General features: G+C 43.3%; 43 protein-coding genes, 10 tRNA genes, 1 rRNA gene, 1 pseudogene and 1 other annotated feature. Of the genes and pseudogenes, 44 read left to right on the forward strand and 11 right to left on the reverse strand.

Annotation, left to right across the window (positions count from 1 at the left end; translation table 11 throughout):
* Positions 1-145: 145 nt before the first annotated feature.
* From rrf to rocF, 12 genes are all read left to right on the forward strand, one after another.
* A 5S ribosomal RNA gene (gene rrf, locus CE058_RS18400) occupies positions 146-262 on the forward strand.
* Positions 263-281: 19 nt separating this feature from the next.
* Positions 282-356: transfer RNA gene (locus CE058_RS18405), tRNA-Asn, on the forward strand.
* Between the two features lie 36 nt (positions 357-392).
* A tRNA-Thr gene (locus tag CE058_RS18410) sits at positions 393-465 on the forward strand.
* 27 nt (positions 466-492) lie between these two features.
* A tRNA-Glu gene (locus tag CE058_RS18415) sits at positions 493-567 on the forward strand.
* A gap of 4 nt (positions 568-571) precedes the next feature.
* Positions 572-647 (forward strand) — tRNA-Val (locus CE058_RS18420).
* 5 nt (positions 648-652) lie between these two features.
* Positions 653-728, forward strand: a tRNA-Thr gene (locus tag CE058_RS18425).
* A 16-nt stretch (positions 729-744) separates the two neighbouring features.
* Positions 745-828, forward strand: a tRNA-Tyr gene (locus CE058_RS18430).
* A gap of 64 nt (positions 829-892) precedes the next feature.
* Positions 893-967: transfer RNA gene (locus CE058_RS18435), tRNA-Gln, on the forward strand.
* Positions 968-1273: 306 nt separating this feature from the next.
* Positions 1274-1346: transfer RNA gene (locus CE058_RS18440), tRNA-Lys, on the forward strand.
* A gap of 67 nt (positions 1347-1413) precedes the next feature.
* Positions 1414-1488: transfer RNA gene (locus CE058_RS18445), tRNA-Gly, on the forward strand.
* Positions 1489-1491: 3 nt separating this feature from the next.
* Positions 1492-1567: transfer RNA gene (locus tag CE058_RS18450), tRNA-Ala, on the forward strand.
* Positions 1568-1760: 193 nt separating this feature from the next.
* Positions 1761-2666 carry an arginase gene (rocF, locus tag CE058_RS18455; RefSeq protein ID WP_048008701.1) on the forward strand — a complete coding sequence of 302 codons (906 nt, stop codon included), beginning with the start codon at positions 1761-1763 and terminating at the stop codon, positions 2664-2666.
* 41 nt (positions 2667-2707) lie between these two features.
* Here rocF and CE058_RS18460 read toward each other — a convergent pair whose 3' ends face one another.
* Positions 2708-2866 carry an aspartyl-phosphate phosphatase Spo0E family protein gene (locus CE058_RS18460; protein WP_163144666.1) on the reverse strand — a complete coding sequence of 53 codons (159 nt, stop codon included), beginning with the start codon at positions 2864-2866 and terminating at the stop codon, positions 2708-2710.
* 175 nt (positions 2867-3041) lie between these two features.
* Between CE058_RS18460 and sigW the strand changes: the two genes are divergently transcribed.
* From sigW to CE058_RS18525, 14 genes and pseudogenes are all read left to right on the forward strand, one after another.
* On the forward strand, positions 3042-3605 hold the full coding sequence (gene sigW, locus CE058_RS18465; RefSeq protein ID WP_048008702.1) for an RNA polymerase sigma factor SigW: 564 nt from the start codon (positions 3042-3044) through the stop codon (positions 3603-3605).
* A gap of 17 nt (positions 3606-3622) precedes the next feature.
* Positions 3623-4258, forward strand: coding sequence for an anti-sigma factor family protein (locus CE058_RS18470; protein WP_048008703.1), 636 nt, complete (start codon positions 3623-3625; stop codon positions 4256-4258).
* A 186-nt stretch (positions 4259-4444) separates the two neighbouring features.
* Positions 4445-5272: a diadenylate cyclase CdaA gene (gene cdaA / locus CE058_RS18475; protein WP_048008704.1), complete on the forward strand. Its 828-nt coding sequence runs from the start codon at positions 4445-4447 to the stop codon at positions 5270-5272.
* A complete protein-coding gene (locus tag CE058_RS18480; RefSeq protein ID WP_048008705.1) occupies positions 5265-6581 on the forward strand; it encodes a CdaR family protein in 1317 nt (438 codons plus the stop codon). The genes cdaA and CE058_RS18480 overlap by 8 nt, the downstream gene beginning before the upstream one ends.
* Positions 6582-6615: 34 nt before the next feature.
* Complete coding sequence (gene glmM / locus CE058_RS18485) at positions 6616-7965, forward strand: phosphoglucosamine mutase (protein WP_163144668.1); 1350 nt, start codon at positions 6616-6618, stop codon at positions 7963-7965.
* 258 nt (positions 7966-8223) lie between these two features.
* On the forward strand, positions 8224-8349 hold the full coding sequence (locus tag CE058_RS25145; RefSeq protein WP_258752018.1) for a hypothetical protein: 126 nt from the start codon (positions 8224-8226) through the stop codon (positions 8347-8349).
* A gap of 96 nt (positions 8350-8445) precedes the next feature.
* A complete protein-coding gene (glmS, locus tag CE058_RS18490) occupies positions 8446-10248 on the forward strand; it encodes a glutamine--fructose-6-phosphate transaminase (isomerizing) (RefSeq protein ID WP_048008707.1) in 1803 nt (600 codons plus the stop codon).
* Between the two features lie 221 nt (positions 10249-10469).
* Positions 10470-10900, forward strand: a pseudogene (locus CE058_RS18495) (DUF4275 family protein).
* Between the two features lie 145 nt (positions 10901-11045).
* Positions 11046-11435, forward strand: coding sequence for a ribbon-helix-helix protein, CopG family (locus tag CE058_RS18500; protein WP_048008708.1), 390 nt, complete (start codon positions 11046-11048; stop codon positions 11433-11435).
* Between the two features lie 275 nt (positions 11436-11710).
* Complete coding sequence (locus tag CE058_RS18505; protein WP_163144670.1) at positions 11711-12664, forward strand: ABC transporter permease; 954 nt, start codon at positions 11711-11713, stop codon at positions 12662-12664.
* The gene (locus CE058_RS18510; RefSeq protein ID WP_163144672.1) at positions 12654-13607 is read left to right on the forward strand and encodes an iron chelate uptake ABC transporter family permease subunit; all 954 of its coding nucleotides are present in this window, start codon (positions 12654-12656) and stop codon (positions 13605-13607) included. Before CE058_RS18505 ends, CE058_RS18510 begins: the two co-directional genes overlap by 11 nt.
* On the forward strand, positions 13604-14371 hold the full coding sequence (locus CE058_RS18515; RefSeq protein ID WP_163144674.1) for an iron ABC transporter ATP-binding protein: 768 nt from the start codon (positions 13604-13606) through the stop codon (positions 14369-14371). Before CE058_RS18510 ends, CE058_RS18515 begins: the two co-directional genes overlap by 4 nt.
* Before the next feature lie 195 nt (positions 14372-14566).
* Positions 14567-15592 (forward strand): siderophore ABC transporter substrate-binding protein, encoded by a 1026-nt coding sequence (locus tag CE058_RS18520; RefSeq protein ID WP_163144676.1) that lies wholly within the window; start codon positions 14567-14569, stop codon positions 15590-15592.
* A 95-nt stretch (positions 15593-15687) separates the two neighbouring features.
* Positions 15688-16326, forward strand: a complete 639-nt coding sequence (locus CE058_RS18525) for an O-methyltransferase (protein WP_163144678.1) — start codon at positions 15688-15690, stop codon at positions 16324-16326.
* Positions 16327-16379: 53 nt separating this feature from the next.
* On the opposite strand, the gene CE058_RS18530 is transcribed toward CE058_RS18525, so the two are convergent.
* A complete protein-coding gene (locus tag CE058_RS18530; protein ID WP_163144680.1) occupies positions 16380-17216 on the reverse strand; it encodes a TetR/AcrR family transcriptional regulator in 837 nt (278 codons plus the stop codon).
* Between the two features lie 94 nt (positions 17217-17310).
* On the opposite strand from CE058_RS18530, the gene CE058_RS18535 reads away from it, so the two are divergent.
* Complete coding sequence (locus tag CE058_RS18535; protein WP_163144682.1) at positions 17311-20397, forward strand: efflux RND transporter permease subunit; 3087 nt, start codon at positions 17311-17313, stop codon at positions 20395-20397.
* 155 nt (positions 20398-20552) lie between these two features.
* Here the strand turns inward: CE058_RS18535 and CE058_RS18540 are convergent, their stop codons facing one another.
* Entirely contained in the window at positions 20553-21776 is a 1224-nt protein-coding gene (locus CE058_RS18540; protein ID WP_163144684.1) for an MFS transporter, read from the reverse strand.
* A 180-nt stretch (positions 21777-21956) separates the two neighbouring features.
* Between CE058_RS18540 and CE058_RS18545 the strand changes: the two genes are divergently transcribed.
* Both CE058_RS18545 and CE058_RS18550 read left to right on the forward strand, forming a co-directional pair.
* Positions 21957-22520, forward strand: coding sequence for a hypothetical protein (locus CE058_RS18545; protein ID WP_048008717.1), 564 nt, complete (start codon positions 21957-21959; stop codon positions 22518-22520).
* A gap of 65 nt (positions 22521-22585) precedes the next feature.
* Positions 22586-22720, forward strand: coding sequence for a BA3454 family stress response protein (locus CE058_RS18550; protein ID WP_115596637.1), 135 nt, complete (start codon positions 22586-22588; stop codon positions 22718-22720).
* A 50-nt stretch (positions 22721-22770) separates the two neighbouring features.
* On the opposite strand, the gene CE058_RS18555 is transcribed toward CE058_RS18550, so the two are convergent.
* Positions 22771-23466, reverse strand: a complete 696-nt coding sequence (locus CE058_RS18555) for a hypothetical protein (RefSeq protein WP_082138942.1) — start codon at positions 23464-23466, stop codon at positions 22771-22773.
* Positions 23467-23663: 197 nt separating this feature from the next.
* Between CE058_RS18555 and CE058_RS18560 the strand changes: the two genes are divergently transcribed.
* Both CE058_RS18560 and CE058_RS18565 read left to right on the forward strand, forming a co-directional pair.
* Positions 23664-24161 (forward strand): lactoylglutathione lyase family protein, encoded by a 498-nt coding sequence (locus tag CE058_RS18560; protein WP_048008719.1) that lies wholly within the window; start codon positions 23664-23666, stop codon positions 24159-24161.
* Between the two features lie 12 nt (positions 24162-24173).
* Positions 24174-25154: a zinc-binding dehydrogenase gene (locus CE058_RS18565; protein WP_048008720.1), complete on the forward strand. Its 981-nt coding sequence runs from the start codon at positions 24174-24176 to the stop codon at positions 25152-25154.
* Between the two features lie 41 nt (positions 25155-25195).
* On the opposite strand, the gene CE058_RS25365 is transcribed toward CE058_RS18565, so the two are convergent.
* Positions 25196-25960, reverse strand: coding sequence for a general stress protein (locus tag CE058_RS25365; RefSeq protein ID WP_163144686.1), 765 nt, complete (start codon positions 25958-25960; stop codon positions 25196-25198).
* Positions 25961-26137: 177 nt separating this feature from the next.
* Between CE058_RS25365 and CE058_RS18575 the strand changes: the two genes are divergently transcribed.
* From CE058_RS18575 to CE058_RS18630, 12 genes are all read left to right on the forward strand, one after another.
* Entirely contained in the window at positions 26138-27328 is a 1191-nt protein-coding gene (locus CE058_RS18575) for a serine-tRNA(Ala) deacylase AlaX (protein ID WP_048008722.1), read from the forward strand.
* A 178-nt stretch (positions 27329-27506) separates the two neighbouring features.
* On the forward strand, positions 27507-27824 hold the full coding sequence (locus CE058_RS18580) for a DUF3870 domain-containing protein (RefSeq protein ID WP_048008723.1): 318 nt from the start codon (positions 27507-27509) through the stop codon (positions 27822-27824).
* A 340-nt stretch (positions 27825-28164) separates the two neighbouring features.
* The gene (locus tag CE058_RS18585) at positions 28165-28989 is read left to right on the forward strand and encodes a M55 family metallopeptidase (RefSeq protein ID WP_048008725.1); all 825 of its coding nucleotides are present in this window, start codon (positions 28165-28167) and stop codon (positions 28987-28989) included.
* Between the two features lie 13 nt (positions 28990-29002).
* Positions 29003-29935 carry an ABC transporter permease gene (locus CE058_RS18590; protein WP_048008726.1) on the forward strand — a complete coding sequence of 311 codons (933 nt, stop codon included), beginning with the start codon at positions 29003-29005 and terminating at the stop codon, positions 29933-29935.
* Complete coding sequence (locus CE058_RS18595; RefSeq protein ID WP_048008727.1) at positions 29935-30891, forward strand: ABC transporter permease; 957 nt, start codon at positions 29935-29937, stop codon at positions 30889-30891. Before CE058_RS18590 ends, CE058_RS18595 begins: the two co-directional genes overlap by 1 nt.
* 4 nt (positions 30892-30895) lie before the next feature.
* A complete protein-coding gene (locus CE058_RS18600; RefSeq protein WP_048008728.1) occupies positions 30896-31894 on the forward strand; it encodes an ABC transporter ATP-binding protein in 999 nt (332 codons plus the stop codon).
* Between the two features lie 108 nt (positions 31895-32002).
* Positions 32003-33631: a peptide ABC transporter substrate-binding protein gene (locus tag CE058_RS18605; RefSeq protein ID WP_163144688.1), complete on the forward strand. Its 1629-nt coding sequence runs from the start codon at positions 32003-32005 to the stop codon at positions 33629-33631.
* Positions 33632-34119: 488 nt separating this feature from the next.
* Entirely contained in the window at positions 34120-35040 is a 921-nt protein-coding gene (locus CE058_RS18610) for a S66 peptidase family protein (RefSeq protein ID WP_048008730.1), read from the forward strand.
* Positions 35041-35053: 13 nt separating this feature from the next.
* Positions 35054-36160 carry a dipeptide epimerase gene (locus CE058_RS18615; protein ID WP_163144690.1) on the forward strand — a complete coding sequence of 369 codons (1107 nt, stop codon included), beginning with the start codon at positions 35054-35056 and terminating at the stop codon, positions 36158-36160.
* Between the two features lie 25 nt (positions 36161-36185).
* Positions 36186-37115, forward strand: a complete 930-nt coding sequence (locus CE058_RS18620; RefSeq protein WP_163144692.1) for a C40 family peptidase — start codon at positions 36186-36188, stop codon at positions 37113-37115.
* A 2-nt stretch (positions 37116-37117) separates the two neighbouring features.
* Positions 37118-38128 carry an ABC transporter ATP-binding protein gene (locus CE058_RS18625; protein WP_035331870.1) on the forward strand — a complete coding sequence of 337 codons (1011 nt, stop codon included), beginning with the start codon at positions 37118-37120 and terminating at the stop codon, positions 38126-38128.
* Position 38129: 1 nt separating this feature from the next.
* Positions 38130-38915 (forward strand): serine hydrolase, encoded by a 786-nt coding sequence (locus tag CE058_RS18630; RefSeq protein WP_163144693.1) that lies wholly within the window; start codon positions 38130-38132, stop codon positions 38913-38915.
* A 63-nt stretch (positions 38916-38978) separates the two neighbouring features.
* Here CE058_RS18630 and CE058_RS18635 read toward each other — a convergent pair whose 3' ends face one another.
* The 4 genes from CE058_RS18635 to CE058_RS18650 all read right to left on the reverse strand — a co-directional run bounded on the left by CE058_RS18635 (position 38979) and on the right by CE058_RS18650 (position 42562).
* The gene (locus CE058_RS18635; protein ID WP_163144695.1) at positions 38979-39704 is read right to left on the reverse strand and encodes a YqcI/YcgG family protein; all 726 of its coding nucleotides are present in this window, start codon (positions 39702-39704) and stop codon (positions 38979-38981) included.
* A gap of 106 nt (positions 39705-39810) precedes the next feature.
* Positions 39811-40230, reverse strand: a complete 420-nt coding sequence (locus CE058_RS18640) for a DUF4395 domain-containing protein (protein WP_163144697.1) — start codon at positions 40228-40230, stop codon at positions 39811-39813.
* 861 nt (positions 40231-41091) lie between these two features.
* The gene (locus CE058_RS18645; RefSeq protein WP_048008738.1) at positions 41092-41985 is read right to left on the reverse strand and encodes an EamA family transporter; all 894 of its coding nucleotides are present in this window, start codon (positions 41983-41985) and stop codon (positions 41092-41094) included.
* A 139-nt stretch (positions 41986-42124) separates the two neighbouring features.
* Positions 42125-42562: a Dps family protein gene (locus CE058_RS18650; RefSeq protein WP_048008739.1), complete on the reverse strand. Its 438-nt coding sequence runs from the start codon at positions 42560-42562 to the stop codon at positions 42125-42127.
* 166 nt (positions 42563-42728) lie between these two features.
* Between CE058_RS18650 and CE058_RS18655 the strand changes: the two genes are divergently transcribed.
* Positions 42729-43610, forward strand: coding sequence for a sulfite exporter TauE/SafE family protein (locus CE058_RS18655; RefSeq protein WP_048008740.1), 882 nt, complete (start codon positions 42729-42731; stop codon positions 43608-43610).
* Between the two features lie 12 nt (positions 43611-43622).
* On the opposite strand, the gene argS is transcribed toward CE058_RS18655, so the two are convergent.
* Together argS and CE058_RS18665 are read right to left on the reverse strand one after the other, a co-directional pair.
* Positions 43623-45308 carry an arginine--tRNA ligase gene (gene argS, locus CE058_RS18660; protein ID WP_197087603.1) on the reverse strand — a complete coding sequence of 562 codons (1686 nt, stop codon included), beginning with the start codon at positions 45306-45308 and terminating at the stop codon, positions 43623-43625.
* Positions 45309-45359: 51 nt separating this feature from the next.
* Positions 45360-45616 (reverse strand) — a binding site (T-box leader).
* Between the two features lie 30 nt (positions 45617-45646).
* Complete coding sequence (locus CE058_RS18665) at positions 45647-46831, reverse strand: FtsW/RodA/SpoVE family cell cycle protein (RefSeq protein WP_048008742.1); 1185 nt, start codon at positions 46829-46831, stop codon at positions 45647-45649.
* Between the last annotated feature and the right edge of the window lie 89 nt (positions 46832-46920).

Genomic DNA, 46920 nt, shown 5'->3' on the forward strand with positions numbered 1-46920 from the left:
ATCGAGGACTTAACCAAGTCAAATATGGTTATTACTCGGCAAATTCTTCTTCATACATTATCTAGTTTTGAGGGAACGAAAATGAAATTTCCTCTTGAAAAAAACTTCAAAAGAAAGTATAATCATACTTGTCTTTTGAAAATAGTCTGGTGGCGATAGCGAGAAGGTCACACCCGTTCCCATACCGAACACGGAAGTTAAGCTTCTCAGCGCCGATGGTAGTTGGGGGCTGTCCCCCTGTGAGAGTAGGACGTTGCCAGGCTGTTTTATAATACCACCTTTCCGCAGTAGCTCAGTGGTAGAGCATTCGGCTGTTAACCGAACGGTCGCAGGTTCGAATCCTGCCTGCGGAGCCATTTTCATAAAGCCCCTTATGGGAATTATGATCTGCTGCTTCCATAGCTCAGCAGGTAGAGCACTTCCATGGTAAGGAAGAGGTCACCGGTTCGAGCCCGGTTGGAAGCTCTCTTAATGTAGACAACTAGAATACTAGGCCCCTTGGTCAAGCGGTTAAGACACCGCCCTTTCACGGCGGTAACACGGGTTCGAATCCCGTAGGGGTCACCATAATGGAGGATTAGCTCAGCTGGGAGAGCATCTGCCTTACAAGCAGAGGGTCGGCGGTTCGATCCCGTCATCCTCCACCATATTTGCCGGTGTAGCTCAATTGGTAGAGCAACTGACTTGTAATCAGTAGGTTGGGGGTTCAAGTCCTCTCGCCGGCACCATCTGTTTTCCGTAGATGGAGGGGTAGCGAAGTGGCTAAACGCGGCGGACTGTAAATCCGCTCCTTCGGGTTCGGCAGTTCGAATCTGCCCCCCTCCACCACTTATACTTAATAAAAACACAAAAACTGGACAAGCTATGAATGTCCTTTTTATTTTGTAATTATTGGGCTATAGCCAAGCGGTAAGGCACCGGACTTTGACTCCGTCACTCGCAGGTTCGAATCCTGCTAGCCCAGCCATTTTTGCTTTTATAGTATGAGCCATTAGCTCAGTCGGTAGAGGATTTTAAAAGATTGCAGCATCGAAGCATTACATACCTGAATGGCAAACTTTTAAAATCTGCGACAAAGACCAAAGGGCTTTGAAGCACATCTGCTATCGAAGTTTAGGCAACAGAATCATATTACGAGCCATTAGCTCAGTCGGTAGAGCAGATTGCAGCATCAGTGAGTCACTTCACCCGAATAGCAATCTGTGACAAAACACGCAGTGTTTTGGAACATCTGACTCAGCAGATTCAAACTTTAGGAAACATAACTCATTACGAGCCATTAGCTCAGTCGGTAGAGCATCTGACTTTTAATCAGAGGGTCGAAGGTTCGAGTCCTTCATGGCTCACTTTATAGAAAAACGCAGACCTTGGGAATCGAGTCCTGAAGGTCTTATTTGTAAATATAAATATGCTGCGGAAGTAGTTCAGTGGTAGAACATCACCTTGCCAAGGTGGGGGTCGCGGGTTCGAATCCCGTCTTCCGCTCCAAATGGGGCCTTAGCTCAGCTGGGAGAGCGCCTGCTTTGCACGCAGGAGGTCAGCGGTTCGATCCCGCTAGGTTCCACCAATATACATAATACGTCAATCCTTAAACCGCACTGGTTTAAGGATTTTTTGTTTCATAAATATCAGATCAGCATCTGAAAAATTAGGACTTTCTTCCCCTAAACCCGCATATATATACACGATTTTGTCGAGTTGAGTCATGTGTTTGAAAGCGGTTAAAATATAGATATGAAGGGAAAGGGAGGACTTGTATTATGAATAGACAGAAATTATCGATAATTGGGATGCCGATGGATCTTGGCCAGATGAGACGCGGTGTAGATATGGGGCCAAGTGCGATTCGGTATGCCGGAGTGAATGAACGTTTAAAATGTTTATTTGAAGAAATCCATGATCAGGGCGATATTGCTATCGGCCGCCCGGAGGTCCAAATCGATCCAAATTCAAATCTTCGAAACTTGCACCTTATTGCTGAAAAAACGGAAATGCTTGCAGAAAAAGTTGATCACGCAATAAAAGGCGGTTCTTTTCCATTAGTGCTCGGCGGTGACCATAGCATCGCGATTGGAACCTTGGCAGGGGTATCGAAGCACTATTCGAATCTTGGGGTAATCTGGTATGATGCCCATGGGGATTTAAATACAGCTGAGACATCACCTTCAGGAAACATACATGGCATGCCGCTCGCTGTAAGCCTGGGTATGGGCCATCCGCTTTTAACCAATGTAGGGGGATATGGTCCAAAGGTCAAGCCGGAGAATATTGTCATTATTGGGGCAAGGTCTTTGGATGAAGGAGAACGGGAGCTTATTAAGGAAAAAGGCATTAAAGTGTATACCATGCATGAAATTGACCGTCTTGGAATGACAAAGGTTATGGAAGAATCTATTACATATTTAAAAGAAAGAAATACAGATGGTGTTCATCTGTCTCTTGATTTGGATGGGCTGGATCCGCATGATGCACCGGGTGTCGGAACTCCGGTAATTGGCGGCATCAGCTACCGTGAAAGCCACTTGGCCATGGAGATGCTTGCAGAAGCACAAATCATTACATCAGCTGAATTTGTAGAGGTTAATCCCATTTTGGATGACAAGAACAAAACAGCTACTGTCGCAGTCGCACTTATGGGTTCACTATTTGGCGAAAAGCTTCTATAATAAAGGAAAATAAAAATGAGCAGAACATAGACAAGTTCTGCTCATTTTTTTGCTGTGAGTGTATAATATTTATTTAGAAGGTCATCGAGTTTTATGCTGGTATCAACTACCATGTGATCTGTAAAAGATCCGGAAGCTGCTAATTGAATCATTCTTGTCCGGCAATCCTCAATATCTCTCAATAATTCCTTAACACACACCGTAACCAACCCTTTTCGATAAATTTAGTACTTTTATACCCTAAAAGAAAAAAATTAAACCAGAATAAGTAAAAATTTGTTAATATAGAAATTGAATGTTTTTTTAATTAAAACGAAACCTTTTCCGCTATCGATTCGTATTATCGATTAGCCGCACTGGAGCGGAGGTAAAAAAATGGAGACAATCGTAAAGAAGAGGATAAAGCAAGTATTAAAAGGCGACCAGGATGCTTATGCTGAAGTTGTTGAAATATACAAAGATAAAGTTTTTCAGATTTGCTACAGAATGCTGGGAAACAGGCATGAGGCGGAGGATATCGCTCAAGAGGCCTTCTTAAGAGCTTATGTAAATATTGCCAGCTTTAATATTGACTTGAAGTTTTCCACATGGCTCTATCGGATTGCCACTAACCTTTGTATAGACAGAATCAGAAAAAAGAAGCCTGATTATTATCTGGATGCAGAGGTCGCCGGAACGGATGGACTGAACATGTATTCTCAAATCGCTTCAGATGCGAGACTGCCGGAGGAAGATGTAGAAAGCCTGGAACTGCAGGAAACAATCCAAAGAGAAATATCGAAGCTTCCTGAGAAATATCGTTCGGTTATTGTTTTAAAATATATTGAAGAATTATCGCTGAACGAGATCAGTGAAACGCTCGATCTTCCATTGGGAACCGTAAAGACCCGGATTCACCGGGGCCGGGAAGCTCTTAGAAATCAATTAAGATATGTTTAATAAAGAGGGTGAGAACTTTGAAATGTCCAGCAGAAATGGTTGTTTATATGCACGAGTACCTAGATGAAGAGATCTCAGCCGAACATGAGAAGGAATTAAGGGCACATCTGCAAAACTGCGGGGAGTGTCAAACTCATTTCCATGAACTAAAGAAAACGATCGCTTTAGTCCAAAGCACTTCACATATACAGGCACCTGAAAATTTCACGGCAAATGTTATGGCGAAATTGCCAAAAGAAAAGCGGAAGGTAGGGGTTCAGCGCTGGTTCAGGCATCATCCGCTTTTAACTGCGGCGTCACTCTTTCTTGTTCTGATGGTGGGAAGCGTCGCAACTTCGTGGGGTCAGGATCACCAATTATCCGTTTCTAAGCAGCCGAACCTTGTGGTGCAAAACGATAAGGTGATTGTACCTGAAGGTGAAGTGGTAAAAGGCGATGTAGTGGTTAAGAACGGCGACTTGGAAATTAAGGGCGAGGTCGAGGGGAATGTTACGGTCATCAATGGCCAGCAGTATATGGCTTCCGCAGGCAAGGTCACTGGAGAAATCGAAGAGGTTGATGCCATATTCGAATGGCTGTGGTATCACATCAAAACGGCTGCTAAGGATGCTGTAAATGTCTTTGGAACAGGAGAAACAGATAAAGAAAAGTAGTCAATAGTATAGAGAATCCCTGCTATAAAGCAGGGATTCTTAGTATGCAAATGACAATGCTGAATTTTCCAGATGGCATATGCTGTTTCAAAATTGGAATTAGCGATGAATATGATATAATATGAAAGTTACATATAGGAACTTTAGGCATTTTTGCTTTTGAAATATATATTTGGAGGAAGGATAATGTCGTTTGCGGATTTCTCAATTTTTAAATTGTTGGCTAATACAATAGACATTCTCCTTGTCTGGTACGTCATCTATAAACTCATAATGATTGTTAAAGGAACAAAGGCTGTCCAATTGCTGAAAGGGATTTTTGTCATTATCCTGGTTAAAGTAGCAAGCGACAAGTTCCATCTGCAAACATTAGGGTGGATGATGGAGCAAGTGCTTTTATGGGGATTTCTGGCCATCATAATCATTTTCCAGCCGGAGCTGCGAAGAGCACTGGAGCAATTGGGAAGAGGAAGATTCTTCTCAAGGACGGCTAATCAGGAGGAAGAAAATCAGGAGAAACTGGTCGAATCTATTGCGAAGGCCGTAGATTATATGGCTAAACGGCGCATTGGCGCGCTTATTTCAGTTGAGCGGGAAACAGGTTTGAACGATTATATTGAAACCGGTATTGGGCTGGATTCCAAAATTTCATCTGAGCTCCTGATTAATATATTTATACCAAATACACCGCTGCATGATGGAGCCGTTATTATTCAAAAAAATTGTGTGGCGGCAGCTGCCTGTTATCTGCCTCTGTCAGAAAGTCCTTTCATCTCAAAAGAACTCGGCACCAGACATAGGGCAGCTTTAGGCATTAGTGAAGTAACTGACAGCATAACCATTATCGTTTCAGAGGAAACAGGAAGTGTTTCCTTAACCAAAAACGGGGAGCTGCACCGTGACTTAAAAGCTGAGGCTTTTAAAGATATGCTTTCAAGTGAATTACTTGCTCAGCAGAAAATAAAGCAGACTTCTTCAGGTCTTTGGAACTGGAGGGGGAAAAAGAATGGATAAGTTAATTGATAAAATGGTAGACACCCGCTGGTTTATGAAAATTGTTGCCTTGATTCTTGCCCTTTTTCTTTTTGACTCTGTGTATGATGCAGATAAGGAATTAAAGGAAATAAATGTTCCTGGCCAGCAGGATTCAGCCATTATTGAAGATGTCCCGGTGAAAAGCTATTATGATACGGAAAACCTGGTCGTAACCGGTACGCCGGACACAGTTGACTTGAGTCTGGAGGGCCCAAAAAGCCACCTTGAGTCAGCGAAAAAACAGCAGAACTTTGAAGTATATATAGATTTGACGAATGCAGAAATTGGCTCGCAAAGAGTAGAAATTAAGATTCGTGATATCTCAGATAAACTGGATGTCACCATTAATCCTCAATATGCAGATGTGACCGTCCATGAAAAAGTCACCCAGGAATTTAAAGTGGATGCAGAATTTAATAATAGCCTTCTTGGTGAGGGCTATACGGCTGAAGCTGCATCTGCAGAACCAAAGACGGTTAAAATCACGGGAGCCAAAGAAGTAATCGAGCGGATCAGTTTTGTTAAAGCAACTCTTGATGTCAAGGGTCCTATAACCGAGACAATCGCTGATGATGCAACAGTCAGGGTATTGGATCGTGAGATGAATAAGCTCGATGTCATTGTGGAGCCTCAGGTAATTCGGGTAACAGTTCCCGTTAAGCAGTTAAGCAAGACGGTGCCTGTTACGATTGTCCGGAACGGGGAACCGCAAGATGGGGTAACCATTAATTCGATTAAACTTGATGTTAATGAGGCTTCTATAACGGGCCGGGAAGATATATTGAATGAGACTGAAAGCGTCAGGGTGGAGGTAGATGTCAGCAAGATTGAGAAAGATACTGTGCTTACCCTGCCGGTTATTATCCCGGATGGCATTTCAGCAGTAGATCCTAAAACAGTGAAGGCGTCAGTTGATGTCAGCATTGAAGAGAGTGCAGGCAAAGAAGAAGAGGAAAGTACAGAGGAGCCTGCCGAAGAAACACAGGCACAGGATCAAGAGGTAACCAAGACCTTTTCAAGCCTTGCCATTAACTTAGACGGCTTATCCGAAGAATATGAAGCGGTCCTTAAAAATCCTGCTTCCGGAAGGACAAGTATTACGGTTACCGGGAATAGCAGCACAGTTCAGGATCTCAAAGCGGACGATTTTAATCTGTATTTGAGCCTGGCAGACCTTGGAGAAGGTGACCATGAGGTGCCAATCAATGTAGACGGCCCTTCAGGTGTGGATATAAAGCCTGCTGCAGGTAAAGCGACGATAACGATTACACAAAAAGAAGAAGCTTAATACAGTTTTTAAAGTTAGAAGGAGCGATTATAAAATGGGTAAATATTTCGGTACAGATGGAGTACGCGGAGTTGCAAATAGTGAATTGACACCGGAGCTGGCCTTTAAGCTGGGCCGTTTTGGAGGTTATGTATTAACGAAAGACCATGATCGTCCGAAAGTATTAATCGGCCGGGATACCCGTATTTCAGGCCATATGCTGGAAGGCGCACTTGTAGCAGGGCTTTTATCAATTGGTGCAGAAGTTATGCGCCTTGGAGTCATTTCAACGCCTGGTGTTGCGTATTTAACAAAAGCATTGGGGGCAGAGGCTGGAGTCATGATTTCTGCTTCTCATAATCCGGTTGAAGATAACGGAATCAAGTTCTTTGGCCCGGATGGGTTCAAGCTGTCCGATGATCAGGAAGCGGAGATTGAGGGATTAATGGATATGGCAGAAGATCAGCTTCCAAGACCGGTCGGAGGAAGCCTGGGGCAGGTAAATGATTACTTTGAAGGCGGACAGAAATATCTTCAATACTTAAAGCAGACAGTTGATGAAGATTTCTCCGGCATTCACATTGCACTTGATTGTGCGCATGGAGCTACTTCGCCGCTTGCAACGCACTTATTCGCCGACCTTGATGCAGATCTATCCATGATGGGAGCATCTCCTAATGGTTTAAATATCAATGCAGGAGTTGGATCAACTCATCCTGAGGCACTATCTGCCTTCGTAAAGGAAAGAGAAGCAGATGTTGGTCTGGCATTTGATGGAGACGGAGACCGTTTGATTGCCATTGATGAAAATGGCGATATTGTGGATGGCGACCAAATCATGTATATTTGCGGAAAATACATGAAAGAACAGGGGAGACTTAAGCAGAACACAGTCGTTTCTACTGTCATGAGCAATCTTGGCTTCTATAAAGGGCTGGAAGCCAACGGAGTCGAAAGTGTGCAGACAGCTGTAGGCGACCGCTATGTTGTGGAAGAAATGAAGAAGAATGGCTACAACCTTGGCGGAGAACAGTCAGGTCATATTATTTTCCTGGACTACATCACAACGGGAGATGGACTTTTAACTGGGCTTCAGCTTGTGAACATTATGAAGGTAACTAAAAAGCCATTATCTGAGCTTGCAAACGAAATGAAGAAATTCCCGCAGAAGCTTGTGAATATCCGTGTAACAGACAAGCACCATGTGACAGACAATGAAAAAGTGAAAGAAGTCATTGCACAGGTTGAAGAAGAAATGAACGGAAACGGCCGCATTCTTGTCCGTCCTTCCGGAACAGAGCCGCTGGTCCGCGTCATGGCAGAAGCGCCAACAGGTGAACTATGTGCTTCATATGTAGAGCGCATTGCTGCTGTTGTTGAGAGTGAAATGGGATTAAAAGAGTAAAAAGCACAATTCATATGCATAAGGGAACTCCTAAGCTCCCTTATGCATATTTTTATATATGGCAGCTTCCATTTTTCTATATGGATATCTGTTGACGGAAGTCTGACTTTGATGTATGATAATCCTGTTTTTGTATTTAAGAATACAGGACATCTTTATTCAAGAAGAGAAAGGTGGATAGTGAGAGAGAATAGTAATTTAAAGCGCCTGAACTAATCCTGGACGTAAGGATTAGTTGACGAGGAGGAGGTTTATCGAATGTTCGGCGGATGCCTCCCGGTTGAAAGCACAACCGATGATTTCTTCTTTAAAACATTCAGGCAACTGAATGGACAAAGAGAAGGGAATGCTAAAATTAAGAAACGCTCTTCTAAGAGGCTGTAATGCCCCCAGAGCGGCGTATATAAAAAAAACAGAGATAAGGGGCAGGACTGCCCCGAAAAGGCTTCTTGCCCCTTCATTATTAGGAGGAAAAGAAGTATGTGTGGAATCGTTGGATATATCGGAAGCTTAGATTCAAAAGAAATTTTATTAAAAGGCTTGGAAAAGCTTGAATATAGAGGATATGATTCTGCTGGAATCGCAGTTATGAACGATAATGGCGTTCAGGTTTTTAAGGAAAAAGGCCGTATTGCGGACCTTCGCAATATTGTTGATGAAGATGTGATGGCAAACACAGGAATTGGACACACCCGCTGGGCGACTCACGGTGTTCCAAGCACAGTCAATGCCCACCCTCATCAAAGCAATTCCAGCCGTTTTACGCTTGTTCATAATGGCGTTATTGAGAACTATGACATTTTAAAGCGCGAATACTTGCAGGGAGTAGCTCTTCAAAGTGATACAGATACAGAAATCATCGTTCAGCTGATTGACCTATTCGTGAGCGAGGGATTAAGCACTGAAGAAGCGTTCCGTAAAACGCTGACACTTTTAAAAGGCTCTTATGCAATTGCTCTTTTGGATGCTGAAAACAATGAAACGATTTTTGTTGCAAAAAACAAGAGCCCGCTTCTAGTTGGACTAGGTGAAACTTTCAATGTAGTCGCTTCTGACGCAATGGCGATGCTGCAGGTTACTGATCAGTATGTTGAACTGATGGACAAAGAAATTGTTATTGTAACAAAAGATGCTGTTCAGATTCAGACTCTGAATGGTGAGGCAATCAGCCGCGATCCATATACAGCTGAATTGGATGCAAGCGACATTGAAAAGGGAACATACCCTCACTACATGCTGAAGGAAATCGATGAGCAGCCTTTAGTGATGCGCAAAATCATCCAGAAGTATCAAAATGATCAAGACGAGCTGACGATCGATCAGGAAATCGTTGACGCGATGAACGATGCTGACCGCATTTATATCATTGCTGCAGGTACTTCTTATCATGCAGGACTTGTTGGAAAGCAGTTTATTGAAAAAATCGCAAAAATTCCAGTTGAAGTTCACATTTCAAGTGAGTTTGGCTACAATATGCCATTGCTTTCAGAGAAGCCGTTATTTATCTTTATCTCTCAGAGCGGTGAAACAGCAGACAGCCGTGCTGTGCTTGTGAATATTAAGGAAATGGGCCATAAAGCGTTAACGATTACAAACGTTCCAGGTTCAACTCTATCCCGTGAAGCGGATTACACATTATTGCTTCATGCAGGCCCTGAAATTGCTGTTGCTTCTACAAAGGCATATACAGCCCAGATTGCTGTATTATCCATTCTTGCAGAAGTCACTGGGAAGAGCCGGGGATTGGAGCTGGACTTCAACCTTGTACAGGAGCTCGGCATCGTTGCGAATGCCATGGAAGTTCTTTGTGATGCGAAGGAAGAGTTCGAAGACATTGCACGCAAATTCCTTTCCACTACTCGCAATGCGTTTTTCATTGGCCGTGGAATCGACTTCTATGTCGGCCTTGAAGGTGCACTTAAATTGAAAGAAATCTCATATATTCAAGCTGAAGGCTTTGCAGGCGGAGAATTAAAGCACGGAACCATTGCTTTAATCGAGAACGGTACGCCAATCATTGCCCTGGCAACTCAAGAAAGTGTTAACTTAGGCATTCGCGGCAACGTCAAAGAGGTTGTTGCCCGCGGAGCAAACCCTTGCATCATTTCCATGAAAGGGCTGGAAACAGAAGAAGACAGCTTTATCATTCCGGAAGTGAACGAGCTATTAACACCTCTTATCTCTGTAATACCATTACAATTAATCTCTTACTATGCTGCGCTGCACCGCGAGTGTGACGTAGATAAGCCGCGTAATCTGGCTAAGTCAGTTACTGTGGAGTAAGAAAATATTCCCCCCTGAAACGAGTGAAAATTGGAGGATTGCCTCCAGTTTTCCTCGTTTTTTTTGTCCAAAAGCGGGGAAGCAGGATTCTGACAAAAGACAGGAGAATAAAGAAGCAAATTAGGGAACAACCAATTAATAAACGCCAGTGGAATCCGCGAGTTTAGTTAAATAAAATGAAGTTATCATAATAACAAGTGGGTGTTAGATTGGATTATATAATAGACTTGGCAGAATCGATAACAAGTAAAAAAGTGAAAGTAAAAGAAATACCTAAATGGGGAGCATATCTGAGAAAGCAATGGGAAGAATGTTTTGCTAACCATCTCAGTGATAAAGAAAAGAAGTCCATTTATTTTTATGACGATGAAGATGGCTTTTGTGGCTACTTATGGCACTTATTTAGTTATGAGAGAAGGAAGTGCTTAAAGGAGGAACATGCTGATATAGCGTTTAATAAAGAAATGAAGGAGTCTTGTTACGTTTTTTATCAGCATTCTGATGATGCTCTTATCCTGACAATGCTTCCTCTTTAACAGCCATGGACTTTGTAAATGAAGAGGATATTTACATAGTAGATAAAGAGTTTAATTGGACTTATATAGTAACCCATGAAACAGGCTGGTGCGGTCCATATTTTAGCCGGAAGTGATCTTAAATATTCTTCCATTTTAAGAAGAGAAGGTGGAGGCAAGAGAACCTATTCTCAACGAGTTACGAATTCAATCAGGATTTACAACCGTTTTTTTAAAGGGTATGATTTTTATAGATGGATAATTGATTATGGGAGCGGAATAATGAAAGAACTAACATTCAAATCTTACGACCAATTTCTCCAATTTAATGAACATAAAGCGATGGAAAAAGCGGTCATGAAGGGACTTCAAGGAGATGAACTGGTAAAGTTCAAGCTTGAATTTCTGCAAAGAGCCAAAACCATGTGGAAAGAGTATGATTGTGATCTTTGGCTGGAAAAACACGGGTATGTCATCATAAACGTTTGGAAAGATGGCAGCGGCAAAAGAAAAGTGACAAGAGGACGACCAAAGAAACTGGATTCTGAAAAATACGTACATACCGTTCACGTCAGGCTAGATGAGGAAACGTATAGACAGCTGACGAATCACTGCCAGGAGAATCAGATCGACGTATCTGAAGCTATTCGGTGTCTAATTAAAACACTATAGAGGCAAAGATAGGAGATTCAACTTTTGAGTTTGGATCTCTTTTTCGTTTAAGATGCTTTACTGAAATGAGAATAATTTGAGACAATTTCCGAAATTTGCTATCTGCCTCTTTTCTTTTAGTATTTTTTGTGATACATTAAATGCATTAGAGATTGATAATCATTTTCAATAGTGTTTTATACATATAAAGGTTCTTTTTTTTGCTATTTAATGATAATGATTATCATTCTTTTAAAGTAGTTTTATAGATATTAAACAAGTAATGAGGGTTATTAATGAGATTATGGATGTTAGGAAGTGCAGCCATTGTTCTGTCTTTTATCTCGCTGTTTATCGGTGCAATAGATATAACGCCTAAGGATCTGCTTAATTGGGAATCAGATGAAACACATATCTTCCTTATCAGCCGCATTCCACGTCTATTGGCGATTATTTTAGCGGGGGCAGGAATGAGTATTGCCGGTTTAATCATGCAGTCTTTAAGCCGCAATAAGTTTGTATCACCAACAACAGCCGGAACTTTGGATGCAGCAAAACTGGGTATTTTAATTTCCATGCTGTTTTTTACGAATGTCACTTATACACAGCAGGTTATTTTTAGCTTTGCCTTTGCTTTGGCAGGTACATTTCTCTTCATGCAGATTTTAGATCGTATAAAATTTAAAGATGTTATTTTCGTTCCGTTAATCGGAATTATGTATGGAAATATACTATCTTCCATTACAACGTTTCTTGGATATGAAGCTGATCTGCTGCAAAATCTATCTTCCTGGCTTATGGGAAGTTTTACTTTGATTATTGCCGGCCGTTATGAGCTTTTATATGTTAGTATTCCCGCTATTATTCTGGCGTATCTTTATGCGAATAAATTTACGGTTGCCGGAATGGGTGAGGATTTTGCAAGAAATCTTGGCTTAAGCTATAAGCTGGTACTGAATATTGGCCTGGTCCTTGTTGCGGTTATCTCAACAACGGTGGTTCTTACTGTCGGAGTTATTCCATTTTTAGGACTAATCGTTCCCAATATTGTCTCCTTATATTTAGGTGACAACCTGCGCAAAACAATTCCGCATACAGCGGTGCTGGGAATTGTCTTCCTATTAATATGTGACATTTTGGGGCGCATCATCATTCATCCTTATGAAATTCCGGTTAATGTAACCGTGGCAGTGATAGGCAGTGCTATCTTCTTAACGATGCTGCTAAGGGGGAGAGCATATGCGAAATAGTACAAAATTGATGATTTTAGCAGCTATGGCCATTGTGTTTATTTTGTTATATGGCTTTTATGATATTAAAGGCGGCTTTGATTATGCTTTTCCAAAGCGTATGCTCCGGGTCACAGCGATGATCATTACAGGAATCGCCATTGCTTATTCCACAGTTGTGTTCCAGACCATTACACATAACCGCATTTTAACACCATCTGTTATGGGCCTTGATTCCATGTATCAAGTGGTACAGACATTAATCTACTTTTTTGCAGGGTCGATGTCAGTGTGGGTGTTAAATAAATACTTGAACTTTGGCGCAGCCATTTTAGCCATGGTCATCTTTGCCCTGATTTTATACCGGGTTTTGTTCAGGGCTGATAAGCATCCCATTTATTTTCTTCTCTTAATAGGGATGATTATAGGAACACTCCTGGGGAGCTTTGTCACATTCCTGCAGGTATTGATAGATCCAGTCGAATATTTAAGTCTTCAAAGCCGGCTGTTTGCGACCTTTACAAATGTAAAAGCGGAGTTATTATTTATTTCAATTGGCATCCTTGCTCTGGCATTTCTTTATGGCTACCTTATTATGGGGAAACTGGACGTGATGTCGCTTGGCCGTGAAAATGCGATGAATCTTGGCATTAACTATGACGGTATGGTGATGAGAATTTTAATCTTATCGTCAGTTTTAATCGCTACATCAACTGCGCTGGTTGGTCCTATTACCTTTTTTGGACTGATTGTGGCCAATCTCTCCTATCAATATCTGGTGACATATAAACACTCCATCCATATTGTAGGGGCAAGCTTGATCAGTATCATTGCATTGGTCGGCGGTAATTTCCTTGTGGAGCATATATTTGAACTGCGCACCACATTAAGTGTCATTATTAATTTTGTTGGCGGAATTTACTTTATTTATCTATTACTTAAGGAAAGCAGGGCAGCAGGATGATTGAAATCAAAGGATTAACAAAACAATTTGGTAAAAAGCCTGTTGTAGAGGATGTTACAGTCACAATCGAGCCAGGGACCATCACCTCTTTTATTGGGCCGAATGGCGCTGGTAAATCAACACTTCTTTCGATGGTAAGCCGTTTATTAGAAGCAGATACAGGTGAGGTATTGCTCGATCAAAATAATGTGAAAAAGTGGAAGTCTTCGGATTTTGCAAAAAGAGTATCCATTTTGAAACAGGCCAACTACCTTAATGTGAGATTAACGGTGCGTGAGCTGGTGTCTTTTGGACGCTACCCCTATTCAAAAGGACGTTTGTCCGCTGCAGACGAAAAGTTTGTTGATCAAGCCATTGAATATATGAATCTAGCTGATATGGAAACTAAGTATTTAGATGAATTATCAGGCGGTCAGAAGCAGAGGGCATTTATTGCCATGGTCATTGCTCAGGATACGGATTATATCCTGCTGGATGAGCCTTTAAATAATCTGGATATGAAGCATTCTGTTCAGATTATGAAAATTTTGCGCAAGCTGGTTGATGAACTTGGAAAGACAGTTGTCATTGTTTTGCATGACATAAATTTTGCATCTGTTTATTCTGATCGTATCGTAGCGTTAAAAAATGGCCGGCTGATGAAAAATGGGCCGACCCGGGAAATCATTAATTCTGATGTGCTTCGTGAAATTTATGATATGGATATTCCTATTCAAGAACAGGATGGCTGCAGGATTTGTGTCTACTTTAATTCGCACACATAAACAGCATATTCCTGGAGAAATCTATTATATTTCTCCAGGGATAAGCTTATCTTTTGTGTCAGGTTTTTGAATTACTGGAAAATAATTTAATAAAATTCACGGAAAGTTATTGACTAATAAAGAATGTTCAATAATAATTATCATCATAGTTGATAATGATAATCAATATCAATAAATAAAAGGGAGAGTTAAAAAATGAAAAAAATATTCTATGCACTGTTAGCAGCAATGGTATTATTGCTGGCCGCATGCGGATCTGCAGAAGAAGCTTCAAAAAAAGAGTCTGCTGATAGCCAATCTGAAGAAACAAATGAATCCGGAACGGAAGAAGGAAGCTCTGAATATCCTATGACTGTTTCCCCGACAGTTGCTTCAGTAGAAGGCAATGAGGGCGGTACAACTAGTTTTGAAGATGTAGAATTTGAAAAGATGCCTGAAAGAATTGCTGTATTTGATTATGGTTTCTTAGATACATTAGATGCTCTTGGGGTTAAAGGAATTGTCGGTGTTGCGAAGGATTCTACTCTGCCTGCCCACCTTGAAAAGTATGCTTCAGATGAGTATGAAAGTGTTGGCGGATTAAAAGAACCATTACTTGAAGATATTGCTGAAATGGATCCGGATGTAATCTTTATCTCCGGGCGCCAGTCAGCATTCTATGAAGAATTAAAAGAAATTGCCCCTGTCGTATTTGTTGGTACTTCTGACGCTGACTACTGGAACACATTCCAATCTTCTGTAGACCTGGCAGCGAAAATGTTTGATAAAGAAGCAGAAGCTGAAGAATACACAGCAAAATATGATTCAGCTTTAGAAGATATCAAAGCTTTAGCTGGAAACTATGAAAGCACTTTAGTAACTATGTACAATGAAGGCAAATTATCAGGTTTCTCAACTAATTCCCGCTTTGGCTACATTTATGACATATATGGATTCAAGCCGGTAACAGAAGATATCGAATCTTCTTCTCATGGTTCTAACTTCGGCTTTGAAGCGATCCTGGAATTTAATCCACAAGTGTTATTCGTAATTGACCGTACAGCAGCGGTTGGCGGCGACTCTAATATTAAAGCTGATATGGAAAATGAAATCGTTAAGAAAACGGATGCTTATAAAAATAATAAAATCGTTTACTTGGATGGACCACTTTGGTACCTGAGCGGAGGCGGTTTACAATCAGAGCTTGCTAAAATTGAAGAAGTCTTAGCTGAGCTGAAATAAATTATATGTATGGGGCTGTCTTGAGAATCGGTGAAATGACTCTCTGGCGGCTCTTTTTAATAAGAATAACCAATTTTAACAAGGGGACGGTAACTATGAAACAAATCAACAAATATATCGATTCAGTTTTTTGCAGCCAGGATGATATTCTGGAGGAAGTTCTTATTTCTATAAAAGAGAATGGCATGCGACCCATATCCGTTTCTCCTGCTGCTGGTAAGTTTCTTACGATGCTGGTATCTGTGTCAGGCGCAAAAAATGTCCTTGAGATTGGGGCGCTTGGGGGATATAGCGGCATTTGTTTAGCGAGGGGATTCAATCAGGCAGGAAATTTAACATCCCTTGAGCTCGTAGAAAGCTACGCAGAATTAGCACACAATAATCTGGGAAAAGCCGGGTTTGCAGATCAAGTATCCTATTTAACCGGACCCGCTTTGCAAAGCCTCGAACAGCTTGTCAGCGATCATCGGCAATTTGATTTCTTCTTTATCGATGCAGATAAAGAAAATTACGAAAACTATCTGGATTATTGCATCAGACTGGCGGAAAATGGGGCTTTAATTGTTTGTGATAATGTATTGGCCAGAGGCAGTGTAGCAGACGGGAGTGCTGAACCTGGACGTCATACTGAATTCATGAAAAATTTTAATAAAACAGTGGCTGACCATCCTCAATTGGAATCTGTGCTTATTCCGATTGGTGATGGGCTGACGGTCTCGAAAGTAGTAAAATAAATGGTTTACAATACACAAAAGGCAGGATGCTATAGCATTCTGCCTTTTATTTTCTAAAGTTCGTAGTAATTTAAAAGCAGAGAAGCAATCCATCTGCTTTGAGGGCTGTTTCTGATATTTGCAATCAGTCCTTGTATGATAGCAGGACTCAGACTGCGCTCCTGTACATCCTTCTTTAGGAGGATGAGTGATTCCTTTTCAATTGAATCTTCTAGTTCCTCTATTTTCTGCGCCATGATTTCAATCATTTGCCCGTCTGTCATCTCTTCATGTCCGGCCTTCCTGAACGTGTCATAGAGCTCGTCTGTTATAAACGGGATTTCCGAGTGCTTTGCCAGCAGGTCCGTTTTTTCCGCGAGTGACCGGCACAGAATATCCAAATCCAAAGGTACATTAAAAAATAAAAATAAATGAGAGTAAACATGCATGAAGCCTTTAATGCAATAAATTAAATCATATTTTGTATGCTGGACAGCCTCACCATATAGCTGATCAATCATCGATAGGGTGATATCATCGATTAATTGGTCAAAGTGGCGGCCTTTTGATATAAGTTCTTCATTAAACGTATGCGCTTGTTCCTTAATGAAAATCTTGGCGAAATCAGAATGCTTTTGAAAGGAGTGGAAAGTGGTGTAAAAAAACTTCCTTAAAAGCTCTCCGCCTGTGTTATTCGGGTCTTTGACTATTCGGTCAATATCTGAGATGAACTGCTCCATAAACTGATCGATCAAAGCCATGATCAATTCATCTTTTGATTTAAATGATAAGTAGAAAGCTCCTTTGGAAATACCGGAGTGCTCGGTGATCTGCTGAACAGAGGTAGCTTCAAACCCTTGCTTGGCAAAGAGTTCTAAAGCGCTTTCCATAATTAATTGCTTCTTGCTCATGTAAGAATGTCACTCCTTTATGATTGACAAATGACCACCTGGTCATTATTATATGTAATTGAGTCTAATAAGTCAATTTAGGGTAGGTGCACAAGTGAAAGGGTTAGTGAATTTTGTCCTGCAGAATAAACTTGCAGTCTGGCTGTTAACAATTATTATCACGGTATCTGGCATTTATTCAGGTACACGGATGAATATGGAGACTATTCCGGATGTCTCAATTCCTTACTTAATGGTGATGGACGTATATCCGGGGGCAACTCCCGAAAAAGTGATGGATGATGTGTCCATCCCAATCGAAAAAGCCGTCGAAGGTCTTGAAGACGTTAAATCTGTTTACTCAAATTCATATTCTAACATGTCGAATATCCAAGTGGAATATGAATATGGTATTGATATGGACGAAGCCAAGCGTGCTCTTCAATCGGCTCTGGATGCAGTGGAGCTGCCGGAAGGAGCACAGGAACCGACCATTACGGCCATCAGCATGAACATGATGCCGGTTGCTGCGCTGAGTGTAAGCAGTAAATCAGAGGATATCGTTGAGTTAACTTCAACGGTAGAAGATATCATACTGCCAAAACTTGAAAAAATTGATGGTGTAGCATCAGCGACCATCACGGGCCAGCATGTGGAAGAAGTGCAGCTCACATACAACGAAGAAAAATTGGCTGAGCTTGAGCTCACCGAAGATAAAGTAAAGGAAATGATTCAGGCAAGCAACATGGCTGTATCATTGGGACTTTACGAATTTGAAGAAGGTGAGCAGGCTGTCGCAGTGGACGGCAAGTTCATGACCGAGGATGAATTAAAGAACATGCTCATCCCGGTAACACCAACCGAACAAAACCAGTCACCTTTTGTAAAGCTGAGTGACATTGCCGAGATTGATACGGTCGGCAGAGTGCAATCTGTATCCCGTACAAATGGTGATGATGCCATTGCCATTCAAATCGTCAAAGAACAGCAGGCTAACACCGTTGAAGTGGTCAACAATGTCAAAGAATTAATCAAGGAAGAAAAGGAAAAGATTGATGCCCTTGTCATAGATCTTTCACTTGACCAGGGTAAGCCGATTGAAGACTCCGTTTCAACTATGATTGAAAAGGCTGTGTTCGGCGGGCTGATCGCAGTCTTGATTATTTTGCTGTTCCTGCGTGATTTTAAATCAACGATCATCTCGATCGTATCGATTCCAGTTTCGATTTTTATGGCGCTCCTATTGCTTCACTGGATGGATATTACGCTGAACATCATGACATTGGGAGCCGTTACGGTTGCCATTGGCCGTGTTATTGATGACTCAATTGTAGTCGTTGAAAATATTTACCGCCGCCTTCATCTGAAGGAAGAAAAACTGACAGGGCGCGCACTTATTCGAGAAGCTACGATTGAAATGTTCAAGCCAATCCTCTCCTCGACATTGGTAACCGTTGCTGTATTCGCGCCGCTCATTTTTGTCAGAGGAATGGTTGGCGAGCTGTTTACGCCATTCGCTTTGACTATGACTTTTGCGCTTGGTGCTTCACTTCTTGTAGCGATTACCATTGTTCCGGCATTATCACATTTCTTGTTCAAAAAGAAATTATATAGTGAAAAAACGGAAGGCAGCCACAAAGAAGCTGGAAAGCTATCAAAGTGGTATAAAGGCGTACTTGAGAAGTCTCTTAATCATAAGATTATTACTTCCATCATTGCAGTTGTCCTGCTGGCAGGAAGCTTAGCACTGACACCAATGATTGGATTCAGTTTTATGGGCAGTGAAGAAGAAAAAGTGATGTACTTAACGTACACACCTGAAGCTGGAGAACTGAAAGAAGAAACATTAAAGAACGTTGAAGCAGTAGAAGAAAAAATGCTTAAACGTGATGATATTGACATTGTTCAAATATCTGTAACCGAAGAAGCGGACCAAATGGCTGCCATGATGGGCGGAGGTGCAGGCGGAGCTTTAATGTACCTGATCTTTGATCCTGAAATGGATAATTTCCCGGAAGTCCGTGAAGAAATAGAAGATTATGTGTTTAATATCGGACAATCTGGTGAGTGGAAGAGCCAGAGCTTCACATCTATGTCCGGTTCAACCAATGACGTCAGCTACACATTCTACAGTGAAGATTTAGATAAACTGAATGAAGCTGTCAAAATGGTCGAAGACGTGATGAAGGAAAATAAAGAATTGGAGGATGTTTCATCAAGTGCAGAAGATGCCTTTGTTGAATATACCTTCAATGTGGAGCAGGATGAACTGCTGCAGTACGGTCTGACAGCAGGTCAAATTGTTATGATGCTGAATCCTTCAAACACCAAGGATGTACTGACAACGATTGAAAAAGATGGTGAGACCCTTGAAGTCATCGTCCAGCAGGAGCAGGCGGAACAGCCGAAATCCATTAATGATATTCTGGAGACTCAAGTGCCGACAGCAATGGGTACAACGATGCCTCTTTCTGAGCTGGTCACAGTGGAAGAGGGTACAACACATAACACGCTTGCCCGCAGTAAAGGCGAGTACTACGCAACCGTAACAGGCAAGGTAAAAGGCGATGACATCTCAAAGGCTACTTCTGCAGCAGATGAAGCGATTGATAAATTGGATCTGCCGAAAGGTGTAACAGTCGGTGTAGCCGGCGTTCAGGCGGATATGAATGAGACCTTCACACAGCTGGGCGCTGCGATGCTTGCTGCAATCGCGATTGTGTACTTTATTCTGGTTGTCACATTCCGTGAAGGAGTGGCGCCATTTGCGATCCTCTTCTCCCTTCCATTTGCTGTGATTGGTTCGTTTGTTGGCTTATTAATTGCCGGTGAAACCATTTCTGTATCGGTCATGATGGGAATGCTAATGCTAATTGGTATTGTCGTAACCAATGCCATCGTGCTGGTGGACCGGATCATCCATATGGAACGTGACGGCCTGGTCATGAGGGAAGCCGTGCTGGAAGCGGGAGCAACCCGCCTTCGCCCTATCCTGATGACAGCCATTGCAACAATTGGCGCATTAATTCCACTGGCCATCGGATCCGGCGGCGGTGGAGGGCTTATCTCCAAAGGCCTTGCGATTACCGTTATCGGCGGTCTGGCAAGCTCGACACTATTGACCCTGATCATTGTGCCGATTGTGTACGAAGTATTATCGAAGATGTTTAAGAAAAACCGCAGAGAAATCGAAGAAAATTAAAAGGAAGCCCTGCAGGATAGATGAATGCCTGCAGGGCTTTTCTCTTTGAAATGTAAGAAAGTATAAAGTTTTGAACGTCGATAACTGTCTAGCTCCAGCGCCTACCCCCTCGAGGAGTCGGGGGTGGGCAAGGCGCTTGCGCTTTTCTTATTCAACTAAATTCCCCTGATAAACTCCCTCTTTTCTTTTACAAGATCGACTCTTGCAAATAAAAGTGCATACATAACAGCAAAAATAAGATAGGCCAGGCCAATGATCAGGCTAAGGGTCCTTGGAGCAAATATCTCCAGCAGGAATCCTGCTGTACCCATGGAGACAGCCAGGGAAAGGTTTGAGATCATCTCCATTAAACCAAAAAAAGTTCCCTGCCTGGACCGGGGGATGAACTTCATCATAACGGTATCCAGGCAGATGTTGCCGATTCCGCCCGCAAAGGTGATCAGCACGACAGTGAAAAGAGCTGCGTAAAAGCTTGGCGCGAGACTTAGTAAAATATGACCGGTGCCTTCTAAAGCGATGAAGATGATCGCAAGTGCCAGGAGGCCGCGCTTCAACATATGAGAAAAAAAGGAGCTTAGAATAAGACCAATCCCCAATGCGCCATACATAAAACCAACACCCAATTCACCCATATCAAAAACTTCCAGTCCATATATGCTGACAAGAATATTGTCTATGCCATTGGCGAGCGGCATGGTCAGCATCATGATAAAAAAGGCAATCATGACAGAAGAGCCAAGAACGAGTTTCCCTGGTGAAATGGCTGCAGATGTCCTCGACTTCCTTCTAGTTTCCTCGGAAACTGAGGGGAAAACCATCCTGGAGATGAAATATGCTGATAACAGAAAGGTAAGGCCGTTAATCATGAAAGCAGCCTGGTTTCCGAGAAAGTAGGCGAGGATCCCGCCGGTGCTTGATCCAATAATGAGGACGGCACCAATCATAATTTGTTCTATCGCATTCACATATATAAGCCTATCTGATTTTACAAGGGCAGGTATTGCAGACATTCTGGCCGGTGAATAGATGGCGTCGCCCATTGAGATCAGGAATGCACTCGTATAAACAATCCATAGATCCCCGGGTTCTCTTACGAAAAGAAGGCAGAGGACCGCCGGCACTCTCAATAAGTCCACTGTCACCAGAATGGCCTTCTTGGAAAAGCGGTCTGCGAGCATGCCTCCTATTGGAGCAATGAAGAAAAAAGGTGCCATGCGGATTGCGAATAGTAGTCCGATTGCGACACCAGAGCCGGTTACACGGTAGAGCAGTGCGAGCAGCGCAACCTGTGTAAACCGATTTCCAATTCCATTAATGACACCAGCCCAAAAGAGCTTTTGATAATTCTTCTCCTGTTTCCATACAGTCCAATTTGTCATGTTAAGGCACCTCAGTGAAAAGTGATTCGATAATTATCTAATTTGCTGGGAGAGGTAATTGGTTAGATATATATCTAATTAGATTATATTCAAATTAGCTTGTTTACACAATCATAAATTTTTCAATGATGAAACTTTATCCTGTTTCGACTCGTAAAGAAGATAAAGGAGGCGGGTGCGATGAAATTAATATTCGAGGTCGTATTTCTTTTCATTGTTATCTATTTCAGCTATCACTACATTATCCTCATAACCAAAATGAAGAAAACTGCCCTTATTCCTTCAGGTAAGATTGATCTGAGTGCAGTAAGGAAATTCCCGCAAAAAGCTTCGGATAGCCCTGTTATCTCCAAGAACAAACTGGGGCTGACTATGTATGCTGTCATGCTTGTATTTCTAATCGCTATGTTTATATTCGCTAAATATAATATGAAGTTCAGCTGGACCTATCTCTATCTTCTGTTCATCCCTTTAATCAATGCCAAAGATCTCCTGAATGTATTTGCCGTCTATGATGACGGCTTTATAAGCGGAAGCAGGTTTGTTCCATGGAAAAGCCTAAAATCCTTTCATTTCAAAAAAATAGACCTAAATCACAAATACTATGGATTTTCTTCGGAAGTAAATGAGGGCTGCGAACTTATCCTTAAAACAAAAATGTCCAGCCATAGCCTGGTTGTAACGGAACAGGAAATGAAGGAAAAGCTGGTTCGTGTGTTGGAAGAGAAGGCGAAAACGACATAGAGAAGTTTTAAAACGTCCTTTTGTTGGTATTTATATAATAAAACATCAGGAAAGGATTAAGAGAAATGAAAGAAATTACAGTAACTGTTGACTATGAAGGCTTAAAATATCAAACGAATATTATTACCAATAAAGAAGCCGGCGAAGAGGAAATAATAAAGCAGGCAGAAGATCAGATCAGGAAACAGCTGAATAACTAAGTGAAAATGAACCCCCTTAATCTGAAAAGATAAGGGGGTGAACTATGGGTTCAGCGGAGTTTTTGATTTAGTTTTTGCTGAAGCATTTCTATTTTATTTGGCAGGACAAACAAGTATTCTATTAAACTCTCCAAGAGCTCCATCAGCAGAGCGGCCATTTCCTGATCAATATCCTTTTCAAGATCAAGCATCTCGTAAAAGGGGCTGCCAGGCTGTGCCAGCTGGCTTAATGACTGGAGGGGCTTTGCTAAATCAACATGCTTTGGCAGCTGTTCAAACTGCTTTGACAGGTTTTGCCCCTTGACCTCTTCACCGAGAAAGTTTTTTAATATGCTTTCAAGAACCCTCTTGGACATCACAGCTGTTGCCACCGTATCTCTGGAATAGCTGACATTTAACGCTGATCTGTAGGCTCGGGTGAGGTCTCCCGGCACTTCCTTTATTTTCTCCAGCTGAGTCAGGAGCTCCTTTGCTGAATTAGGGTCATAGATGTAGAGAATCGTCTCGTCACTGGATTGGTCAGCTTGATTAAGAATCATGATAAATACCGATTCTTTCTTACAGGCAGAACAATTCCCATGGGAAAGAATGCTGGACTTGCTTGTATGATTATAATTTGCTTTAATCGTAAAATGGCTCGGTTTGCTGCATTTTGGGCACTCGCACTGGACACTTGACGGCAGCTTCCTATAACCAAATTGACTATGAGAAATAATTTGTGCCGGCAACACTCTTCTCACTATCATTTCCCCCCGCTAGATTACTATTTTTCCATTCCATTACAATTAAGTATAACTTTGAAAATCAAGAGGAAAAAGATGAAAAATATGGAATTTATGAAAGGTGAATAGGAAGTAAGACGCGGTTACTTAAAAGTGCCTGCTTAACAAACCATAAGCAGGGAAACTATACTAATTACTATTCTTTATAAGGAGATGAAAAAATGAAGAATTCATATCCTCGTTCGTTTTCGCATATAGGACTTTCCGTGCCGGATATCACTAAAGCTGTCCAATTTTATCAGGAGGTGCTCGGCTGGTATGTCATCATGGAGCCTTCTGAGGTAATTGAAGATAACAGCCCAATCGGGCAGATGTGCACAGACGTGTTTGGTCCAGGCTGGGGAAGCTTTAAAATTGCCCACCTGTCTACTTCTGATAAAGTGGGAATTGAACTATTTGAATTTCCGAATAATGAGGATCCTGAAAATAACTTCGAGTTCTGGAAGACAGGCATTTTTCATTTTTGTGTGCAAGATCCGGATGTCGAAGGGCTTGTGGAGAAAATTGTGGAGCATGGCGGAAAACAGAGAATGCCAATTCGGGAATACTACCCTGGAGAAAAGCCGTATCGAATGGTGTACTGTGAAGATCCGTTTGGAAACCTGCTGGAAATCTATTCGCACAGTTATGAGCTCACTTATTCACAGGGCGCTTATTAAAGGAGGAGCAACGTGAAAGCTTTATTATTAGAAGGAAAAGGCTTATGGGAAGAGATGAAAATCGGGGAAGCAGAAAAACCAAAGCCTCAAAAAGGAGAAATTCTGGTTAGTGTACATGCGGCTGGTTTGAATCCTGTGGATTATAAAACAGCGACTGGCGGCAATCCAAATTGGCTATATCCTCATATTCTGGGGCTGGACGCGGCAGGTATTATCGAAGAAATCGGCGAAGGCGTACAAGGATGGAAGCCGGGAGACAAAGTTGTTTACCATAGCGATTTAACCAAAAAGGGAAACTTTGCAGAATATGCAGTAACGACCGCACATACCGTTTCGCGCATTCCTGACTCCATAACTTTTGAAGAGGCAGCCGCTTTGCCGTGTGCCGGATATACAGCTTATCAATCGCTTTTTCGCAAGCTCCACATTCAAAAAGGACAAACCATATTAATCCATGCCGGTGCAGGCGGTGTAGGCGGATTTGCTGTTCAGCTGGCCAAACTTGTAGGTTTAACCGTTATTACAACGGCATCATCCCAAAATCATGAATATGTGAGGAGTCTTGGTGCTGATTATCCAATAGATTATAAAAAAGATGACTTTGTTGAAAAAACCCTGGAAATCACGGGAGGAATAGGTGTTCATTCCGTCCTGGATACGGTAGGCAGAGATAATGCCACTAAGTCATTGAAAGGTTTAGCATTTAATGGCCAGCTGGCTTTTATAGCAGGACAGCCTGATTTTTCACAGGCCGTTTCCTTTGCCCATCCATTATCTTTTCATATGGTTGCTCTTGGGAGTGCTCATCAATCCAATAACCTGGCTGAACAGACAGATCTCTCGGTGATGGGGGATGAGATGCTGAAATTAATCCAAGAAAAGAAGATAAGTCCGCTACTTGAAGAAGTAATTGCTCTCGAGGAAGTTCCTTCTGCTCTGAAGCGCTTATCTGAGCGGGCTGTTAAGGGGAAAATTGTGGCCAAGTTAATTTGACTGAAAAGAGCTACTCCCACATGGGAATAGCTCTTTTTCCATTACCCTTTATAAGGGTTATTACGGTTTTCCCTGACATTGTTAAAATCATACGCATCTCGATTGCGGGTGTCGACATCATCGTTATAGGCCGAAACCGTGCGGTCATTTGTGCTCAGATCTTCAGGGTTTCCGCTCAGCGGACGGTTTACATCCAGATTCTCATCAGTCCAAACACCGCTGCTGTTTCTGGTGTTATCCTTAAAAGCATTCGTTCCGCGATCAAGCTCGCCAGGGTTTAAAGGATCAGTGCTTGTGTACGTCGTCCGATCTCCATCTAAAACGGAACGGTCCGTATTTGTATAGTCATCAGTAAAGTCTGCAGACCTCGTATCAGGATCGACTAACACAAGGATTTTTCCTGATTTCACATCTGCTTCATAGCGATGTGCTTCTTCCTCTGGAATGCCCATGCCGATAAGTGCTCCCGCAATACCGCCCGCACCAGCACCAACAGCGGCTCCTGTTAATGTAGCAGCAATTGGTCCGGCTGCCACAATTGGCCCGATTCCAGGAATCGCCAATGCACCTACACCTGCCAGAAGACCTGTTAATCCTCCCAGAACACCGCCAGTAGCCGCTCCGGCAGCTAATCCCTCTTCAGTTTTTGTGCCTGTTTCTTCTGTAACGGCATCCACATCGTCTTTGTTTTTGCTGATTACGGAAATATCTTCAGGGCGGTATCCTTCCGCTCTTAATTTTTCAACCGCTTGAATAGCTTCCTGCTCTGTATCGTATGCACCTACAACATGCTTGTTTGTTGCCATGTTCATCATCCTCCTTAATAATTTTTGTTTATCTATTGGTGTACATACCTTTTTCATTACGCTCATAAACCGAGTGGATAAAATTACTAATAATTTCCCCTTGACTGATAGCTGGCTTGACCTGTAACTGCATAATCGGTAGTTTTAAAATAGAACAGACAAGGAAGGTTGATCTCTATGAAAAAACTTTATTATGAAAACCCATATATCAAAACATTTGAAACAGAACTTGTATATCAGGCGGCAGACGACAAGGAAAGGGTATATGCCGTTCTGAAAGAAACGGCCTTTTATCCGACTGGTGGAGGACAGCCTCATGATGAGGGGACCCTCAATGGTATAAAAGTGGTGGATGTCGAAGAAGCGGAAGGGGAAATCCGTCATTATTTAGAAAGAGAATTGGAGCCTTCTATTTCCGGGATATCAGGAGAAATCGATTGGAACAGACGGTTTGACCATATGCAGCAGCATGCAGGCCAGCATATATTATCGGCTGCATTTGAAGAGCTTTACGGCTATAAAACAGTCAGTTTTCATTTAGGCAAAGAAATATTAACTATTGACTTGGAAATTAGTGAACTGCCTGTCGGGCACGCAGAGGAAGCGGAGAGACTGGCTAATGCCATCATTCTTGAAAATCGTCCGATTGAAGCCAGGTGGGTGAGTGCAGAGGAAGCTTCCCAATTCCCGCTCCGTAAGCAGCTGTCTGTCAGCGAAGATATCCGGCTTGTGATCGTTCCGGAGTTTGATTATAACGGATGCGGCGGAACACACCCAACATCAACCGGCCAGGTAGCCGGTGTAAAAGTATTGGACTGGGAGCGCCAAAAAAAGAAAATCCGCGTACAATTTATCTGTGGCAGCCGGATTCTCACGCAGCTTCAGACGAAGCATGAAATTACCGGGAATCTGAGTCAGCTTCTAAATGCACCAGAGCAGGACCTGCCTTCAGCGGCCAGCCGCCTGATTGAAAATGGAAAGGACCTGGAGAAGCAGCTGGAAGCAGCAAAGGAAGCCCTGTTAGCTTATGAAGCTAAAGAAATGTTCACAGCCGGAAAGGAGAAGTGCATCAGCAAGGTCTTTGAGGGACGATCCGTCCAGGAACTGCAGAAACTGGCACGCTTAATCGCCTCTCAAACTGAAAATGCCGATGTTATCCTAATCAATGAAACCGCCGATAAACTCCAATTTGTCTGTGCCAGGGGAGCAGATTCTGAATCTGATATGAAGAGCCTTTCAGCAGAACTGCTGCAGAAGATTAACGGCAAAGGCGGCGGGAATCCTCAATTTGCACAGGGTGGGGGAGACAAGCTCATGAGCGGGGAGGACCTGCTGGAATATGCAATGAGACTTGCAGGCCAAAAGTAATTGAATCCGCATGTAATGGACAGATTTAATTGATAAAATATTTAGAAAAGTATTGAAAAATGATTGTAATACAGCTTCTGTTGTATTACAATTTTGGTACGGGCCATGCATTATATTGAATGTTTATGATAACCTCATAAACGCCTCATATAATATCCGGTCTACAGGAGGCAAGTTCATGTACAGACAAAATACCGTCTATATCATCGGAGACAGCAAAACATCACTGAACAATCCGATTATGCAAAAATATAATGGCTTCTTTATCGGTCTTGTGATCGACAGGGAAACAGATGAAATTGTAGATGCCGAATGTTCATCTACCATTAATTTAACCTCATTATTTATTAAATCGATATTTGTCGGCAAATCCATACTGGAAGCAGACAAGGTAATGGAAGAAATTGAAAGCCGCTATTTCGGCTCCTCGCAAAAGGCCCTGATCGTTGCCTTTAAAAACGCCCATATAAAATATACGCAAATTATGAATAAATAAAGCTGCTTTTTCTGTTTTCCGCAGATGAAATCCAGCTATCAGAGAACATCTCCGATAGCTGGATTTTTTGCATTTAGCATTTAAATACTGAGTTGATTGCAGCGGAAGGTGCGAGTTCCTCGAAAATGCATTCGCATTGTCTTCGTGCGGTGTTTACTCAAGGAAGCTTATTCAAAGTCCCGCGGTTCGCTGAGCATCCTGGAGCGGAAATCAACGGGCAACATTGAAAGGCTAATAACAATTTTAAAGGAAAATAAATTGCTGATTGAATTTACAGAAAATATCAAAATAATATACAATATGGAAAACTATAATAATATAATATTTTGGGGGATTTTAAATGAAGCTTTATTTATCAGTTGATATGGAGGGAATTACGGGTCTGGCTGATCATACTCATGTTGGATCATCTAAGCACAATTATGAACGCAGCAGGGTGATTATGACTGATGAGGCAAACCATGTGGTGACAGCTGCCTTTGAAGAAGGATGCAGTGAGGTGATTGTCAATGATAGCCACTCCAAAATGAACAACCTGCTTATTGAAAGAATGCACCCTGAGACACAGCTGATTACGGGTGATGTTAAGCCATATTCAATGGTTCAGGGCCTGGATTCAAGCTTTAGCGGTGCCATTTTTGTTGGATATCATGCACGTGCTTCCATGAAAGGTGTTATGTCCCACTCTATGATTTTCGGTGTAAGACATATGTACATCAATGATCATGCCATTGGAGAAATGGGATTCAATGCTTATGTGGCTGGCTATCATGGCGTGCCGATTCTAATGGTGGCCGGAGATGACCAGGCTGCATTGGAAGCAGAGAAATTAATCCCGAATGTGACAACAGCTGTTGTAAAAGAGACGATATCACGATCTGCTGTGAAATCGCTTACTCCCGCGAAAGCCGGCCAGCTTTTAAGAGAAAAAGCGGCAGAGGCGCTTAGCAAAAAGGAGCTTGTCAAGCCGCTTGTGCCGCCGGAAAATCCTGTATTGAAAATTGAATTTGCCAACTATGGCCAGGCTGAGTGGGCTGCTCTGATGCCTGGTGCAGAGATAGAAGAAAATACAACCATTGTCCGCTATCAGGCTAAAGATATTCTTGAAGCATACCAGGCTATGCTCGTGATGACTGAGCTGGCCATGAGAACTACATTCTGTTAGGAAGTGTTAATGAATGACTGGATACATAATAAAACGCCTCATCGCAATGGTCGTCACACTTTGGTTCATTATCACTCTGACGTTTTTCTTAATGCACTCCATACCCGGGTCGCCTTTTAATGAAGAAAGAAACACCAGCGAAGCGGTCCAGCGGAATATGGAGAAATTCTATCATTTGGACGAACCGCTGTATGTCCAATATGGGATGTACTTGAAATCAGTTGCAACATTTGACTTTGGACCGTCTATTAAAAAGTCCTCCCAGACGGTTAATGAAATGCTGGGACGGGGGTTCCCGGTGTCGTTTGAACTGGGAATCGTCACTTTGATTGTGGCTGTTTTCTCAGGGATTGCCCTCGGAATCATAGCAGCTCTCCGGCACAATGGCTTTATTGATTATTTAGCGATGACCATTGCAGTTCTGGGAATATCAGTGCCGAACTTTGTGCTTGCCACACTATTAATTCAGCAGCTTGCTGTCAATCTGGCAATCCTCCCGGTGGCTACCTGGTCAAGCCCAAAGCATATGATTCTGCCGACTCTGGCGCTTGCGACAGGACCCATGGCGATCATCGCCCGTCTGACACGTTCAAGCATGCTGGAAGTTCTGACACAGGATTACATCAAGACGGCCAAGGCTAAAGGCCTGTCACCGGTGAAAATTGTTTTTAAACATGCACTGAGAAATGCCCTTCTGCCTGTTGTAACCGTATTGGGGTCGCTTGCTGCAAGCATTTTGACAGGAACCTTTGTAATTGAAAAAATATTTGCCATTCCCGGAATGGGAAAGTATTTCGTAGAAAGCATCAATACACGTGATTATCCCGTCATAATGGGAACCACCGTTTTTTACAGCTCCATTTTGATTATTATGCTGTTCCTGGTGGACATTGCATACGGAGTTCTTGACCCGAGAATTAAGCTTCACAAAAAGGAGGCGAGCTAATGGAACTGCGCAAACAGCATGATAACCGCAACCTGGCACCTGATATTCCGGATGATTGGTTTGTCCCAAAGGCCAAAGACGAGGATGCAGCGGAAGCAGTTGTAAGGCCAAGCCTTTCTTATTGGCAGGATGCATGGCGCCGGCTGTTGAAAAACAAATTGGCAATGGCAGGGCTATTCTTTCTTATTGCTTTAGCCTTTATGGCCATATTCGGCCCGATGATTTCCCCGCATGATGTATCCCAGCAGTCATTGGCTAATCAGAACCTTCCGCCGTCTTCAAAATATTGGTTCGGAACAGATGAATTAGGCCGGGATGTTTTCGCAAGAACATGGTACGGAGCAAGGATCTCCTTATTCGTTGGAATCGTGGCAGCCATGATTGATTTTGCAATCGGAGTCATTTACGGCGGTATTGCCGGCTATAAAGGCGGCAGAACAGATAATGCCATGATGAGGGTAGTGGAAATTCTGTATGGACTCCCATATTTGCTCGTTGTTATTTTAATCAGTGTTGTAATGGGACCTGGTTTGTTCACCATTATATTCGCCCTTTCCGTAACGGGCTGGGTCGGGATGGCCCGGATTGTCCGGGGACAGGTTCTGCAGATCAAGAACTATGAATTTGTACTGGCATCAAAGACTTTCGGAACAAAAACATCGAGGATTATAAAGAAAAACCTGCTGCCGAACACGATGGGCCCTATCATTGTACAGATGACATTAACAGTGCCATCGGCCATCTTTGCAGAGGCGTTCCTGAGCTTTCTGGGATTAGGCATTCAGCCGCCTTTTGCCAGCTGGGGCTCCATGGCCAATGATGGGCTGTCTACGATTCTATCAGGTCACTGGTGGCGCCTGTTCTTCCCTGCTTTTTTCATCTCCCTGACCATGTTTTCATTTAATGTGCTTGGTGACGGATTGCAGGATGCCCTCGATCCGAAGTTAAGGAGGTAGCAGCATGGAGAAAGTACTAGAAGTAAAAGACCTGCATGTCACATTTACCACTTATGGCGGGGAAGTCCAGGCTGTAAGGGGCGTATCATTTGATCTCTTCAAAGGGGAAACCCTGGCGATTGTCGGTGAATCCGGCTGCGGAAAGAGTGTAACGTCCCAGAGCATCATGCGGCTGATTCCATCCCCTCCAGGGAGAATAGCAGATGGCTCTGTCCTCTTTAAAGGGAAGGACCTGACAAAGCTAAAGGAATCCGAAATGCGGGACATCCGCGGCGCAGACATTTCGATGATCTTTCAGGATCCTATGACGGCTTTAAACCCTACGATTACCATTGGAGAGCAAATTATAGAAGGAATTATGCAGCATGAAACCATTTCTCGGCCGGATGCCCGTAAAAAGGCGCTGGAAATGCTGAATTTAGTTGGAATACCAAATCCATCCGAAAGATTAAAGCATTATCCGCACCAATTCAGCGGCGGGATGAGGCAGCGGATTGTGATTGCCATGGCCCTTGTCTGTGAGCCGGAAGTGCTGATTGCCGATGAACCCACTACAGCACTGGATGTAACGATCCAAGCGCAAATATTGGATTTATTTAAAGATATCCAGAAGAAAACTGGAGTATCCATCATAATCATTACCCATGACCTGGGGGTTGTCGCTCAAGTAGCAGACCGCATCGCTGTCATGTATGCAGGAAAAATAGTGGAGGCCGGAGAACGAAGGGAAATCTTCTATAATCCCCAGCATCCCTATACAAAGGGCCTGCTGAATTCTGTTCCGCGCCTTGACCTGGATGGAGCTGATCTTATTCCTATAGGCGGATCCCCGCCGGATTTATTTGCTCCGCCGGCTGGCTGCCCATTTGCTGCCCGCTGCGAATACGCAATGGAAGTATGTGACCGGGTCTATCCCTATAAAACGCATTTAAGCCGGGATCATCATGTGGACTGCTGGCTCCAGGATGAGCGGGCACAGAAAATGCTTGCAGGTGTAAAGTAGGTACTTCCTTTCGCAGTGCCGGCCCGGTACGGCGAAAGTTATGATTCTATCAGCTGTCAGACAGGCATCTGGTAGATAAAGAAATATATTTTAAGAGGGGGAAAAGGAATGAAAAAGTTTTTATCGCTGCTGCTTGCAGGTGTGTTGCTATTTGTTATGGCAGCCTGTACGGCAAATGAAGATGCAGGCAAAGAAACAGACAGCAAGGATGATGGCAAGAAAGAAGAAGAAAGTGCTGAAAAAGTGCTTTATTTGAACAATGGCCAGGAGCCGACTTCGTTTGACCCTCCAATCGGCTTTGACTCTGTTTCCTGGAGTGCGCTGAACAACTTAATGGAAGGTTTGACACGTCTGGGACAAAATCATGAGCCAGAAGCAGCCATTGCCGAAAAGTGGGATGTATCTGAAGATGGAAAGACTTATACATTCCATATCCGCGAAGGTGCAAAATGGTCAAATGGCGATCCTGTAACAGCAGGTGATTTTGAATTTGCCTGGAAGCGCCTTTTAAATCCTGATACAGGTTCTTCAGCCGCTTTCCTCGGCTACTTCATTGAAGGCGGAGAGGCTTATAACAACGGGGAAGGATCAGCTGATGATGTAAAAGTAAAAGCAGTTGATGACAAAAAATTTGAAGTGACTTTAGTTAGTCCGCAGGCTTATTTCTTAAGTGTAATCACAAACCCTGCATTTTTCCCAATCAATGAAAAAGTGGCAACAGAGAATCCTCAGTGGTTTGCTGAAGCAGAATCTTTTGTGGGCAATGGTCCTTTCAACCTGACAGAGTGGGAGCATGACAGCCACTTTGTAATGGAGAAAAACGCTCAATACTGGGATGCTGATAATGTAAAACTGGAAAAAATTAATTGGGCGATCATTGATGATACCAATACAGAATACCAAATGTACCAAACCGGAGAGCTTGATGTATCAGCTGTTCCATCTGAGCTGAGCGAAAAGCTATTAGGCGAAGCAAAGGTTGAAGACCAGGCTGGTGATTATTTCTACCGTTTTAACGTAAATATGGAGCCATTCCAGAATGAAAATATCCGTAAAGCTTTCGCAATGGCAGTGGACCAGAAGCAAATCGTTGACTTTGTAACCAAGAATGGAGAAAAGCCTGCATACGGATTTGTATCCTATGGATTTAAGGATGCTGATGGCAAGGACTTCCGTGAAACAGCAGGAGATCTTATCCAAACGAATCTGGAAGAAGCGAAATCCCTTCTTAAAAAAGGAATGGAAGAGGAAGGCTATGAGACACTTCCTGAAGTTACATTAACATACAGCACAAGTGATTCTCACAAAAAGATCGCAGAAGCTCTTCAGCAAATGTTCAAGGAAAACCTTGGCGTTGAAGTGAAGCTTGCCAACATGGAATGGAATGTATTCGCTGAAGAACAAAAAGCGCTTAAATTCCAATTATCCCGAAGCTCATTCCTTGCTGACTATGCTGACCCAATCAACTTCCTTGAAAACTTCCAGACAGGACATTCCATGAACCGCACTGGCTGGAGCAATGAGAAGTACGATCAGCTGATCAAAGATGCGAAGAATGAAGCAGACGAAGCAAAGCGCTTTGAGCTGATGTATGAAGCGGAAAAAATCTTATTCGAAGAAATGCCGATTATCCCTATCCATTTCTACAACCAGGTATATCTCTATAATGATGCTGTTTCAGGAATTGTCCGCCATCCGGTTGGATACCTGGAGCTTAAATGGGCAGATAAGAAGTAATACTTCTTCGGCTTGATGTGAAAGTGACAGGAAAAGGGGTGTTCGTGTGAACATCCCTTTTTTTCAGAAGTATATTTTTTTTTGAAGAATAAGGATCTTTGAACTTTGATAACTGTCTAGCTCCGAGCGCCATCGGCTCGAGGTCTTAAGCTTGGCTAACTGCGGCTCCTAGGGACTCGAGGTCATAAGGCGATTCCTTCCAGAAGGAAAGAACACCTTCTTACAGTAATCGTCTTATGCTTGTCGTCCCTAAGCAGTCGCCTTCGTTTTTCGGACAATCACTGCTGAAGGCAAAAAACGCCTTCTGCCAGCGCTTGTCTTAAGCTTGTCGCCGATAAGCGGGCGCTCTGCGCTTTTCTAGTTTATTTCCCGAAAAATAATACATTTTCCCGAAATTTAGCTTATATCCTCGACAATTATTTCATTTCCCAAATAATGCTTTTGCTGCAGGAGCATATAATGCTATAAAACGAAAAGGATGTGACAGCATGGCAATCAAACCTCAGCGCCTGAAAAAAGGTGATGCGATTGGAATTATAGCACCGGCAAGCCCGCCTAATCAGGAGAACCTGAAACGATCCCTTTCTTTTTTGGAAGAGCTTGGTGTAAAGGTAAAGATAGGCGAGCATGTGACAGATCAATATGGTTATCTGGCCGGGAAGGATGAAGACCGTCTGGCTGATTTACATAACATGTTTGCGGATAAGGAAGTCAAAGCCATCATTTGTGCAGGCGGGGGCTATGGAACCGGGAGAATTGCATCCCAAATCGACTACAGTCTGATAAAAGAAAATCCGAAAATTTTCTGGGGATACAGTGATATAACATTCCTGCACACAGCCATCCGCCAGGAGACAGGAATGGTCACCTTCCATGGGCCGATGCTCGCCTCTGATATTGGCAAAGAGGATGCGGATCCGCTATCAAAGCAATATTTTAACCAGTTATTTGAGCCGGTCACGCTTGACTATCCAGAAGGAATTTCAGAATTGGAGACGATGGTGAACGGGAGTGCCGCGGGTGTCTTAACGGGGGGGAATCTGTCTCTTATGGCCAGTACAGTCGGAACACCATTTGAAATTGATACAAAAGATAAACTTGTGCTTATTGAAGACATTAACGAAGAGCCGCGTGCGGTCGACCGCATGCTAAACCAGCTGCATATGGCAGGGAAGCTTTCGGATGCGGCCGGCTTTATCATTGGGGACTTTAATAATTGTGTTCCTGAAAGAGAACTTTCCCTGAAACTGGATGAAGTTCTGGATACGTATATCAAAAGGGTGAATAAGCCTGCAGTTAAAGGCTTTCATATCGGCCATTGCTCTCCGCATATTTCTGTGCCATTAGGTGTAAGGGCAGAATTGGATGCAGCCGGTAAAAAGCTGACAATCGAAAGCGGAGTTAAGTAAAAGGGTGGTATAGATGAAAATAAACACGATCGAAACATTTAGAGCTGCGGTACCACTGAAAAAACCATTTAAAACAGCTTTGAGAACAGTTGAGACAGCTGAAACGCTTGTTGTAAAAGTAACTTGCGATAACGGGATAGCCGGGTGGGGAGAAGCACCTCCCACTGTGGTGATTACTGGAGACAGTCTTTCAAGCATAGAGTCAGCCATTCATCATGTATTGAAGCCAATGCTGATCAATAAGAGTCTTCTAAACTATGAGGCGATATTCCAGGGAATTCAGTCCGCTTTAATAGGAAATTCGAGTGCAAAGGCGGCTGTGGATATGGCCTTATACGATTGTCTTGCACAGCAATGCAAACTGCCTCTTTACCAATTTTTAGGCGGACATAAAAATGAGGTGGAAACGGATTATACAGTAAGCGTCAATGGTCCGGAAGAAATGGGAGAAGATGCGGTTTCCTATGTTCAGCAAGGCTTCGATGTCCTTAAGGTAAAGGTCGGCAAGGATGATATTTTAACAGATATAGAGAGAATACGGGAAATCCGCACCCGGGTAGGATCGAAAATTAAAATCCGCCTGGATGCCAATCAGGGCTGGAAACCAAAGGATGCTATTTATGCCATCCGGAAAATGGAAGCACTGGACTTGAACATTGAGCTTGTCGAACAGCCGGTAAAGGCTTGGGATATAGAGGGGCTTAAGCAGGTTACAAATGCGGTTGATACACCGATTATGGCAGATGAGAGTGTCTTTACCCCGAAGCAGGCATTTGAAGTCATTAAAACGCGAAGTGCTGACTTGATTAATATCAAGCTGATGAAGTCAGGCGGCATTTATCAGGCGCAGATCATTAATCAGCTCGCTGAAGTATGCGGGATGGAATGCATGGTAGGCAGCATGATTGAAACCAAGATTGGCATTACGGCCGCAGCCCATTTTGCAGCCAGCAAAAAGAATATAACCCGCTTTGACTTTGATGCCCCATTGATGATGGCAAAAGAAATTGTGGAAGGCGGAATCCGCTATTCCGGCCGCAAAATTACCCTGCCATCTGAACCTGGCCTTGGCATCAGGAATGTATCATTGGCAGTGAACAAGCAGGAATTGACATCCTGACAATTTTAAAAAGGAGGAATTCGGTTTGGCAATAAAGCAGAAATGGCTGGTTTCGGTTCCTGCTGCTACCTTGTGGACAGCGAGCGATTCATCAAGAGAAATTGACTTTGAAGCCATCACTAACCCAGTTAATTTGGATGCCTGGCTTGAAAAGCTCACCTATGAGCCCCGGCTGGAGCTTTGCGACGGGAATCTTGTGCAATCACAACTTCTGTACGGAGAAGAAGTGATCGTATTGGAGGAGAGAGAGGGATGGGTACATGTTGCTGTCCCAAGCCAGCCCTCTTCAAAGGACGGGAGAGGGTATCCCGGCTGGCTGCCGAAGGCCCAGCTGACTCAAAATGAAGATTGGAAGCTTGATAGTGAAAAGGCCGCTGTCATCCAGAATAAAAAAGCAACTCTCTATTCGACTGACAGAGAGCCGGAACTAATTCTAAGTTATCAAACTGTACTTCCGGTCTTAAAAGAAGGAGCCGAGTGGATCCAGGTTCAGACACCTGGAGGAGAAGGATTCTTAAAATCTGCTGACGTAAAGGTCTTTGAATCAATCGATGCTATACGGAAAGGCAGCGGCAGAGACATCATTGCTGCGGGTGAACAATTTATAGGCCTTCCCTATCTATGGGGCGGCATGACCAGCTATGGATATGACTGTTCAGGGTTCAGCTATTCCATGTGCAAAGCAAATGGAGTGATCATTCCCCGTGATGCCCATGATCAGGCGGAAGCAGGGAAGCCGGTCGAACTGGATGCCATTGAACCAGGGGACCTATTATTCTTTGCTTATGAAGAAGGGAAAGGCAAACTCCATCATGTAGGCATTTATTATGGTGATGGAAAGCTGCTTCATTCTCCAAATACCGGTAAAAGCATCGAAGTTATCGACTTGAAAGATACCATCTATGAAAAGGAACTATGTGCAGCTAGACGTTACTGGCAAGAGACGGGGGAATAAACATGGCAAAAGAAGCACTTTTACAGGTCAACAATCTCAAAAAGCATTTTTCAATGGGGAAAGGACAAACCCTGAAGGCTGTTGATGATGTCTCCTTCCATATCAAACAGGGAGAAACATTCGGGATTGTCGGTGAATCCGGATGCGGGAAATCAACTGCAGGGCGTACCATCATTGGTTTATATAACCGTACAGAAGGTGAAGTCCTTTATGACGGAAAAAATGTCCATAACATGACTGAAAAAGAGAGGTTTGCTTTTCACAGGAAGATGCAGATGATTTTTCAGGATCCGTATGCTTCCTTGAATCCGCGTTCTACCGTACAGGAGATTATTTCCGAGCCCATGGAGGTTCATGGGTTATATCCGAATAAGAGGGAGCGCCTCGAGCGGGTCTATCAGCTCCTGGAGGATGTAGGTCTTAACCGCGATCATGCCAACCGTTATCCGCATGAATTCAGCGGCGGACAGAGGCAAAGAATTGGAATTGCCCGTGCTTTGGCGCTGGATCCGGAATTCATTATTGCTGACGAGCCAATCTCAGCACTGGATGTATCGGTACAAGCCCAGGTGGTGAATCTGCTTAAGGGGCTCCAGAAGAAAAAAGGGCTGACCTACTTATTTATCGCCCATGATCTCTCGATGGTTAAGCATATCAGCGACAGAATCGGCGTTATGTACTTAGGGCATCTAGTGGAATTAACCACAAGCGAAAACTTATATAAAAATCCGCTTCATCCCTATACACAGGCCCTGCTGTCGGCGATTCCCATCCCTGACCCTGATGTCGAGGATAACCGGGAAAGAATCATTTTGGAAGGGGAGCTCCCGAGCCCAATGAATCCGCCAAGCGGCTGTGTATTCCGCACGCGCTGCCCTTATGCGATGGAGGCTTGCGCTTCCATGAAGCCTGAGTGGCAGGAGATTGAGAAGGATCACTTTGTGGCCTGCCATTTATATAATGAAAAAGTAACGGGCGACCATAACCGGCCTCAAGTAGCGGCTGCGAAATAAAATGGACTTTCATACTCTTAAAGCGGAAATTCTTACATTGGCCAGCTGCTGTGAAGGCCGCGTTGCTGTATATATCCATACCGAGGATGGTTTCATCGAAAAAGATGCCGATGCCATTTTCTCTTCAGCCAGCTTAATAAAGGTGCCGATTTTACTTGCGGGACTTTTACAGGCGGAGAAAGGGCTGCTTCAGCTTGAGGAGGAAGTGGAAGTTACTGTTTCTGCCCGGGTTGGCGGATCGGGTGTATTGCAAGCTATGGCCAGAGATTTGAAGATCAAGGTGACAGACCTAATGACACTAATGGTCATTGTGTCTGATAATACAGCGACTAATCTTATCATTGAGCTGCTCGGTATAGAGAAAATCAATCAGCTTTTCAAAGATTTGGGGTTTAATAATACATCATTAAACAGAAAGATGATGGATTTTGAAGCACTGAAAAACGGCATTGACAACACCACGACTGCCCGGGATATGGTGTATGGCATAAAGGCATTGGCAGAGCAAAAGCTTTTATCAGGGAAGTATACTGAAAAAGCACTGTATATATTGGAAAACCAGCAGTTTAAAAATAAACTTGCCAACACGATAGACGAGGAAAAAGTCATGGTTGCCAATAAAACAGGCGAACTTCCCGGCATAGAGCATGATTGCGCCATATTTACCCATAAAGGAAAAACAGTCTGCGCTGCAGTACTTGTGGACAGGCTTCTAAATCAGACTGCCGGCAAAGAAGTATTGTCTGCAATCGGCAGTCGCATTAATCAATATATTACACATAAATAAGGAACCGCTCACTTAGAACGGTTCCTTGTTTATTTGTGCAGTTTTTGCACCGAGACTGCCAGATTATTTATGATGAAAAGGGCATTTCCCTTCAATTGGCTTAACGTCATCACCGATGAAGTATTGTTTCCACTCACGGTGTTCGGGATCGCCATAGTGACTGATGTTTGGATGGGTAGGGAGCCCATCCCATTTTTCAACACGTTCCCTTACTTTTTCCCTGGACATAACGCCGCCTTTAGTGGTGCCTTCGAGACCTTCAAAAATGCGGCGCGGCTGGAATCCGAGTACAAGACTATTGCCCAGATCCCTCGTCTTTCTCTGCTTGTATGCAGGCGCATTGCCAAACACAAAGAATGGCTCCTCCGCAAAAGAAAACGCCCATAAATGATGGTCCGGATCTGTCGGATAATCCTTAGGCCAAGGTTTTGTATCAACCTTATGCAAATACTGAAGGATATTCCAGAAATTTTCTCTATAATGTTCAAGCGGCTTTTCATCTTTTTCCGGCTCCACAAATACAAACAGGCCATGGCGAATAAGCTTTGGTGCGTCAAAGAGCTCTATGAAAGATTCAAGAGCTTCCGGAAGATTAGACCAGTCTTCCTTTGCAATATAGGCATATCTCAATTCACCGCGCATTTCGGCAGTCATTCCAAAATAGCACGGGAAGGTTTTATCTGTAACTGTATCATGAAATGTTTTATATTCTTGAATAACCCACTCAGGCACAATATCGGGGTTAGTCATATCTTCTTTTGTTAAAAGAAACTTACTGGCAGTTTTCATTTTTTCACCTCAGAATGATTTACTTATGAAATATGTACCCCTTAAAAAGTCCTTTGAAACTAGCTGGGTGGAAAGGGAAACGAAAAAGACAGCCGTGATGGCTGCCTTAAGATTTTCGATATTTATACTGGTTAAGCTGAAAGCGGATAAAACAGCCGATGCAAAATCCCAAAATGGCAATAAATGCTGAAAGAGCGACCATAGCTGTAAATACATATCCTGCAGCTGTCCAGCCCAGCAGAAAGCTGAGCAGCCCAAGCGCCAGGCAGGCAACGGCAATCACCTGATTAAATTGCTGCTGATCCCAGTCTTCGGGAATATACTCAGAAGGACGCTTTTTTAGAAAGTACCTTGCTGTACGCATAATCGGATTGTAGCCGAATAATAGGCCCATTGCACCTGCGAGCAGGGGAATGGCGAGAATCCAGGCTTCTCCGGTAATCCAAGAAGCTAAAACACTTAATACGATTGACCATTGATTAGTTCTTACGAGCGGACGGGGAATTGAAACTGGTGTATTTGCCATTTATTTTCCGACCTTTCTCATTGGTTTTATTGGTATTAATAGTTTACTGAAGTTGTTTGATTTTGTGAAGAAAAAAAGCCTGGAAAATAAGAAATACGATTCAACTTCGGACACAGAAAGGAGAAAACAGCAGGCCAGAGTCAGAACCTGGTCCAACTTCGGACACAGAAAGGAGAAAAGAGCAGGCCAGAGTCGGAACCCGGGTTAACTTCGGACACAGAAAGGAGAAAAGAGCCAGTTAGAGTCGGAACCCGGGCCAACTTCGGACACAGAAAGGAGAAAAGAGCCAGTTTAAGTCGGAACTCGGGTTAACTTCGGACACAGAAAGGAGAAAAGAGCAGGCCAGAGTCGGAACCTGGTCCAACTTCGGACACAGAAAGCAGAAAGAGGAGCATTAGAGTCAGAACCCTGGCCAACTTCGGACACAGAAAGGAGAAAAGAGCCAGTTAGAGTCGGAACTAGGGTCAACTTCGGACACAGAAAGGAGAAAAGAGCCAGTTAGAGTCGGAACCCGGGTCAACTTCGGACACAGAAAGCAGAAAGAGGAGCATCAGAGTCGGAACTCGGGTTAACTTCGGACACAGAAAGGAGAAAAGAGCCAGTTAGAGTCGGAACTAGGGTCAACTTCGGACACAGAAAGGAGAAAAGAGCCAGTTAGAGTCGGAACCCGGTCCAACTTCGGACACAGAAAGCAGAAAAGACTAATCCAAAGTCCGAACCAAGCTGCACTTCCAATAAAAGTCCCGCAAAACAAACACCAGCAGACAAAGAAAAAAGGCCCTGGAATGACATCCAAAGCCTCCTTTCGTCAAGCAGATCGCCGGCCCAGGCGGTACTCAGCGAATCCCGCCATAAAAAATCCTACGTGCTCAATCGCTTTTTTGCCGCTTTTTTAAATGAAAACTGCGGTATGCTGATACCAATCAGGATCAGCACAATCCCGAAAGTCTGTGCTTCTGATATCCTTTCCCCAAGGATCAGCATAGCGGCAGCAACAGCGGCCGGAAGTTCGGCAGAGCCAACAATCGTGGCAAGCCCTGAATCTAAGTGGGGTGAACCGATTGCAAAGAAGACAATAGGGAAAATAGCGCCGAACAATGCCATCAAGAGGCCGAATTTCCATAGGCCCCCAAGCTGAATGCCGCCGCTTATCAAGACGGGACCTGAAACAGCTGCAACCAGAAGAAGTCCGCCAAATGTGATGAAGATGCTCCTCTGGATGGTTGGAATCCCTTTGCCTGCCTTGCCGCTTGCAAAAATGAAAACGGCAAATGTAACCGCAGATAATAAGCCATAAATCAGGCCACCCGCTTGAATAGCATGTGACCCGGAATTAATCAGGTTGCTTGCAAATACTGTTCCTATAATAAGCAGGATCGAAGAAATGATTTTTGCTTTGCTGGGCATCTTTCTTTCATATAATGCTTCAAAAAGAATTCCAATCCAGGTGAACTGAAATAAAAGAACAACAGCGATGGAGGCCGGGTTCCGGTCAAGGCTCATTCCATACAGAATGCCCGTTAAGCTTAAGGAGGCACCGGTCAATAACAAAGCTGCCGCTTGTTTAAGGGTGATTTTCGTTCTTTTGATAAATGGGAAAGAAAGCAATAACAAAAGGAGCCCAATTAAATATTGGCTTCCGGTCAGTTCGGGAACAGTGTGGCCGGCATGAAGTCCTAGTTTAACAATGGATGCCAGAATGCCGTAACTGCATGCGCCCAGAAAAATAAAGAATGAATATTTTAAGTTTGCCATTATGGAGACTCCTTTCCGAAAATAGAAATGAAGCAATCAGGTCAATCATAACACCTTAGAGTGTCCAAAAGGCAAAAATTTTTTCGGCACAAAAATAAGAGCCAGTGATCATTCTCACTGACTCTCTTGCCAAAATCGATTATTCTCCTAAGTAGGCTTGCAGCATCCAAATATGCGTATCCAATTTTTCCATTAACCCGATGGCGAAGTCGGCTGTCACTTGATCTTCCTGTTCCTCGGCAAGCTGGGCTAAAGAGATTAATTGTTCCTTAATATGTTTATAATCCGAAGCAAGAGCAGCAACCATTTCTTCTGCTTTCTTTTCCCCATTAGATTCTTCAAGAGTCGTAATGCTTAGGAATTCCTTTAAGCTTGCTCCAGGTGAACCGCCGATTGCAAGCAGGCGTTCCGCTGCCTCATCGACAACTTCAGCTGCTTCATTATATAATTCTTCGAACTTTTCATGAAGGGTAAAGAAAAGAGGGCCTTTTACAAACCAGTGGTAGCGGTGCAATTTCGTATATAGGACACTCCAGTTAGCAATTTGAACGTTTAATGACTCATGTAATTTTTCCATCATAATTCCTCCTAAGTAATTTATATATTCATTATAACAAATATTAATTTATAATCAATACTTATTTATAATTATTATAAATAAGTAACGTCAGTATAACCGTGGCCAATTATGGTAAAGTGATATAGTACGGATTAATAGCAGAAACAGTTAGTGAGGAATATAAATGGAATATGTTTTCTTTATTATTCTCGGAGCGCTTATCAGTGTGCTCTCGGGTTTTTTTGGGGTAGGCGGAGGATTCATTCTTACTCCAACGCTTATGCTTTTTGGTTTTTCTCCAGTAGAAGCGATCACCACGAGTTTGCTGTTTTCGATTGGAACGTCCCTTTCAGGCATCTCCGCTCATATCAGGCTGAAGAATATAAAGCTTAAGCAGGGGCTGATACTCGGATTAAGCGGAATGGCAGCTACTCAGGCCGCCCACCCATTTGTTCTGTTTCTTGAGAATAAAGGCTGGGACACATGGGCCGTGCCTGTTTTTTATATCATATTGCTGACTTATTTTGCTTTGGGCATGCTGAAAAGAAGGGAAAAGTCAGCCAATGCTGTTCACTCTTCTGAACATTCGCCTTCCATTTTAAAGATGGTGCTGATTGGGTTTTTTGCAGGATTTGTTTCTACAACATTAGGGGTGGGCGGCGGTTTTATTATGGTGCCTTTATCGGTCGCCTATTTAGGATTGATGCCGAAAAATGCGGTAGGAACCAGCTTGTTTGCTGTCATGTTAATCGTATCCGCAGGTTTCCTGTCCTACGTTTCCACTGTCAGCATTGATTATTGGATTGGATTTTCACTCGTAGGAGGAGGGCTTATTGGCTCACAGTTTGGTGCAAAACTTACCTCCTATTTTGAGAACGAAGAAATCACCTATATGCTCGGAGCCTTATATATGGCGACAGTCGCAAGTGTGATTCTGAAATTAATACATTTGAATTATGCCGGTTTAGTGCTGATGGCCATTTTTGTCGGCGGATTTCTAGTAAGAAGTCTTGTGAAAATGCAGAAAGCAAAAGCCCGAATAAAGGCAAAAAGGGAGACGCCATAACGGCTTCTCCTTTTACATTTGGCGGGGCACCTTCATGCCGAGTGTCTGCATTCCATCTGTAAGAACTATGGTGACTGCTTTGACGAGGGCAAGTCTTGCCTGCATGCCGGCATCCTTCTCCAGTATTCTTACCTGCCCGTAATATTTATTGAAGGCCTGGGCCACCTCAATCAGAAATTTAGCGAGAACGGAAGGGGAAAGCTGCCTATAAGATTGTCTGATTTTCTCAGGATATTGATAGAGCAGCTTAATGATTTCCCAGCTGTAAGGATCGGTTAGCCCATTTACAGCAGATGGTATATCGTCTGCCTTGCGGAGCAGGGAATAGGCCCGGGCATTGGTATATTGCAGATAGGGCCCGGTTTCTCCTTCAAATGTCAGCATATCTTCAAGGGAAAATTCAATATTGTTCATGCGGTCATTTTTCAGGTCATGGAACAAAATGGCTCCGATGCCGACTGCTTCAGCGACTTCATCTTTATTTTCCAGGCCGGGATTTTTAGCCTCAATGCTGTTCTTTGCGAGAAGAACTGCTTCATCCAGAACCTCCTCCAGAAGGATGACTCTGCCTTTTCTGGTCGACATCTTTTTTCCATCTTTTAAGTAGAGGCCGAACGGGACATGTTTCATACTGTCTGCCCACTCATACCCCATCTTTTTGATCACGCTTTTGACCTGCCTGAAATGGATGCTTTGTTCCTGGCCGACAATATATAAGGAGTGATCAAATTGATAGTTTTCCCTTCTATAAAAAGCTGCAGCCAGATCCCGTGTTGCATAAAGAGTTGCTCCGTCGGATTTTTTGATCAGACATGGAGGCAGGTCTTCATCAGGCAGCAGAACGACCTTTGCACCATCAGACTCAGCCAGCAGATCTTTTGCCATCAGCTCCTCTATGACGGGTTTCATTTTATCGTTATAAAAAGCTTCCCCATTGTATGAGTTGAAATGGATGCCAAGCCTGTCATAAACCCGCTGAAATTCCTTCAATGATTCATCTCTAAACCAATTCCAGAGGGCTTGTGCTTCTTTATTTCCGTTTTCAAGCTCTTTGAACCAGGAACGTGCTTCATCTTCAAGGGATGGATCTGCCTCTGCTTCTACATGGAACCGTATATATAGGCTGAGCAGCTCCTTGATCGGATGTTCCTTCACTTTATCCGGATTGCCCCACTTTTTATAAGCGGTGATCAGTTTGCCGAATTGAGTGCCCCAATCGCCTAAGTGGTTGATTCTGACCGCTGTGTAACCGCATTTTTCGGCGAGGTTTCCAAGGGCATTTCCAATGACGGTTGATCGCAGATGACCCATGGAAAAAGGCTTTGCGATATTGGGCGAAGAGAAATCAAGCACGGCTGTTTTTCCTGCACCATCCTTCAGCAGCCCATATTCTTTTCCTTTTTTCAAGATTACTTCCAGTATGTCAGCACCAGCAGCTCCTTTGGAAAAAAAGATATTAATATAGGGCCCGGCAGCTTTCGCTTTTTCAATGTACGGTCCTTTTATCAGGAAAGCAGCCTCTTCAGCAATGGAGGCAGGTGATTTTCTGAATGCTTTTGCCAGTGTAAAACAAGGAAAAGCAAGATCACCATGTGCCGGATTCTTTGGTGTTTCAATTAAGTCTGAAATGGCTTCCTCAGAAAGCTGCCCATTCAGCACAGAAGCCAGCTGAGCTGTGAATATAGCTTTGAAATCGATCATTTTACACACACACCTCCTGAAAAATAAAAAAGCCCGCCTCTATATAAATATAGAGACGAGCTGAATCTGCCCGCGGTACCACTCTGATTGTCCAAAGGACCTCTTGCGAAAGGACGTTTCATTTTATTTGAACACATTCCTTTAGGGGTTTGGTAACGGGATTCCCAACCCGGCACAGCCTACTTTTCTTTCAGCTATGCATCTCCGAAGTGCGCTTCACAAATAGGGTTTCCGACAGGCTTGCACCGGCCCTGTCTCGCTTTTTGGAAAGAGCCCTTTGCTACTCTCTTCATCATAGACACTAAATATATTACTGTTATTATACGCGGTTGGAATTATTTTGCAACATAATTTGAATCGGTTGAAAACATATAGTTTTTGTGATGGTAGTGAATGCTGAAAATCAGTCCCATTGCCATCATGTTTCCCATAAGTGAGCTTCCGCCATAGCTGATAAACGGAAGCGGAATGCCGGTGATTGGCAGGACCTGAATCGTCATTCCAATATTTTGGAATACATGGAAGGTGATCATGCTGATGACCCCGACGCAAATATAGGTATTAAAAGGATCCGTCGTCTCAAGGCCGGTCTTCGTTAAGTGATAGATAAGCAGAAAGAAAAGGCTGATTACTACACTGGCGCCAAAGAAGCCATATTCCTCGCCAATGACGCTAAAGATAAAATCAGTGTGGGCATCTGGCACATATACCTGCCTGTCAGTAAAGCCTTTACCTGAAATTAATCCCGAGCCGATAGCGAGCATGGAATTATACAGCTGCATACCGGCCCCCTGCTTATGATTGACCGGATCAAGCCAGGAATAAATTCTGCTGAACTGATAGGGGTCAATCCCAAGGTATTTCTCTAAAATCTCCGGTGCTATGATCACCAGGTATAGAACCGTTCCTGCTAAAGCACCGAGGATTCCATAAATCGGAACAAGGATTTTCCAGGTGATTCCGGATACCAGGATGATTCCTGCTAATATCGCGATGATGACAAGGGCGGTGCCCAAGTCTTCGATAATAATCAATCCTAATGGAAGCAATGTGGCTGTCCCTAGTTTGATTAGGAGAAAAAAGTCCGTTCCGGCTGTCTTAGCCTGATACTTCAGATGATGATCAGCGATGATTTTGCTGAGGGCGATAATAAGGAACACCTTTACGAATTCTGAAGGCTGCACTGAACCGAGTCCGGGAATGATGTACCACAATGTAGCCCCTTTGCGCTCTGGTGCGATGCTTTCCGGTGCAATGAATAGCCCGACAAGCAATAGGATGCCTAAACCGTATAGCAGCCATGTGAGTCTCCGGATTTGCTCGCTGTCAAAATACATGACAATCCCTACAATGACGGCACCAACAATATAATTTTTGATTTGTGAGATAACAAAATTCCCTTCATATTGATTGGAGGATTGTCCGCTGTAAATCGCAATGCAGCTGATGAGAAAAAACAGCAGCAGAAGAAAACATAATGTCCAATCGAATCGGTCTGAGAATCTATTATTCTGGTTCATTATATACACCTGGTTTCTTTACCTTTTTACATTTTTATCGCAGTCTAACGGGCAGTAAGACCCCCATTCAAGACTCAGAGGAATCAAAG

Source organism: Bacillus sp. 22-7 (genome assembly GCF_010628845.1).
GTDB classification, from domain to species: Bacteria; Bacillota; Bacilli; order Bacillales; family Cytobacillaceae; genus Cytobacillus; species Cytobacillus firmus_B.

Coding starts and splice junctions, on each gene's coding strand:
- CE058_RS25365 (WP_163144686.1), bottom strand. CDS start 25,960: ATGGCAACAAACAAGCATGTTGTAGGTGCATACGATACAGAGCAGGAA.
- CE058_RS18575 (WP_048008722.1), top strand. CDS start 26,138: ATGAAAAAACTTTATTATGAAAACCCATATATCAAAACATTTGAAACA.
- CE058_RS18525 (WP_163144678.1), top strand. CDS start 15,688: ATGAAACAAATCAACAAATATATCGATTCAGTTTTTTGCAGCCAGGAT.
- CE058_RS18610 (WP_048008730.1), top strand. CDS start 34,120: ATGGCAATCAAACCTCAGCGCCTGAAAAAAGGTGATGCGATTGGAATT.
- CE058_RS25145 (WP_258752018.1), top strand. CDS start 8,224: ATGTTCGGCGGATGCCTCCCGGTTGAAAGCACAACCGATGATTTCTTC.
- CE058_RS18655 (WP_048008740.1), top strand. CDS start 42,729: ATGGAATATGTTTTCTTTATTATTCTCGGAGCGCTTATCAGTGTGCTC.
- CE058_RS18510 (WP_163144672.1), top strand. CDS start 12,654: ATGCGAAATAGTACAAAATTGATGATTTTAGCAGCTATGGCCATTGTG.
- CE058_RS18625 (WP_035331870.1), top strand. CDS start 37,118: ATGGCAAAAGAAGCACTTTTACAGGTCAACAATCTCAAAAAGCATTTT.
- CE058_RS18545 (WP_048008717.1), top strand. CDS start 21,957: ATGAAATTAATATTCGAGGTCGTATTTCTTTTCATTGTTATCTATTTC.
- glmS (WP_048008707.1), top strand. CDS start 8,446: ATGTGTGGAATCGTTGGATATATCGGAAGCTTAGATTCAAAAGAAATT.
- rocF (WP_048008701.1), top strand. CDS start 1,761: ATGAATAGACAGAAATTATCGATAATTGGGATGCCGATGGATCTTGGC.
- CE058_RS18560 (WP_048008719.1), top strand. CDS start 23,664: ATGAAGAATTCATATCCTCGTTCGTTTTCGCATATAGGACTTTCCGTG.
- CE058_RS18595 (WP_048008727.1), top strand. CDS start 29,935: ATGGAACTGCGCAAACAGCATGATAACCGCAACCTGGCACCTGATATT.
- CE058_RS18645 (WP_048008738.1), bottom strand. CDS start 41,985: ATGGCAAACTTAAAATATTCATTCTTTATTTTTCTGGGCGCATGCAGT.
- CE058_RS18530 (WP_163144680.1), bottom strand. CDS start 17,216: ATGAGCAAGAAGCAATTAATTATGGAAAGCGCTTTAGAACTCTTTGCC.
- CE058_RS18500 (WP_048008708.1), top strand. CDS start 11,046: ATGAAAGAACTAACATTCAAATCTTACGACCAATTTCTCCAATTTAAT.
- CE058_RS18590 (WP_048008726.1), top strand. CDS start 29,003: ATGACTGGATACATAATAAAACGCCTCATCGCAATGGTCGTCACACTT.
- CE058_RS18665 (WP_048008742.1), bottom strand. CDS start 46,831: ATGAACCAGAATAATAGATTCTCAGACCGATTCGATTGGACATTATGT.
- CE058_RS18550 (WP_115596637.1), top strand. CDS start 22,586: ATGAAAGAAATTACAGTAACTGTTGACTATGAAGGCTTAAAATATCAA.
- CE058_RS18540 (WP_163144684.1), bottom strand. CDS start 21,776: ATGACAAATTGGACTGTATGGAAACAGGAGAAGAATTATCAAAAGCTC.
- CE058_RS18515 (WP_163144674.1), top strand. CDS start 13,604: ATGATTGAAATCAAAGGATTAACAAAACAATTTGGTAAAAAGCCTGTT.
- CE058_RS18555 (WP_082138942.1), bottom strand. CDS start 23,466: ATGATAGTGAGAAGAGTGTTGCCGGCACAAATTATTTCTCATAGTCAA.
- CE058_RS18600 (WP_048008728.1), top strand. CDS start 30,896: ATGGAGAAAGTACTAGAAGTAAAAGACCTGCATGTCACATTTACCACT.
- CE058_RS18580 (WP_048008723.1), top strand. CDS start 27,507: ATGTACAGACAAAATACCGTCTATATCATCGGAGACAGCAAAACATCA.
- CE058_RS18650 (WP_048008739.1), bottom strand. CDS start 42,562: ATGGAAAAATTACATGAGTCATTAAACGTTCAAATTGCTAACTGGAGT.
- CE058_RS18630 (WP_163144693.1), top strand. CDS start 38,130: ATGGACTTTCATACTCTTAAAGCGGAAATTCTTACATTGGCCAGCTGC.
- CE058_RS18585 (WP_048008725.1), top strand. CDS start 28,165: ATGAAGCTTTATTTATCAGTTGATATGGAGGGAATTACGGGTCTGGCT.
- CE058_RS18635 (WP_163144695.1), bottom strand. CDS start 39,704: ATGAAAACTGCCAGTAAGTTTCTTTTAACAAAAGAAGATATGACTAAC.
- CE058_RS18520 (WP_163144676.1), top strand. CDS start 14,567: ATGAAAAAAATATTCTATGCACTGTTAGCAGCAATGGTATTATTGCTG.
- CE058_RS18640 (WP_163144697.1), bottom strand. CDS start 40,230: ATGGCAAATACACCAGTTTCAATTCCCCGTCCGCTCGTAAGAACTAAT.
- CE058_RS18605 (WP_163144688.1), top strand. CDS start 32,003: ATGAAAAAGTTTTTATCGCTGCTGCTTGCAGGTGTGTTGCTATTTGTT.
- CE058_RS18505 (WP_163144670.1), top strand. CDS start 11,711: ATGAGATTATGGATGTTAGGAAGTGCAGCCATTGTTCTGTCTTTTATC.
- CE058_RS18615 (WP_163144690.1), top strand. CDS start 35,054: ATGAAAATAAACACGATCGAAACATTTAGAGCTGCGGTACCACTGAAA.
- cdaA (WP_048008704.1), top strand. CDS start 4,445: ATGTCGTTTGCGGATTTCTCAATTTTTAAATTGTTGGCTAATACAATA.
- glmM (WP_163144668.1), top strand. CDS start 6,616: ATGGGTAAATATTTCGGTACAGATGGAGTACGCGGAGTTGCAAATAGT.
- CE058_RS18480 (WP_048008705.1), top strand. CDS start 5,265: ATGGATAAGTTAATTGATAAAATGGTAGACACCCGCTGGTTTATGAAA.
- sigW (WP_048008702.1), top strand. CDS start 3,042: ATGGAGACAATCGTAAAGAAGAGGATAAAGCAAGTATTAAAAGGCGAC.